General features: G+C 31.4%; 41 protein-coding genes, 7 tRNA genes and 1 pseudogene. 11 read left to right on the top strand and 38 right to left on the bottom strand.

What is annotated here, in order from left to right; all coding sequences use genetic code 11:
- The 9 genes and pseudogenes from B2X73_RS08325 to B2X73_RS08365 form a co-directional block, all read right to left on the bottom strand.
- A pseudogene (locus B2X73_RS08325) lies at positions 1-505 on the bottom strand (DUF4184 family protein); the annotation flags it as partial.
- Between the two features lie 39 nt (positions 506-544).
- Entirely contained in the window at positions 545-3,262 is a 2,718-nt protein-coding gene (locus B2X73_RS08330; RefSeq protein WP_291096214.1) for a hypothetical protein, read from the bottom strand.
- Between the two features lie 102 nt (positions 3,263-3,364).
- A complete protein-coding gene (locus tag B2X73_RS08335) occupies positions 3,365-4,390 on the bottom strand; it encodes a hypothetical protein (protein WP_291096216.1) in 1,026 nt (341 codons plus the stop codon).
- Complete coding sequence (locus B2X73_RS08340; RefSeq protein ID WP_260541807.1) at positions 4,380-5,186, bottom strand: molecular chaperone; 807 nt, start codon at positions 5,184-5,186, stop codon at positions 4,380-4,382. The genes B2X73_RS08335 and B2X73_RS08340 overlap by 11 nt, the downstream gene beginning before the upstream one ends.
- Positions 5,187-5,237: 51 nt before the next feature.
- Positions 5,238-5,786, bottom strand: coding sequence for a hypothetical protein (locus B2X73_RS08345; RefSeq protein ID WP_291096220.1), 549 nt, complete (start codon positions 5,784-5,786; stop codon positions 5,238-5,240).
- 170 nt (positions 5,787-5,956) lie between these two features.
- Positions 5,957-6,820, bottom strand: a complete 864-nt coding sequence (locus B2X73_RS08350) for a helix-turn-helix domain-containing protein (protein ID WP_291096222.1) — start codon at positions 6,818-6,820, stop codon at positions 5,957-5,959.
- A 229-nt stretch (positions 6,821-7,049) separates the two neighbouring features.
- Positions 7,050-7,793, bottom strand: a complete 744-nt coding sequence (gene deoC / locus B2X73_RS08355; protein ID WP_291096224.1) for a deoxyribose-phosphate aldolase — start codon at positions 7,791-7,793, stop codon at positions 7,050-7,052.
- A gap of 9 nt (positions 7,794-7,802) precedes the next feature.
- Positions 7,803-8,276, bottom strand: coding sequence for an Lrp/AsnC ligand binding domain-containing protein (locus B2X73_RS08360; RefSeq protein ID WP_114998761.1), 474 nt, complete (start codon positions 8,274-8,276; stop codon positions 7,803-7,805).
- 28 nt (positions 8,277-8,304) lie between these two features.
- A complete protein-coding gene (locus B2X73_RS08365; RefSeq protein ID WP_291096226.1) occupies positions 8,305-9,252 on the bottom strand; it encodes an endonuclease in 948 nt (315 codons plus the stop codon).
- A gap of 353 nt (positions 9,253-9,605) precedes the next feature.
- On the opposite strand from B2X73_RS08365, the gene B2X73_RS08370 reads away from it, so the two are divergent.
- The 4 genes from B2X73_RS08370 to B2X73_RS08385 all read left to right on the top strand — a co-directional run bounded on the left by B2X73_RS08370 (position 9,606) and on the right by B2X73_RS08385 (position 16,888).
- Complete coding sequence (locus B2X73_RS08370; RefSeq protein WP_291087832.1) at positions 9,606-11,816, top strand: NADP-dependent isocitrate dehydrogenase; 2,211 nt, start codon at positions 9,606-9,608, stop codon at positions 11,814-11,816.
- A gap of 224 nt (positions 11,817-12,040) precedes the next feature.
- Positions 12,041-14,203, top strand: a complete 2,163-nt coding sequence (locus B2X73_RS08375) for a hypothetical protein (RefSeq protein ID WP_291096228.1) — start codon at positions 12,041-12,043, stop codon at positions 14,201-14,203.
- A gap of 60 nt (positions 14,204-14,263) precedes the next feature.
- Positions 14,264-14,395, top strand: coding sequence for a hypothetical protein (locus tag B2X73_RS08380; RefSeq protein ID WP_291096230.1), 132 nt, complete (start codon positions 14,264-14,266; stop codon positions 14,393-14,395).
- Positions 14,396-14,524: 129 nt separating this feature from the next.
- Positions 14,525-16,888: a TonB-dependent receptor domain-containing protein gene (locus B2X73_RS08385; protein ID WP_291047871.1), complete on the top strand. Its 2,364-nt coding sequence runs from the start codon at positions 14,525-14,527 to the stop codon at positions 16,886-16,888.
- Between the two features lie 43 nt (positions 16,889-16,931).
- Here B2X73_RS08385 and B2X73_RS08390 read toward each other — a convergent pair whose 3' ends face one another.
- The 8 genes from B2X73_RS08390 to B2X73_RS08425 all read right to left on the bottom strand — a co-directional run bounded on the left by B2X73_RS08390 (position 16,932) and on the right by B2X73_RS08425 (position 27,665).
- Positions 16,932-20,315: a hypothetical protein gene (locus B2X73_RS08390; RefSeq protein WP_291096232.1), complete on the bottom strand. Its 3,384-nt coding sequence runs from the start codon at positions 20,313-20,315 to the stop codon at positions 16,932-16,934.
- Positions 20,316-20,408: 93 nt separating this feature from the next.
- A complete protein-coding gene (locus B2X73_RS08395) occupies positions 20,409-22,040 on the bottom strand; it encodes an ArnT family glycosyltransferase (protein ID WP_291063638.1) in 1,632 nt (543 codons plus the stop codon).
- Positions 22,024-22,659, bottom strand: coding sequence for a lipid-A-disaccharide synthase N-terminal domain-containing protein (locus B2X73_RS08400; RefSeq protein ID WP_125349995.1), 636 nt, complete (start codon positions 22,657-22,659; stop codon positions 22,024-22,026). The genes B2X73_RS08395 and B2X73_RS08400 overlap by 17 nt, the downstream gene beginning before the upstream one ends.
- Positions 22,659-23,372 carry a glycosyltransferase family 2 protein gene (locus B2X73_RS08405; protein WP_291096235.1) on the bottom strand — a complete coding sequence of 238 codons (714 nt, stop codon included), beginning with the start codon at positions 23,370-23,372 and terminating at the stop codon, positions 22,659-22,661. Before B2X73_RS08405 ends, B2X73_RS08400 begins: the two co-directional genes overlap by 1 nt.
- A gap of 76 nt (positions 23,373-23,448) precedes the next feature.
- On the bottom strand, positions 23,449-24,543 hold the full coding sequence (locus tag B2X73_RS08410) for a glycosyltransferase family 9 protein (RefSeq protein ID WP_291096237.1): 1,095 nt from the start codon (positions 24,541-24,543) through the stop codon (positions 23,449-23,451).
- Between the two features lie 123 nt (positions 24,544-24,666).
- A complete protein-coding gene (locus tag B2X73_RS08415) occupies positions 24,667-25,371 on the bottom strand; it encodes an SDR family oxidoreductase (RefSeq protein ID WP_038330800.1) in 705 nt (234 codons plus the stop codon).
- A gap of 13 nt (positions 25,372-25,384) precedes the next feature.
- Complete coding sequence (locus B2X73_RS08420) at positions 25,385-26,161, bottom strand: hypothetical protein (protein WP_125349992.1); 777 nt, start codon at positions 26,159-26,161, stop codon at positions 25,385-25,387.
- 67 nt (positions 26,162-26,228) lie between these two features.
- Positions 26,229-27,665 (bottom strand): amino acid permease, encoded by a 1,437-nt coding sequence (locus B2X73_RS08425; protein ID WP_371875724.1) that lies wholly within the window; start codon positions 27,663-27,665, stop codon positions 26,229-26,231.
- Between the two features lie 181 nt (positions 27,666-27,846).
- On the opposite strand from B2X73_RS08425, the gene B2X73_RS08430 reads away from it, so the two are divergent.
- The 3 genes from B2X73_RS08430 (at position 27,847) to B2X73_RS08440 (ending at position 29,992) form a co-directional block, all read left to right on the top strand.
- Positions 27,847-28,515 carry a hypothetical protein gene (locus tag B2X73_RS08430; protein ID WP_219033914.1) on the top strand — a complete coding sequence of 223 codons (669 nt, stop codon included), beginning with the start codon at positions 27,847-27,849 and terminating at the stop codon, positions 28,513-28,515.
- Positions 28,512-29,000, top strand: coding sequence for a hypothetical protein (locus B2X73_RS08435; RefSeq protein WP_221855472.1), 489 nt, complete (start codon positions 28,512-28,514; stop codon positions 28,998-29,000). The genes B2X73_RS08430 and B2X73_RS08435 overlap by 4 nt, the downstream gene beginning before the upstream one ends.
- Positions 29,001-29,089: 89 nt before the next feature.
- Positions 29,090-29,992 (top strand): ketopantoate reductase family protein, encoded by a 903-nt coding sequence (locus B2X73_RS08440; protein WP_125349990.1) that lies wholly within the window; start codon positions 29,090-29,092, stop codon positions 29,990-29,992.
- Between the two features lie 36 nt (positions 29,993-30,028).
- Here the strand turns inward: B2X73_RS08440 and B2X73_RS08445 are convergent, their stop codons facing one another.
- The 12 genes from B2X73_RS08445 to B2X73_RS08500 form a co-directional block, all read right to left on the bottom strand.
- Positions 30,029-30,943, bottom strand: coding sequence for a hypothetical protein (locus B2X73_RS08445; protein WP_125349989.1), 915 nt, complete (start codon positions 30,941-30,943; stop codon positions 30,029-30,031).
- 47 nt (positions 30,944-30,990) lie between these two features.
- Positions 30,991-31,065: transfer RNA gene (locus B2X73_RS08450), tRNA-Pro, on the bottom strand.
- Between the two features lie 22 nt (positions 31,066-31,087).
- Positions 31,088-31,171 (bottom strand) — tRNA-Ser (locus tag B2X73_RS08455).
- Between the two features lie 19 nt (positions 31,172-31,190).
- A tRNA-Arg gene (locus B2X73_RS08460) sits at positions 31,191-31,264 on the bottom strand.
- Positions 31,265-31,288: 24 nt separating this feature from the next.
- Positions 31,289-31,363 (bottom strand) — tRNA-Pro (locus B2X73_RS08465).
- A 51-nt stretch (positions 31,364-31,414) separates the two neighbouring features.
- Positions 31,415-31,489 (bottom strand) — tRNA-Pro (locus B2X73_RS08470).
- 60 nt (positions 31,490-31,549) lie between these two features.
- Positions 31,550-32,734 carry a tryptophan synthase subunit beta gene (trpB, locus tag B2X73_RS08475; protein ID WP_125349944.1) on the bottom strand — a complete coding sequence of 395 codons (1,185 nt, stop codon included), beginning with the start codon at positions 32,732-32,734 and terminating at the stop codon, positions 31,550-31,552.
- A 12-nt stretch (positions 32,735-32,746) separates the two neighbouring features.
- A complete protein-coding gene (locus B2X73_RS08480; protein ID WP_125349945.1) occupies positions 32,747-33,418 on the bottom strand; it encodes a phosphoribosylanthranilate isomerase in 672 nt (223 codons plus the stop codon).
- Positions 33,415-34,200, bottom strand: coding sequence for an indole-3-glycerol phosphate synthase TrpC (gene trpC / locus B2X73_RS08485; protein ID WP_125349946.1), 786 nt, complete (start codon positions 34,198-34,200; stop codon positions 33,415-33,417). The genes B2X73_RS08480 and trpC overlap by 4 nt, the downstream gene beginning before the upstream one ends.
- Entirely contained in the window at positions 34,197-35,183 is a 987-nt protein-coding gene (trpD, locus tag B2X73_RS08490; protein WP_125349947.1) for an anthranilate phosphoribosyltransferase, read from the bottom strand. The genes trpC and trpD overlap by 4 nt, the downstream gene beginning before the upstream one ends.
- Positions 35,184-35,187: 4 nt before the next feature.
- The gene (locus tag B2X73_RS08495; protein ID WP_125349948.1) at positions 35,188-35,751 is read right to left on the bottom strand and encodes an anthranilate synthase component II; all 564 of its coding nucleotides are present in this window, start codon (positions 35,749-35,751) and stop codon (positions 35,188-35,190) included.
- 3 nt (positions 35,752-35,754) lie between these two features.
- Positions 35,755-37,149 (bottom strand): anthranilate synthase component I family protein, encoded by a 1,395-nt coding sequence (locus B2X73_RS08500; RefSeq protein ID WP_219033919.1) that lies wholly within the window; start codon positions 37,147-37,149, stop codon positions 35,755-35,757.
- A gap of 253 nt (positions 37,150-37,402) precedes the next feature.
- Here B2X73_RS08500 and B2X73_RS08505 point away from each other — a divergent pair, with 253 nt between their 5' ends.
- Complete coding sequence (locus B2X73_RS08505; protein WP_219033920.1) at positions 37,403-38,179, top strand: enoyl-CoA hydratase/isomerase family protein; 777 nt, start codon at positions 37,403-37,405, stop codon at positions 38,177-38,179.
- A 73-nt stretch (positions 38,180-38,252) separates the two neighbouring features.
- Here B2X73_RS08505 and trxA read toward each other — a convergent pair whose 3' ends face one another.
- Both trxA and B2X73_RS08515 read right to left on the bottom strand, forming a co-directional pair.
- Positions 38,253-38,609 carry a thioredoxin gene (trxA, locus tag B2X73_RS08510; RefSeq protein WP_084106970.1) on the bottom strand — a complete coding sequence of 119 codons (357 nt, stop codon included), beginning with the start codon at positions 38,607-38,609 and terminating at the stop codon, positions 38,253-38,255.
- A gap of 234 nt (positions 38,610-38,843) precedes the next feature.
- A complete protein-coding gene (locus B2X73_RS08515; RefSeq protein ID WP_286495266.1) occupies positions 38,844-39,479 on the bottom strand; it encodes a suppressor of fused domain protein in 636 nt (211 codons plus the stop codon).
- Between the two features lie 97 nt (positions 39,480-39,576).
- Between B2X73_RS08515 and B2X73_RS08520 the strand changes: the two genes are divergently transcribed.
- Positions 39,577-41,061, top strand: a complete 1,485-nt coding sequence (locus B2X73_RS08520) for a hypothetical protein (RefSeq protein ID WP_291096239.1) — start codon at positions 39,577-39,579, stop codon at positions 41,059-41,061.
- 47 nt (positions 41,062-41,108) lie between these two features.
- Here B2X73_RS08520 and B2X73_RS08525 read toward each other — a convergent pair.
- The 3 genes from B2X73_RS08525 to B2X73_RS08535 all read right to left on the bottom strand — a co-directional run bounded on the left by B2X73_RS08525 (position 41,109) and on the right by B2X73_RS08535 (position 42,581).
- A tRNA-Met gene (locus tag B2X73_RS08525) sits at positions 41,109-41,181 on the bottom strand.
- 6 nt (positions 41,182-41,187) lie between these two features.
- Positions 41,188-41,260: transfer RNA gene (locus tag B2X73_RS08530), tRNA-Met, on the bottom strand.
- A 169-nt stretch (positions 41,261-41,429) separates the two neighbouring features.
- Positions 41,430-42,581: an LOG family protein gene (locus B2X73_RS08535; RefSeq protein ID WP_291096241.1), complete on the bottom strand. Its 1,152-nt coding sequence runs from the start codon at positions 42,579-42,581 to the stop codon at positions 41,430-41,432.
- A 343-nt stretch (positions 42,582-42,924) separates the two neighbouring features.
- Here B2X73_RS08535 and B2X73_RS08540 point away from each other — a divergent pair, with 343 nt between their 5' ends.
- Together B2X73_RS08540 and B2X73_RS08545 are read left to right on the top strand one after the other, a co-directional pair.
- Entirely contained in the window at positions 42,925-43,338 is a 414-nt protein-coding gene (locus B2X73_RS08540) for an acyl-CoA thioesterase (RefSeq protein WP_282630886.1), read from the top strand.
- Between the two features lie 119 nt (positions 43,339-43,457).
- Positions 43,458-44,834 (top strand): tryptophanase, encoded by a 1,377-nt coding sequence (locus B2X73_RS08545; protein WP_286495270.1) that lies wholly within the window; start codon positions 43,458-43,460, stop codon positions 44,832-44,834.
- A gap of 40 nt (positions 44,835-44,874) precedes the next feature.
- Here the strand turns inward: B2X73_RS08545 and B2X73_RS08550 are convergent, their stop codons facing one another.
- The 4 genes from B2X73_RS08550 to B2X73_RS08565 all read right to left on the bottom strand — a co-directional run.
- Positions 44,875-46,308 (bottom strand): M28 family peptidase, encoded by a 1,434-nt coding sequence (locus tag B2X73_RS08550; RefSeq protein ID WP_291096243.1) that lies wholly within the window; start codon positions 46,306-46,308, stop codon positions 44,875-44,877.
- Positions 46,309-46,433: 125 nt separating this feature from the next.
- Positions 46,434-46,916, bottom strand: coding sequence for an inorganic diphosphatase (locus B2X73_RS08555; protein WP_291047917.1), 483 nt, complete (start codon positions 46,914-46,916; stop codon positions 46,434-46,436).
- A 30-nt stretch (positions 46,917-46,946) separates the two neighbouring features.
- Positions 46,947-49,484, bottom strand: coding sequence for a DUF5686 family protein (locus B2X73_RS08560; protein WP_291096245.1), 2,538 nt, complete (start codon positions 49,482-49,484; stop codon positions 46,947-46,949).
- A 78-nt stretch (positions 49,485-49,562) separates the two neighbouring features.
- Positions 49,563-50,018: alpha-ketoacid dehydrogenase subunit beta (locus B2X73_RS08565; RefSeq protein WP_291096247.1), on the bottom strand; the 456-nt coding region annotated here is incomplete at its 5' end.

Here is a 50,018-nt window from a genome sequence, read left to right on the forward strand (position 1 = left end):
TACCTAAAAAAGTGCTAAAATGTTGTTGAAATTTATACCCTTTTACTTCGAAATTTTTGAAAGGAATTTGAACCCAAGTTTTATGTAAAGCATGAAAATGTTTCGCAAAAAATCCCCATTCATGGGTAAAAGCATCCCAAGAAAGATGTGAATATGCACCTATTATAATTGAGAGAATTACAATTATCCAATGTTTTTTGAAATAATCAATCCAATCAAAAATTAGGAATTGAGCAAATCGTTCTTTAAAAAAATAAGGTAAATGATGAATTAAAACATTTCGGACAAATAAGTGAAAAACGAAACAATAAATAAGAGCAATTGGTAAATCAAAATACAAAACGCCTCAAAACAAATGAATATACGTCGCTACAATCTCCATTCGAGAGAAATATTCTAAATCTGGCGACATCGAACCAATGATTAATCCCGTCATCGAAAACCAATTCGATTTTAGCTTTTTTAGCGCAAGAACAATTGCTGGATGGCAAAAAGTTAGTGGCATTTAGGTTTTATTTTGATGCAAAGTAAATCAAAATATCCATTAATTACCAAAACGTTTGATGTTAACTTTTCGCTCCTTAATTTTCAAAATAAGCGGTTCATATTCTGTATTTTGTTCCTTTTCTACCGTTACTTTATTCAAATATGTTTTTGCATAAACATGTTCTGGTAAACTATTTTCTACAAGATGAAACGTATAATTTCCGACAGGTAAAAAAGCTGTATATTCACCTCTATCATTTGTTTTAACTGTAAAAACCTGTCCATTTTCGTGATTAAAAATCAATGTAAATCCGAATAAATTTGCCGAAACCTGATACTCCAAATTTGAAGATAATTCATACTCAACTTTTCCTCTCACAATACCAGTTTGTTGCATTGGAATAGATATAGAAGTCGTTTTCGCATTGATATTAACCGCGAAATCTTGTGCAAACCATTTTTGTCCAGGAAGTTTGATTATATAATTACCATAAGGAACTTTTTTATACTTGATATTTCCTTCTAAATCTGTAATAAAATTCGTTTCATTTATCTTTACATTACGACTATCAGCCACTTTATCACCTTCATCAAAAATACCATTTGCATTGTAATCATAAAACACAAACAAATTCAATGTTCCTTCTTTTACATCTGTCACAGTGCGTTTCGCAGGCAAATTATATTGAACACCAACCTGCAAATAAGTTTGTTTGTTGTTAAAAGTTTTCGAATCATAATGACTAAAATTAGCTTGTGTACTCACAATAAAATTATCAATGGGTTGATAATCTAAAGAAGCTCCAAAAGTTAGAGTATTTCCAAAATTTTTGTCAATATTATAATAAGTAGAAACTGCTGTATTTAATTTTTTTTGAAAAAAGCTTTGACGAAAACTCGCCGAATTTGTAAAACGTTCTAATTGATGATTTAAATTATTCATCGAATAAACTTCTGCAATCATCATACTTCCTCTTTGATAAATTGAGTTTAACTGAAAGTTTTTAACACTCCACGTTAATTGTCCATAAACAATTGGATCAGCATTTCTCAATTCTTTTAGTTCAGAAAATCCTCCCAAAGCATTCAACACCAACTGATGCACACGAGAATTAGACAACCACGTAAATGTTCCGTTCAAATAAGCTGATTTAAAGTCCATCGGCATATACTTAAACGTCTCATAATTCAGAATATTTGATTTTTCTAAATTCAATTTAGGAGAAATCGAAACATTAAAATGACTTGCCAATTTGAATGATATACCCGTCTCAAAACGTAACGCTTTCGACTCATTCGCTTTTGTATAATTCATCAAATATGGATCGATAGATTTCGGATTGTTATTGGTAACCGTTAACGAAGACCACAACGAAAATTTAGAAAACGTTCGTTGAAAACGCTGATTAAGATACAATGCTCCACGTCGTGTCCCCGGATAATATCCTGAGCTGTAATAATTGGAACTATAAAAATCAAATTTACCAATTGTTCCAGAAACATTTGCAGAAATCGACATCGAGTTTTCGACATTGTTCGTCTCTTTAAATTTTGATAAACCATACCCAAATTTCACTGAATGATTCCACTTATTTGGTGTAACCCATTTGTAACCATTTGTCAAAATAAAGTTCGTTGTAGAATAAGTTCTATCTAACAAAGCTGTTGTTTCTAATTCGTTTTTATCTTTTATTAAAAATCGTCCATTCGCAAAAGTTGTGTTGCTATTCTTGAAAACATCGTTCGTCAAATCATCTAATAAATTATAATTTTTTTCGACCGTTCCGACTACAATTCGGTTATCATTCTTATCATAATTATTAAACAACATCACTCCTCGTCCGTTAACTGGAATATCAAAATCGTTGTTATTGATTGATCCGATTAAAATTCCTTTGTCTTTGCGTTGATATTTCACCCAAGAATCTGTCAAAACCATGTCTTGATTCTTATTCCAAGTTGTTCCATTAATATTATATGCAAATTCATTCAACCCAACCGAAAATTCTTGATGAGCCATTAAGTTATAATTCGCATTAGCAGAATTAATATCGCGAGCAGTTAATCGAACATAATTTGAAGAAAAATTGGTCCAATTCTGATTTAGCATTGTTGGATCTATATACACACGATTGGAACTTGCATTCTGTATCGTAAAAAACACATTTCCTGCAAAATCTTTGGTCGTTGTATAACCCGAAACATTTGCCTGAAAACTTTCAATTTTCATCATATCTCGGTCGACATATTTAGAAAATCGAACAATTTTTTCTTGAAAAGCTTCAACTATAAGTCGTTTGTTATTATAAGTATAACTTCCTCTGAAATCAGGAAGTACATTGGTTAACAAAATTTCTTCGGCTTGATTTCCCATATTCATTACTTTTAATTCATAATGAATAGAATCTCCTTCTTGACGGTAAAAAATATTACTCTGGACAGGAAAAATTTTGATGTTTCTCTTTTGCAAAACAACAACTGAAGTAACAGATTTTCCTATTTCTTTTTTGCTTAAAAAATCAATAATATTGAATTCTAAATCTAATTTCCCAGCCATTTGCGATTTACTCACCGTAAATTGCATAGGAATAAAAGCCTTCTTGTTTGGATTGATTTTTATTTGAAGATTATCTTGCGAATACGATCTTATAGCCGAAGGGATATTAAGTGCCAGACGAGCATTTATCGTATCATTGGTTGTATTTTCTAATTGAAGAATAACAGAAAAGTTGTTGCTATCTTCTAATTTAACTTCTTTTATTGTACTAAATTTCAAACCGTTATTTATTGTTTGAGCACGCAAATTTTGTCCGCTAACAAGCATAAGCAGAATAAAAAATACGCTCCGAAAATAATTGATTGAAAAGAACATATTGTTTTACAAAGGTGTAATCGTGTACAACAAAGAAGTTGAATAATTCCCCGGTTTGCTATTCAAAATTTTATTATCCGACGGAGTTGTAGAATAAATAATATTATACTTTTTTGAAGCTGTTTTAGAACTATTCGTCATCAATGATTGATTGTAATTCGAAAGTTTTATAACCTTAGAAAGATTATTTGTTTCGATGTCTTTTATCTGAACATTGATTGAATTTAATTCCAAATTCTGCGCATCACTTGATTGTAAATATTGATTAATCGACGAAACTTGAATATCGTAAGCTGTATCAGAAGAAACAATTAAGCCATTTTGATATTCTTTCTTCACACCATTTTTATAATCTTGTATCTTATTGAAAACCAATTCTCCATTTACAGCAGAACCATCGACCGCAATAGAAAACGTCGGAGCTGATTCGTAATTTCCGTTTGGACTAATTTGCATTTCAATCGAAAAAAGACTTTTTCCAATCACTGTTCCAAATTCATTCAATAAAGAAAACTCGAATTGAATTGGATAATTATTCCATGATTTAAGGGAGTTTAAATACGTCCCTGCATCAATCACAATATCATAATTCAGTACAATTGCACCATATTTTCCTGCTGGTGTTGCAATTGTTAAAGGTGAACTTCTGATAAAGTATTTTGGTGAAAAACTCATCGCGATATTATTCTGAATAACTCCTAATTGATTTAGCGTAGGATAATTCTCTGAATAATATTGAGAAGTTGTATAATTATTGAATTTTAGCTTCAGTTTTTCAACAGGAAATTCTTTTTTCTGAGAATTTACAATAGGCGAAACAACACGCGCAACTAAAGACCAATTTTTATAATTTAAAGCACCAGACATGTGCATTTCTACAGCCACAACATTAGTCACCGTAACTCCACTACTTCCATTTACTGGCACCCAACCATTATTGTGGGCATTTAACGTAAACTGAGCAGACACTGCCATTGTCAACAATAATGTAATTGTTGAAACTATCTTCTGAAACAAGTTACTATTTATCATTTGAGAACGTCAATTCAGCAATTTTCAATTGATCATCTTTCTCAAAACTTAAAGTTGAGGTAACAATATACGAGCCTTTTGGCAAATCCTTTGGCAATGGTATATATACAATTCTTTTATCAGTTGGTAAACTATAAAAAACTGCATCTTGCAATTTTATTTGTTGACCATTTTCTTGATTAATGATTTCATTTCTAATCGTTCCTTCGCTCCAAACATTTCCTTCATTGGAAATATTAAGAACCAAACGATTTTCAGTTTTATCGTAAACAAAATTTGTAAACTCTACATTTGTATCACGTGCAATATTTAACCGTTGATAAATTTTGACACCTGTACGAATCGAGATTTTAATATTTTCTCCACTTTTGTTTTGTCCATCGATCGGATTTGTTTGCGTGATGTACATCATTGCTGTATGCACACTCTCTGCATTTATCTTTTCTGGAACTTGCATCAGAACTTCTATTTCTTTCGATTCTCTTGGCAAAAGTGTAAATGTATTACTTGGTAAAACTGTGATCCAGTTTGCATTACTTGTTGGTAAAGTATTAGGTTCAGAGACTACATTACCTCCAAACTCATCATACTTCCAATCATTAAAAGAAACAGACAACTCTAATGTATGTGCATCACTTACATTGGTTACCAAAATCTTTTTACGCTCAGACTCACCAGGATTTAACGCAAAATAAGTCCTTGGTGGACTTACAGAAATACCTGATTGTGCACTAATCTTAGTTGAAATGATTAATGCTAAAAAAGAAACGATTGTTAAAAAACGAAGAACTTTCATAAGCAAAAAAAGAAGTGATATTTTTCAATACCACTTCCTGTTTATTTATATTTATTGTGCTTCTATTGTATAAGTTAAAGTAGTTGTATAAGTATTAGGGGTTTCAACACTGTAGTATTTATTTAGATAAGCATTGTTTCCTCTTCCTTTATACGCAACGTTGAATTTTAAATCTGTACCACCAACTGTACTAGAAATTAATCTTTTATCAGTATTTGTTAAATCAACTGATCTAAATGAAGGAGAATTTAATGGATTACCAGTTCCTAAACTTGCTTGTAAATTAATTGTACTTAAAGCAATTTTATGATCTTTACCATCTGTAGATGTATATTCTAAATTTTCGTTATCAGATTTTACTTTAACAGCAAAACCACCTGTACTGTATACCGATAAATGATTATTCATATTTGCAGTTACTCCATTTAAATAATCTTTTTCAGATTTATACTCTAAGTTAACTATATTTTCACCTTCAATTAAAATTGTTTGAATTGGGTATAATTTTACATTCAATGTTGCTGAAGCTGTTTTTTGAGCTAAAGCCATTCCAGAAACTAATCCACAGAAAATTGTTAAAAAAAATGCTAATTTTTTCATGATTTTATAATTTGTTAAAAATTTATTAAAAAATATTTGTTAAACAATCTGGTAGTTTGTATATTTAAGATTGGTTATTCTCAAATGCGATTGCAAATGTAGAAGTTGTTTTTTATTCTTAAAAGATTAAATCATACCAAAAGATGATGAAAAACGACATTTCTAACTATTTAATTCGGAGTGCTTTGTCTGAATTTAGTCGGAGAAATCCCCGTGTTTTTCTTGAAAAACGCAGTAAAATTGGTTTCTTGAAGGAAATTGAGTTCCAGCGCAATGTCTTTTATTGACATTTTTGAGTTGACTAATAAAATCTTTGCATTTTTCATCAATTCTTCAACAATCATTTCTTTTGCTGTTTTTCCAAAAACGATTTGAGTTGCTTTATCTAACCTTCTTTTTGTAATAAAAAGTTTATCACTGTAAAAAGATACTTGTTTATTTTCCTTGACATTTTCTTGCAAAAGTTTTTTGAATTTTGTCGCAAGTTCTACATCAAAATCATTTTGTATAAATTGGCTTTGCATATCAAATGTTTCCATTTGACCATTGATAATAATACGTTCCAAAAGATTATGAGCAAGCTTCATATCTAATTCATTTTCGAATGCAGTAATGAAATATTGCAAATAATTAGCCTCAAAAATTGGCGCAGAACAAATTGTATTCTCAACAATATTTATAATATCTCGCGAAAAAAGTGTAGAATTTTCTAACTTCAAGTTTTCTTCGATTGATTTCGAATAAAATTCTTGTTTAAAAACAATATAATAAGCATCAGTACGAGTAGTTTGTTTCAAAAAATCTTGAGAGATATTGGGAGCTATAAAAAGAAAATGATTTTTGGGAATCGAATATTCTTTTCCATTTATTTTATGAACAAATTTTTTAGAACCAGACCAGATTATTCCAAAATACTCATCAACAGATAACTCTTTTCTCAATTTTTCTGTATGTAGGATATCATTCAATTCAAATGCAGTTATACCTACATCAAAAACCAAATTATTATAAACTTTACGATTATTCCACAACATACGTCTATACTATTTTATCAGTGTTATCAATGCAAAATTAGGACCATTTTTAACCAAATTACTTGATATAAATCAAGTTATAATTTTAGTGCTCCAAAAATAATAAAATACAATATGCTATTTAAGTATTTTAAAAAATTAACTAAAAAAGAAAGCTTATTTTTAATGAATAAAAAAAAGTCTCAATAAATATTGAGACTTTTAAAACGTATTTTAATGTAGAAATTTTCTAATAACCGTCTGCTCCTTGCTCTCCTTTTACAATCGCCAATGCAGAAGATGTTCCAATTCTTTTCACGCCTAAAGCGATCATTTTTTCAGCTTCTTCTGTTGTGCGAACTCCACCAGAAGCTTTCACTGGAAGCGAACCTGAATTTTCAAGCATCAATTTAATAACATGCTCATTTGCTCCATTTGGTTCTCCATTTTCAGTTTTATAAAAACCTGTAGAAGATTTTACAAAAACTTTTGATGCTTTTACTTCACCTGCTTTTTCTAAAACAGTATCACGAATTAATTGTGTTATAGCAACAATCTGTTCATCTGTTAAAGCAGCAGTTTCGATAATCCATTTTACAACTTTACCTTCACGCAATGCGACTAATGTTGCAGCTTCTACTTCTTCTTTTACTTTATCGCTATCACCTTTTTTGAACGCTTCGTAGTTTACTACAAAATCTAATTCATCGGCTCCATCAGCAATTGCTTTTTGCGCTTCTCTCAACTTTTCATTCAAATCGTAAGTCCCTTCAGGAAAACCAATTACAGTTCCCAAAACAACATTCGATTTTTTCTCATCCAATAATTCACGAACTGATCTCACATAATCAGGACGAATCATTACTGCATAGATATCATTATCAATAGCTTCTTGTGCTAACTTATGCACCATCTCTAATGTATCAGAATTCGAAATACCTGCTTGTTCAGGTGTTTTAAGATACGTCGAGTCTAAATATTGATTAATATTCATCTTTGTATATTAAAGTTTTATTTGTCTATCTATTGGTTGCTCCAACGAAATTATAGTTTCTGTACGTGTAACGCCATCAATTTGCTGAATTTTTTTGTTCAACACATTCATTAAATGTAGATTATCACGACTCAAAATTTTAAGGAAAATCCCGTAATTTCCCGTTGTAAAATGAGCTTCCACTACTTCTGGAATCTCTTCCAAAGCTTTCACAACTAATTTATAAGAAGAAGGTTTGTCCATAAAAACACCAACAAATGACATCGTTGAATAACCTAAAATTGAAGGATTTACAATTACTTTTGTCGAATCAATCACTCCAGAAGCTTCTAATTTCTTGATACGTTGATGAACAGCCGTATTTGATATACCTAATTCTTTTGCTAATTGCGAAACAGGTATATTAGCATTGTCCATAAAGGCATTCAGAATCAACTTATCGATTCCGTCAATCTCAACCTGACCATTTTCGTGGATTCTCACCTATTCTTAAAATTATACCGCTACAAATTTAATATTTTAAAATGGTATAAACGGGAAAATGGTCGCTATATCCACCGAAATATTTTCCGCCAACAAAAGTTCTGAATGGCAAACCTGTAGATTTTCCGCCTGTATTCTTCAAAAAATCAGCATCAAAAATATCTGTTTTTATATATTCTAAATTTGTGTGAGAAGTAAAAAATCCTTTCGAAAAAAGCTGTTGATCAAACAACATCCATTGTTTTTTAAAAATCATCGAACCTCTTTTATAGGATTGTAGACTGACCATTGGATTGAATAATTCGTTTCTGTTTATCTCTTCTTGTTTAGAACGTGTATCCAATTCATCAATTAAGTCAGAATTTGTTGGAGCATCATTAAAATCTCCCATCACAACAATTTTTGCCGAATAATTTTCGGTTAACAAATCGTTAATTCTTTTTCGAATCGTTTTAAAAATATGTTGACGTTTTAATTGATTGACTTCTTTATCAATTTTAGAAGGTAAATGAACAATAAAAAGATGAATAATTTCGCCAACTAAAATTCCTTTTACATACAAAATATCCCGTGTGTAAGATTTTGTATCATATTGATCTTTAAAGATAAATCTAATTGGTTCGCTTTCTAGAACTTCAAAAAATTGTTGACGATAAATTAATCCAACATTTATTTTTCGTTCGTCTAATGATTCATATAAAAGTGTTTTATAATCGCCATCTTTCAAAAAATCATTTTGAATCAAATCTTGCAAAACCTCTTCATTTTCAACCTCAGCCAAACCAACCAAATATGGCAACTCATTTGTTTCTAATTTGCCAATTTTAGAGATGCAAAATGCAATCTTATTCACCTTTGTATCGTAACGATTATCTTTCCATTTGATAAAATTACTTGGCAAAAAAGATTTGTCTGATGATTTAGAATAAAAATTTTCGACATTATAAAATGCGATTGTCACTAGATTTTGTTTCAAAAGAATTGTTTTTATGCAAAATTAAGAAAGAAACTAAGTGTATAAAAATTGGTTTCTTAAAAAGAATTAAATAGACAGCTCTTTCAAAAGTGAACTTATACATGAAGTTGAAAAAAAAATCAATCAAAAATTATCAACTTGAACAATTTTCTTTCAATAAATTATCAACTTGACGACCTATCAAAAATCATGTTAAATATTATACTAAAATTAGTGTAAATGATTGATTTATGGTCAACTTAATCTGTTAAATATTGTATATTTGCAAAGTTTGCAGTATCTGCATTCAAAATTGAAAAGATGTATTTTTAATTGACTATTATTAAAATAGTCTCAAAAAAATTTAAAACATAATGTCAAAAATTCATTACACACTTACGGATGAAGCTCCGATGTTGGCAACTCACTCATTTTTGCCAATTGTACAAGGATTCACGAAAACAGCTGATATTACCATCGAAGTTCCAGATATTTCTTTAGCTGGACGTATTTTAGCTAACTTCCCAGAATTCTTAAAAGAAGAACAAAGAATTCCTGATGCTTTAGCAGAATTAGGAGCTTTGGCGACTACTCCGGAAGCAAATATCATTAAGTTACCTAATATTTCGGCTTCTGTTCCTCAATTAGACGAAGCGATTGCAGAATTGCAAGCGAAAGGTTTTGCTGTACCAAATTATCCAGCTGAACCAAAAAATGAAGATGAAAAAGCAATCAAAGCTAGATACGGAAAAGTTTTAGGTTCTGCTGTAAACCCAGTTTTACGTGAAGGAAACTCTGACCGTCGTGCGCCTAAAGCTGTTAAAAACTATGCAAAAGCAAATCCTCACAAAATGGGAGCTTGGGCTACAGATAGCAAAACAGAAGTTGCTTACATGAAATCTGGTGATTTCTACGGTACTGAAAATTCTACTACGTTAGAAAACGCAACTGAATATACAATCAAATTTTACGGAGAAGATGGTTCTGTACAAGAATTAAAATCAGCAGCGCCTCTAAAAGCTGGAGAAGTAATTGATTCTTCTGTAATGAACTTAAACTCTTTAAAATCATTTGTTCAAGAAGCGATTCAAGAAGCAAAAGATAAAAACGTATTATTGTCTGCTCACTTAAAAGCAACAATGATGAAAGTTTCTGATCCTGTTATTTTTGGAGCAATCGTTGAAACTTTCTTCAAAGATGTTTTTGTAAAATATGCTGATACTTTCAAAGCATTAGATATTAATCCTAACAATGGTTTAGCAGATTTATTCGAAAAAATAAAAGGTCAACCTCAAGAAGCAGAAATCAAAGCTGCAATTGAAGCTGATTTAGCAAACGGACCACGTGTAGCAATGGTTAATTCTGATAAAGGAATTACGAACTTCCACGTTCCTTCTGATATTATTGTTGATGCTTCTATGGCTGCATTGGTAAGAAACGGAGGTAAAATGTGGAACAAAGATGGCGCTGAAGAAGATACTGTAGCGATCATCCCAGACCGTTCTTATGCTGGTTTCTACGAAGCTGTTGTAGACGATATGAAAGCAAATGGAGCGTTAGATCCTACAACAATGGGTTCTGTTCCTAATGTTGGATTAATGGCTCAAAAAGCGGAAGAATATGGTTCTCACGACAAAACTTTCCAAGCTCCTGCAAACGGAACAATCAAAGTTGAAGACGCAAACGGAAACACTTTATTAGAGCAAAAAGTTGAAACTTCTGATATTTTCAGAATGTCTCAAACGAAAGACGCTCCTATTCAAGACTGGGTTAAATTAGCGGTTAACAGATCTCGTTTATCTGATACTCCAGCAATTTTCTGGTTAGATAAAGGAAGAGCTCACGATCAACAAATCATCAAAAAAGTTGAAAAATACTTAGCTGATCACGATACAACAGGTTTAGATATTCGTATCATGGACGTTAAAGACGCGATGAAAGAAACTTTAAGCCGTGCAAGAGAAGGAAAAGATACTATTTCTGTTTCTGGTAACGTTTTACGTGACTACTTAACAGATTTATTCCCAATTTTAGAATTAGGAACTTCTGCTAAAATGCTATCTATCGTTCCATTAATGAACGGAGGTGGATTATTCGAAACTGGTGCGGGAGGATCTGCTCCAAAACACATCGAACAATTCGTAGAAGAAGGTTACTTACGTTGGGATTCTTTAGGTGAATTCTTAGCATTACAAGCTTCTTTAGAGCACGTTTCTCAAACACAAGGAAATGCAAAAGCTCAAACTTTAGCTGATGCTTTAGACGAAGCAAATGCTAAATTCTTAGCAACTGACAAATCTCCAGGTCGTAAATTAGGAACTATCGATAACCGTGGTTCTCACTTTTACTTAGCAATGTACTGGGCAGAAGCATTAGCAAATCAAACAAAAGATGCTGATTTAGCTGCTAAATTTGCTCCTGTTGCAAAAGCTATGGAAGAAAACGAAACAAAAATTAACGAAGAGTTAATTGGTGCACAAGGTAAACCTCAAGATATTGGTGGTTACTACAAAGCAGATTTTGCTAAAACAACTGCTGCAATGCGTCCATCTGCAACATTAAATGCAATTGTTGACGGAATTTAATCCAACAACATTTCTTTATAAATCAAAACCTCGAGAAATTCTCGAGGTTTTTTTGTTAAAGTCTTTTAATTAAATTCATTAACAAAAATTAACATTATTCGAGAAAAAAATCGTCATTCAATCAAAAGTTATGATAAATTTTAATAAAAAGTATGAATGAAAATCATCTAAATAATGATAATTTTAAGAATTCAAATTCATTCTATTAGATTAATCATTCTCGCATGAAATATATTTATTTACTCGCATTATACTTTTGCTCGATTACAACTTTTGCGCAATCAAAATTGGAAACGGCTATAAAAAGTCTGGATACAAATTACGCTCAAGAAAAAGTTTATTTATTATTTGATAAGGAAGATTACATTGCTGGAGATAATATTTGGTTCAAAGCTTATACATTAAATGGCTACAAACCAAGCTTAATTTCTACAAATCTTATTGTTGAATTATACGATAAAGACAAAAAATTAATCGACCGAAAATTGGTTCCGATTGTGAACGGTGAAAGTGACGGAACACTGAATACCAAAAACGAAAACGAAGAAGGAATTTACTTTGTAAGAGCCTACACAACGTACATGACTTTCTTCTCAGAAGAATTTCAACATATCAATCAAGTCAAGATTTATAATCCAAATTCTAAATTAAAACTTGTTCCAAATCCAAATTTAAAATGGAATGCAAAAGCTTTTGCTGAAGGTGGAAATTTCATTCAAAATCAGACAACTAAATTTGCTGTAAGATTAAAATCGGACGGAGATTTACCAAAAAAATGGAATGGTTTTGTATTCGAGAAAAATAATCCTACCAATAAAATTACAACATTTGATAATCTAGATGAAAACGTTGCGACTTTTGCGTTGAGAGCAGAAGAAGGCAAATCTTATCAAGTACAATTAAATGACGAAAAAGGAAATCAACAAATTATTGATTTACCTGAAGCTAAAAAAAATGGGATTCTGATGAAAGTTGTTCGAAATAGCAAAGACATTGTGATCCAATTAAAAAGTATCAATCAAGAAAACCCTTTATTGAATCATAAAATTATTGGAACAATTAATAATGAACTTGTAATGAGTTCTCAAATTGTGAAAAGTGTGGAATCGGTTTCATCTTATGTTCCAAAAGAGGTTTTAGACAATGACAAAGGTATTTTGAACATTGCCATTTTTGATGCAAATGATATTCAGGTTGCTCATCGTTTGATATTTATCAATCCAAAAGAATCGTACAAAAAACCTGAAATTTCTTTCGAAACAACGGCTAATCCACGAGAATTAAACACAATTAAGGTAAAATATCCTGAAGAAATTAATTTTTCGGCTGTTATCAAAGATCAAAAAAATAATGATGAAGACAATTTAATTTCTGCAATGTTATTGACGCGAGATTTTAGTTCGAAAATTAATCATCCTACACAATATTTTAAAAATAATGAATTCTCAGAAAATCTGGATGCGCTTTTAATAACAGAAAAATGGAAAAGATTTAATTGGGAAGATTTAGTGGTTGGAAATATCGTAAAACCTACTATTGACAACGATCGTAGATATCTTTCCTACAAAGTGAAAGCATATAATAACGGGAGAGAATTGAGCAATGCTTCGTTGAGTATTATTTATAAAATGCAGAATAATGGAAAAGAATTTGCAACGCTTGATACTGATTATGAAGGAAACTTCGAGATGAATAATTTGTTTTATTATGGGCCAATGGCGATGAATTATTTCTTGAATTCGGAAAATGGAAAATCTGCCAACAACGGAACTTTAACTTTATCTGTTGTGCCAAATTATAAAAGTACAAGTTATAAATCCAAATTGCCTGCAACGCCTTATTTATTAGAAGAAATTACGAATAAAGAAGAAGTCGAGAAGCAGAATACGTATAAACAGAACATCAAAATCATCAATGATAAAAGTATTCGTCTGAAAGAAGTTGTTGTAAAAGCGGATAAAAAATCGAAAACTGAGAAGCTGAACAATGAATTAAGTAGCGGAATGTTCAATAACATAAACGAAACTGTGATAGATTTCGTAAACGAATCTCAGCCAATAGAAGGTTATACAAATATTATGGACTTTTTAGCTGGACGAGTTGCAGGATTAACGGTTTCTAACGGAGTTCCAAAAATTAGAAATTCTGAAGTTGCAATTTATTGGAACGAAATGAAAATGACTTCAGATAATTTAACTAGTATTAATCCTAGAGATATTGCGATGGTAAAAATTTTCAAAGGCGCTGGTTTACTTGGTAATGCAATTGCAATTTACTCTAAACGAGGAAGTGATGCGCCAGTTGATAACACGCCGATGTTACCAAATAATTTAATTCAGATTGGTGGCTACAATCAATCTCTGCCATATTTTAGCAATGATGATTAAGAGTCGCTTTACAACGATGTTCCAAACGATATAAGAAGTACTTTATTTTGGAATCCTAATTTGTATACAGCTCCAGGAGAAGACACAGAAATAGAATATTTCAACAACGATAAACCAAAAGATTATCAATTAACTATAATTGGTTTCGATGAAAAAGGAAATCCTGTTTATTATGAAGGAAAAATAAATTAAATCAAAAACCTCAAGAGATTCTCGAGGTTTTTGGTTTTAATCAAATTCGTCGATAATATAGTAGGGTTTGTCGATTTTAAAGTTCAAAAAGAATCGATTTGGAGAATATTTGTTTAAAATTAATTCAACATGAAAACATTTATTCAACTTATCATTTTATTTAGCGCTAGTTTTCTATTTGCTCAAAACTATACACTAACAGGCGAAGTTATGGAGCAAAATAAAGCGCTTCCTTATGTTGACATTACCTTATCTAATCAAGACACAATTATCAATTTAACAACAGATGAACTTGGAAAATTCGCTATTGAAGCAAAGAAAAATACGTACAAATTTGAAATCAACTATTTTGAAGAAATTGTTTTTCAGAAAGATATTCAATTGAATAATTCTATCGATTTAGGAAAGATTGAAATTAAAACATCTACAAACTTGAAAGAAGTTGTCGTTGGAGCAGAAAAGAAAATCATGGAACGAAAAATCGATCGGTTTGTTTTCAATGTAGAAAATTCTACTTCAGCGGCTGGCGGAACTGCAATGGATGTTTTGCGCGTCACTCCTGGTTTGAATGTAACAAATGATAATATTGCGGTTTCTGGAAAAAATTCTGTAATGGTTTTGATTGATGACAAACCAACTTATATGTCACAAACGGATTTGATTAATTATTTGGAAAGTATTAGCGCTTCTGATATTTCAAAAATTGAAGTCATCACGACTCCGCCTGCAAAATATGAAGCAGAAGGAAATAGTGGAATTATAAATATTGTAACAAAAAAAATAAAAAATAATAGCTGGAATTCCACTATTGGAGCATCATATACGCGAAGTAAAAGAAACACAGAGCGCTACAATGCAGCTTACAATTTACAAAAAGATAAATGGACAGTTCAGACTTCGTTGAATGCTGGAGATAGAAGATTTCTGAGAACATGGAACAACGAATTATTTTTCTCTGATGCGCGCAGACACAACATTTCTTACACAGATTATATCAACAAATATCTAGGAGGACGATTCTCTGTTGATTATAAATTAACCGATAAATGGACAATTGGTTCTAAATTTTCATTCAACAATTCGAAATATAATTCAGAAAATCCACAAGAAATGTTTTTCAAGAATTTAACGAACGAAGTTTATCAAACAAATAAAGGAAATTCATTCGAAAATGGTAAGACGAATCAATCTTTGGTCAATCTTTATTCTGAATTTGCACTTGATTCATTAGGTAAAAAGATTTCATTTGATGCCGATTACGCCAATTATTCATCTCCTATGAATAGAACTTATGCAACCAATTCTTACAAAAATAATCAGTTAATAGAAGATTCTTTTTTTGGTGGAAAAAGTAATTTAAACAATCGTATTGAGAATTTTTCATCTAAAATTGATGTAGAACTTCCTTTAACAAATTTCAATTGGAGTTTTGGGGCTAAATTTTCGCAATCAAAATCAAATAATTTGGTTGAAGCATATAAAGCAGACGAAAATTACAACTATACATTTGATGAAAATTTGTCGAATCTTTTCAAATACAAAGAAAATAACGAAGCAATTTATTTGAACGGAAGTAAAAAGTTTGGAGAAAAATGGCAGATGCAAGCTGGTTTGAGATTAGAAGCAACACAAACAGAAGGTTTTTCGAGAGAAAATAATCAAACGAATAAAACAGATTATATCAAACTGTTTCCGTCATTTTATTTGTTGCATACTTTTGATAAAAGTAAAAGTTTAGGAATTAATTATTCGCGTCGTATCAATCGTCCAAATTACGAAAGTTTAAATCCTTTTCGAATGATACAAAACGAATATGTTTACAACGAAGGAAATCCTTTTTTGAAACCAGCTTTTACACACAATTTAGAACTTACTTTTACTTACAAAAAATTTGATACTCGACTTTATTATTCAAGTTTGAGAGATGGTGTCAATCAAGCTTCAATCATTGATGAGAACACAAAACATAATACTTTTGTTTGGATGAATTTTGTAGATTCGGATAGCTTTGGTTTGAGCCAAAATATGACGATAAATCCTACAAAATGGTGGTCAAGCGTTACTACTTTTGAAGTTTCTTATTCGAGCGCAAATGTTGCAATTTCTTCTAAGCGATTCAAAGGTTGGTCGAGTTCATTATTTTCGACAAATGATTTTACGCTTAATCAACAAAAAACGATGTTTATTAACTTGATTTATTTTCAAAATTTTGGAGAAACTTTCCAAAATTATAAACTAAAACCTTATGCTCGTTTCAATCTTTCGTTCAAATATTTGATGTTAGATAAAAAATTAGAATTGAGTTTGAATGCAACAGATATTTTCAAAGCGCAAGAATATTTATCACAAAATAACAATGGAATCGTACAAACTTTTGCGAATGTATGGGATACTCAAAGCATAAGAATTGGATTGAATTATAAATTCGGAAGTAATAAATTATCAGTAAAAAATCGCGAAACTGGAAATCAAGATGAAGTAAATAGAATGTAAAAATAATAATAAAAGACGATTTTATAAAATCGTCTTTTATTATTTAAAACCTCGCTTGCACTTGCACACTTCCCGTATGTATTGGCTTATTTTCTTCGGTTTTTCGTCCATCATACGAAATATTCAATTGCAAAAAACTTGTGATTTGCCGTTGGATTTGCAACTGCCAAACAAAATTATTTCCAGCGCGCAAACCTTCCATCATTTGATTTCCAACAACAGATTCTTGGTTTCCGATAAATTTATTGTTGATAAAACTAAAACTTCCCAACAAACTCATTTTATCCGAACCGTTCCATTGAATTTCTGTTCCCAAATCCGACTGATTTAATTGCTCTTCACCCGAAACATTCTTCTTATTTTGATAATTATAAAACAACGACGCAACAAGATTTTTTTCTGTTTGATACGTAATTTTTGGTGATAAACGAAGATTATTTAACTTATATCGTCTACTCAAAAATAATTCAGAATCGCTGTTAATCACCATATATTCAGTATCTAAACTTGCGATTAAATTTTGCAAAATCTTATAACGCGCTTGCAACAAATAACTGTCTGAATCACGGTATTCAGAACCTGTGTAAACATATGTTTGAGATTCTTGTTGATTGTAAATAAAATTTGACGACCATTTATATTGTGTTCCTTGATTAAAGAAAATCGACGAACGAATACTTCTTGTTTTACCCAAAATTTGAGCCGAATTGGTAAAAGGATTCCATTCTAATGTCGTTCCTTCTTTGCGCAACGAGTTACTTGCCGAGATATTTTGCTGAAACATCCAACGATTCCAGAATTCATTTTCGGTATCAAAAACTTGTTTTGGACGAAAACGCAACGTAAAATTGAATTGATTTTTATTCGTTTTCAAATACTCGATTGTATTCGTATACACGCGAATATAATTTGCTTGGTCGATAAATTCTGCCACTTCAAACTCATCAATTTGCTCAATTCCATCGCCGTTATAATCCGTCCATTTGTAAATTCCCATTCCATCCGAAACTTTTACATACTGAAATTCACGCTGCGGTTCCACACCGCTAGCCACTTCATAATCTACATTTAATTGTAAACCTTGATTGAAAAAAGCTTTGTACCATTTTACGCTTCCTGTCATAAAATCTTCGTTCGGCGCATCTAAAAATTTATAATTAACTCGTCGATAATGAAAATTTAAACTTAATTGATGATTTTGTTTTTGAATTAAAGTTGAATTAAAAATAGCTCCTTTACTTTGTTGAATATTTTGCCAAGTCTCAAAACGAACCGAATCATCTTGACGTTGATAAACCGTCAAATCGATTTTATGACCAAGCGAATCTGCAAAACCTCCTTTCAACTGAAATTCATTCCATTTAAAACTTAAATCTGATTTTTGATTTTTTGTCAAATCATCCATGTCATTATTCTCGCCCCAAACTCTCGCTCCAACCCAAAATTTATTTCCAATTTTTCGTTTTCCATCTACCATATAACGCGCAAAATTGGTATTTTGAAGCGTTGCTTTTGTTGATAAAATATTTGCTTGCGCAACGATTTCGTATTTTTCAGTTTTATAATTTGCATCAAGTTGATTTCTCAAACCTTTGTACAAACCAATATTTTCAAGATAATCGAATTTATATTGTGCATTAAATTTTTCTTTCCAAGATGAATTGATTTTTGCTGTGATAAAATTCTGATTTACGCCACTTAATTCTTGATTCAAATTAAAATCTCGTGCAAATTCAACAGCTCGTAAACGCTCTGCACTTTTATAATTTTTGTTGATAAAATTCCCTTCCGCATAAGGAGTAATTTTCCAATTTTTGAAAGAAAATGTTTTTTCACCATAAACACGAGTTGCTAAACCAGAATTGTTTTGATCATCAATCGATGAAAATAAATTTTGATCATAATTACTCAAACCTAAGTTAAAGCCAATATTTCCATTGTTTTTCAATTGATATTGACCATTTAAGGTATAAATCTGCAATTTTTTAGGCGAAATTAATTGCTTTATTGGTTCATAATCTCCTTGTAAAACTCCTGCAATTGCTTCGTTATATTGAAATACTTTACCATTTTGATTCGCATTTATTTGTCGATAATTTCCTTGATTAGCGCCAACATACGTGAAAGCCACTTGATACAATTCATCGTTTGGATCTGTCGAATATTCAAAGATATCTAATCCATTTTGATCTACTTTTCGATACAAGATTTTATTCGAATCAAACGTCGTTTTCTCTGCTGAAACTGTGTACATTTTATCTGGATCATTCCCTGCATTTGCCAAAATTTGCTTTTCAGCATCTGTCAAATCATTTCCAAGTGAATTATTCTTCGAATCTCCTTGAGAAAAGAAAAAACCTGACAATTTCATTCGTTCCGACTCATATTCAGCTCCACCATAAAGTAAAACTTGTGAATAATTTCGAGAATTGTACAAATACTCCACATTAATGCGCGTATTTGCGGTAATCAATCGGTTTGAAGTGAAAGAAATTTCGCCCGTATTGTAATTAATTACATAATCATTTTGCTCGCCACGCTCCAACAAAACACCATCAATATATACTTTTTCACTTCCCGAAATAATAATCACATACAATTCATTATTCTTTCCAGAAAGCCTGTAAGGACCTTGATTTCCGTTTTGTCCAATAAAATTAACACGCATAAATTCGCCTCGAGTAATACTTCCAGAAGCAAAAATATTGGTCGACGATTTTTCGCCTTTTAATTGAGTTGACAACTGTAAACCTGTTACTTTTTGGTTGAATGGATTGAAAAAATCTCGTTCTTGATTCGTATTAATATCAATATGACCAGCTCGAATTTTCGAATTTTTACTGGCTAATTCGATGTAAACTTTATCAAATTCTTGCAGATTTTGCGTGTATCCATCCGATTCTATTGGCACATTATTATCCGAAATCGCCGCATTTACCGTAATATCATCTGATAATTTTCCTGACAATTCCAAATCCAACGAAGATTGCACAGAAGCACTTTGATTATTTCCAAAACGAATACCGCGAATCATTGATCCTTTGCTATTCAAACCATCAAAAACATCTTTGTTCGCTTGTTTTGAATTCGATTTTATTTGATGAAAAATATCAACTGGTTTTGCATCATTAACAATGATATTCGGATTTTTGGCATAAAAAACAGATTCGGCTAATTTTGGATTAACAAAATACTGAATTTTCACCATTTGTTTGGCGATTGAAGAATTGAAATAAACTTCGTTTCGTTCGAAATTTATAGTATAAAATTCTTTTGAAATTGGATTTCCTGTTGAATCTAAAATTTGAAATTTTTCGGATAAAATTCCTTTATTTTGCAGCTTTATCGTATCAGAAAGTTGAACAGAATCTTGTCTAAAATTAGGATTTTTCCACCCAAAATGTTGAGCGAAAACAAAACTGTTCACTAACCAAAAACATAGAAAAAATAGAATCCGAAACTGCAAAAGATTTTATTAGAATAACGGAAATTTAAGCTAAAAATTTTATTCGAAATTTAATCACTTTTTTTGAATCAAATAATAGTTTCTTTTGATACGATCGTTATAATTTTTTTGATTTTTTGAAGAATGATTCAAATCAACCACACCAATTTTTTTGATTGAATAATTATTGAAATGATCTGCAAAAAAAGTAGAATCTGACGGACTTGCTAACATTCCAAATTTCTCTTCTTTCGGAAAGATAGTTTTCTTTCCATCGTTAATTGCAGGAATTGAAGTCCCATAATCCAACACTATTTCAGGAACAAAACTTTGCCATTCGTATGTTTTAATTTGATTATGTTGTTCTAATTTTTTTAGATTTTTGGCAGAAGAATATAACTCTTCGGAAAAAGTTAATTTGGAAAGTGGAAATCCAAACGCAACAACTGAGCACATCAATAAAATAGTTAAGTAAAATATCTGTTCGAATGATTTTACCTTTAATCCTTTAAAAATTGAGATTCCTAAAATTAATCCAACAATAGCAAAAGGAATCGACCAAACTAAAAATTCTGACAAACGATCTTTTGTGTAAATAAAAACACCAACTGAAATTACGATTCCTATTATTCCGTATAAACCAAACGCAAAATTGGTAAAATATCGTTCAGTTATATTTGATAAATTTTTGAATTCTAATCGTAAATATTCGATATAAAAGCCAATATTCATCGCTAAAGGAATTAAAACTGGTAATAAATATCTTGATTTTTTTTCTGGAATTACAGATAATAAAACCACTGATAAAATTGTCCATAACCAAGCAAATTGATAGGCTTTTTTATTTGCAACTTTATTATTTAGATAAGGATAAATCAAACTTACCAAAGCAGGAATTGTCCATAAACCAGATTGCGTAAAGAAGCTCCAATAATAATAAATTGGGCGAGTATTATAGCTATGCCAATTGTTTACTTCCTTTTGAGATGCCGCTAAAAAATGTTCTGGATCAAAATATTTCACATACATCATCCATGCAAATCCTACAACGCAACCTAATATTATCGTTAAAATTGTGATTCCTAAATTTCTTCCTAATTTGTATCTATAAACAATAAAATAAGCAATTAAAAACGGTAAAAATAGCGCATACAACGAAACTGGACCTTTGCTCATTATCGAACAAGCTAACAAGAAAAATGCAGCAATAAAGTTGAATAAATTAAATTTTGATGATTGAAATTCTTTCACCAAAAACAATATTGCTCCCATCACAAAACTATGCGTGTACATGTCCCAATTGTTATCTCTCCCTGAGAAAAACACGTAAAATGAAGTGATTAAAACCAATGAAGAATTAACAACTTGTTGTTTTGTTAAATCGAAATGCTTTAATGTTTTATAGAACCAAACGACTAATAAAATGGTAATTAGAACAACTGGAATGCGTAGCCAAAAAAAATTTTCGAAACCAAAAAAACTTCCAAAAACAGCTGTAATCCAAGTTGGTAAAGGTGGCTTTTCATAACGAGGCAAACCGTTAAGCGTGGTAAAAATCCAATTTCCATCGTGTACCATTTCTCGCGCCGAAATAATGTTTCGAGCCTCCATAATGTTGGTTTGTAAAACGCCAAGATTAACAAACAACATCAAAATTGTTACGATGATTAAAAATAAAACTGAATTTTGCTTAATCCACTGAACCATTTTTCTCTTTTCGTTTGATTAATATATTTCGAGCATAAACGATAAATCCCATAAAATGACCAACAAATAAAACGGGATCTTTTCGAATAATCGCGTAAATTAAAATCAACAATGATCCTGTTAAACTAATGACCCAAAATCCCATTGGTAATTGCGATTCGTGTTTTCGTTCGGAATAAATCCATTGATAGACGAAACGAAATGTAAAAAGTACCTGAGATACGACTCCTAAAGATAAAAGCCACATCGGAATTTTATCGTTTTTGAATAATAAATCTACATCAAAAATTCCGTTATTGAAACCATATAAAACAATAAATGCAGGAAAAATATACAAAAAAATACGTACTATTTTCGGAAATTCTTTCCAATGATTTTGAAGTTGAATATTTCTGATATAGATATAGTACGTCAATGTTTGTCCCAACATAATTGAAAAATCATGACGCAAATAACCATATAAAAATAGCAAAACAGAGGCAAACAAGCTAACTTCCCAAAATAATTTTGGTGTAAGAACTTTCTTGTTCTTTTCGGAAACAATCCATTGTAAAATAAGGCGACTCGAAAAAAGTGCTTGCGCAAGAAATCCAATACTGATGATAACCCAATTTGGCATTATGCTTCTTCTTGAATTTTATAATTGATATATTTTTTCTTCATCCAAACAAATGCAAAACAATCCATTAAAGGACCTAATAAACGGTTCCATAGATTGAATTTTGATTCGCCTGCGATACGTGGAAAATGTTTGACAGGAACTTGAGTAACCGTTCCGTTTTGTAATAAAATCATAGCTGGTAAAAATCGGTGCAATCCTTTGAACATCGGAATTTTTTTCGCTTTTTCAGCATCTATAACTTTTAATGGACAGCCCGTATCATCCATTCCATCATTGGTAAATGCTCTACGAATAGAATTAGCAATTTTAGATGACATATTTTTCACGAAAGAATCTTTGCGATCTGCACGAACACCAGTCACCAAATCAAATTGATCTGCTAACGCTAATAATTTATTGAAATCTTCAGGATCTGTCTGCAAATCTGCATCAATATAACCAACCCATTTAGATTTCACTGTGTCAAAACCAGCTTTTATAGCAGCAGACAAACCATAGTTTTTGTCAAAAGAAATATAATGAAAAGCTTGATTTCTACTACAAATCTCTTTCATAAGAGCCAAACTTTTGTCTTTAGAACCATCATTAATCAATAAAATTTCAGTCTGTTTTATTGACTTTGACAGATATTGATTCATTGTTTCTTCCAATCTTATCAAGTTATCTTCCTCATTATAAATTGGGATGATAATTGTAAACTCTGTTGACATTTTTATATTATTTCAAAGGACAAAGCTATGAAATAATCAAACGAAATTAAAATATTTTTGTAGAAGTTAATTTACTTCATATCAAATCGATACAAATTTTATTTAATAATAAAAACAGCTTTTTAAACAATAATTTATCCATTTCTTGAACAAGAATCCCCTTATCTTCATTATTAATCAAGACCACAGCATTTCCTACTCCATAAGGTTTATAACGCTCTAAGAAGCTTTGATCTTTAAACAAACCAATTGTTTTTGTAGGCGCAGCACAACTCAAATGCATCATACCAGAATCAGCTGCAATCACAAATTCGCAACTTTTCATCACCGCTGCAATTTCTCTCACATCTTTACTATAATAAGTAGGCAATCTATGATTTAACATCGAAATATTTTCGACAGGTAAAATTTCAATTAGATTATATTCTTGCGAATATTTTGGATAAAATAAATTATAAAATTCTATCCACCATTCCTCATCATAACATTTTACACCTGTTGCATACGTAAAAAACGCCAACGTTCTCTTTGAAGGATCTTGAATCAATTCATTTAACATTTCTACTCCTTTCAAAGATTCTTTCTCTGTTAGCTGAATATTTAGAGTTGGAATATCTAAATTCCCTTCTTTATTTTTAAATAATTCTATGAATTTTCTAAACAGATAAACTGGATATTGCGCTTGATGAATATGAATTTCTTGATTCGAATTCATTTCAAATTCATTTCCAAAAATTTTATACTTAGAATTCGCAAAAGAAGTTGAAAGTCGTCCTGAAGATGAATTTTTATCAACATTAATGACTAAATCGTAATTCTTTTTTTTGATTTTTAGCCAAACTTTAGCGTATTGAATCAATTCTTTGAAAGGTTTTTTAGGTAATTCAATAATTTGATCAACTTGAGGATAGTTCTCAAAAATAATCGGAGCAACCTTACCTTTTACAAATAAGTCAATTTTAACACCAGGATTATATCGGATAATTTCCTGAATCAAAGGTGTAATCAATAGAATATTTCCTAAACGCTGATTGGGTCTGTTTATCAGTACTCTATTAAGTTCAAGAGGTTTTTCTTTGTCTATCTTTGGCAAATTACCATCACCTATTCCTCCTGTTAATCGACGCATAATTGTACGACGAAAATGATTGACTGATTTTTTAAAATTCATTAAAAAGTGCTCGTTAAAAAAATACCTTTATTGTATTCTTATTTTTCCACGAAACTATGTAAACTATTGGTAATTACGAAATATTTTTTTCATAAAAAAAGATCTCTTATCGAGATCTTTAAATTATTTTGTTTTCGTAGGACGAACTTCTATTTTACTTGGCAAAACATTTGGATTCATTTTCAATAAATCAACTACCATTTGTCCTAAATCTTCGGGCTGAATTTTCCATCCATCCTCCGAATTTGGCACATGATCATTAAAGTTTGAAGTCACAGAACCAGGCATAATCGTTGTACATTTGATATCATAATTTCTCAAATCTAACATCGCTGCTTGGGTAAAACCGACAACGCCAAATTTCGAAGCATTGTAACCCGCTCCATTCGCAAAGAAATTTGTTCCCGCCAAAGAAGCAATCGAAATATAATATCCTTTCGAAACTTTTAGTGCTTCAACAGACGCTTTTATTGTATGAAAAACTCCTGTCAGGTTAGTATCAATCATCGCATTCCAATCTTCTAAAGAAAGTTCATCAACTGGCGCAAATTTTCCTAAACCAGCATTTGCAATCACAATATCCAAACGTCCAAACGCAGAAATAATTTGCTCAATTGCATTTTGTTCATCTTCGAAATGTCTCACATCCGACTGAATAGCCAATACATTTTGATTTCCTAAATAATGACGAGCTTTTTCAACATCATCAATGTTTCGTCCAGAAATTGCCACTTTCAAACCATTTTCTACCAATGATTTTGCAATTCCTAATCCAATTCCTTTTGTTCCCCCCGTTATATAAGCTACTTTACCTTCTATATTTTGCATAATTATTTTAGTTTTATTTTTGGTTCAGCCAATTCCATTTACCATCTTTTCGGTAAATAAATCCGCCTTCTTTTGCGTTATCTTGATGCACATAAATCGCATCATAATCTAAAGTTACGATTTCATTTTTAGAAACTCCATTTAAATTTCGTTTCACTCCATCTTTATAATTCGAATAAAGTGGCGTTCCTTTTGGAATCATCATCAACGTTCCGAAATCATAATTTGTAATTTTGAACGGATCTTTTGCTCCTCCCAAACCATAAATTTGACTTCCTTTTTTCATATTATTCACAATAAATAAACGGATATTTCCTTTTGTATCAATCATTCTATATAAATAATCCACCACACCGTCACCAAAAAAGTCGCCTTTAATTGCGAAGCATTTGTAAGCTGTTGCTAAATAAAATTCGCTAAAAGCTGGGTGCGTAGAAATTTCTGTTTCGAATTGATTGACAAAATTTTGTTGTGTGATTAAATAACCACTAAACGCATACAAATCGCCTTGAGCAGAAGAATCATTAACTCCTTCATCCAAAATTAATTTAGACGAGCTAACATCTAATTTCACCCAGTTTCCACTTTTTGCTTTCCCATTATCTTTAATTGCAAACGCTTCACCTTTTTCTGAAATTTTAACAGGATATCCATACGGAATTTTACCAATTCGTTTTCCATTCGGACTTGTTCTAACTGTCAATCCTTCTTGCGCTATAACTTGATAAATTTCTTGTGAAAACACAATAGAACTCATCATCAAAATGAATCCAACAACTATTTTTTTCATGATGTAAAATTAAAAAGCTTCAAGTAATCTTGAAGCTTTTATATGAACTATTTTAAATTAAAATTTATCAAGAATTCTTAGTCTTTTTATTTTCTTTTACAATTCGATAAGCGATGTAAAGGAAGATCAACCAAACTGGAATTAATTCTACTGAAATTTTAAGTCCTGTAAACCACATAATCACTAAAATTCCAAATAAGAAAATTAGACAAATATAATTACTGATAGGATACAAGAAAGATGGAAATAATGTTTTTGTATTCTCCAAATTCTTTTGTTTTCGGTATTTAAGATGTGTTATCGAAATCATAATCCAGTTAATTACCAACGAAGAAACCACTAAAGACATCAATACATGAAATGCATCTTCTGGAATTATTTTATTAATTAAAATACAAATTGCTGCGAAAAAAGATGAAACTAAAATCGCCATAACAGGGACGTGATTTTTGTTTAATTTTTTTAAGAATTTAGGCGCATTTCCTTGTTCTGCCAAACCATATAACATTCTACTATTACTGTAAACAGAGCTATTGTAAACTGATAAAGCAGCCGTCAAAACAATAATGTTTAGTGCATTGGCAATTAATCTTGAAAAATCAATTGTGTTACCAAAAATATTTAGTTTCAAATGATTCAAATTCTCAAAAACCATTACAAAAGGACTACTTTTATCCGTAATCGTTTCCCAAGGAGCTAACGAAAATAAGATAATTAATGCTCCAACATAGAAGATTAAAATTCTATAAATTACTTGATTGGTTGCTTTTGGAATTGTTTTTTCTGGATTTTTAGCTTCAGCAGCTGTGATGCCAATCAATTCTAAACCTCCAAAAGAAAACATAATAAGAGCCATTGCGGCGAATAATCCACTAAAACCGCCTTCGCTATTACCAGATAACCAACCTTTTGGAAAAAAACCTCCGTTGTTCCAAAGATTTTGTATTGTTGCTTGTTCACCTCCAGTTCCGCTTATTAATAAGTAAGCTCCGAAGATTATCATAGCAATAATGGCAATTACTTTGATGATAGAAAACCAAAATTCAGCTTCACCAAACATTTTTACTGAGCCTAAATTCAATGCGTTAATCACAATAAAAAAGAACAAACTCGACGCCCATAATGGAATTTCTGGCCACCAAAATTGTACATAAATTCCGATTGCAGTCAATTCGGACATACTTACTAAAACGTAAAGAATCCAATAATTCCAACCAGAAGCAAATCCAGCAAAAGATCCCCAATATTTATATGCAAAATGACTAAAGCTTCCTGAAACAGGCTCGTTAACAACCATTTCTCCTAATTGGCGCATAATAAAAAAGGCTATAATTCCTGCAATTGCATATCCCAAAATAACAGATGGTCCAGCTAAAACAGCAGCAGGTCCAATTCCTAAAAACAAACCAGTTCCAATCGCGCCACCTAAAGCAATCAATTGAATATGTCGGTTAGTAAGGCCTCTTTGTAATTCTTTTTCTTCAGTATTATTTATTTGACTCACGTGTGATGTATTAATTTGTTAAATATATGTAAAAACTATTTTCTAAAAGAACAATTTGAAGAATTGTCTTGTTTGAATTAATATAAAGAAAATGCTTTAATAATAAATTTTATTCATGTTAAATCATCTAAAAATTGAAAAAATATTCAATAAAATTTCTAATTATATAAAAATCAACCTTATGAAAAAACTACTTTTTACTTTTCTATTGACTCTATTCACCTCAGTTCAACTTTTTGCAGATGGACCTTTTTTATATTCTTTACCTTTTGGTTCGAGAGTTTATCCTGATGAAACGATCTTAGAAAAAACGAAAGAAAAAGGAATTGATTATTCTACTTTCGAAAAATATATGTTGGATAATAATATAGAATTAGGCAAAAAAGTTGGGCTTCTTTCTGAACTCGAAGTTTATTTTGTGGTGAATGATAATCAAAAATCATATTTTGTTGATTATAAAGAGAAATTTAAAAAGTCAGTTGGAAAGAAATTTGGAACTAAAACTCCAATCAATGAACGATTTTTAATTGCGTTGATGGATGATTACGATATAGAATCTCCTAAAGTAGAAGTATATCAAAAATTTGTTGATGAAAATCCTCAAAGTAAAACGATGCAATTTGTGAATATTTTTGCTTATAATTTTAATCTTATTTGGGATGATGATAAAAAAGATTATTCTTCTATGAATGATTTTATAGAAAAATATCAAGATAATTGTTTGCAAAATTTTGAGAGTTTTAACAACGATACTTCTGCCGATATTTTTTCTGAATTTGAAGAGATTATTGCGTTAGGATACAATTGCGATTATGCTTTGAATGTCTTGCTCCTGCAAATAATCGATTGAATATTCTGAATCAAAAAACAGGATTTACTTTAAATAAAATTGCAAATGCAGAACCAATTCCAAGAATGGTTGTGACGTCAAATGCTTCTCAAATTGGATTGTCGGCTTATGAATGGTTAGGTGAGGAAATGATGTTAATTTCAAGCTTGAAAATTTCGGATGAAGAGAAAACTCTTCTGAATTATTTTGCCGTAAATGAAACATACAATTATATCAATCATGTCAACAATCTATATGTTTTATTTGAAGCGATTCAGAAAATGCCCTCACAATTAGCGAAATCTGCGAATAATAAATCTGTTGAAAAAATTGCTGCAAAAGATAATTGGAAGAAAATAAATCAATTGTATGATGTATTGAAAAAGAATTTTCAAAAAGAGAATGAAATAGCTGTAGATTCTAGCTCAAACCTTGATGATTTGCGTAATTTGATTTATTATTTGTATCTCAATCCAAAAGAATTGTCAAAAGTTTATCAAAACTAATTATAACCGAAATATTAAATTTTTTCAAAGACTTTAATTCGTAAATGTTGTAGATTTTATTTTAAATTTATCTTCTAAATAACAAAAAAATGAAATCAATTTATTTTCTTGGATTGGGAGCTTTAGGAGCAAAATATGCAGCGAGTTTTTATGAATATAATCCAGAAATTGTAAGTGTAATTGTAGATGAGGAGCGAAAAAATCGATACGAAAAATCGCAAATTTTTGTGAATGATAAAGCGTATGATTTTAATTATGTCACAAAAATCGAGGAGAATAATTATCCAGATTATATATTTTTAGTCGTTAAAAGTTCACATTTACAGCAAGCGATAGAAGATATGAAGCCTTTTGTTGGTGAAAACACAATGATTGTAAGTTTGATGAACGGAATTTCTTCTGAACGTGTTTTGGCAGATCATTTTGGATGGGATCGTGTGGTGAATGCAGTTGCATATATGGATGCTGTAAAAGTTGATAATCGCGTGACGTTTTCGAGTATAGGAAAAATTATTTTTGGGAAAATGGATTCAATTAATCATGATAAATTAGTCGATTTACATGAATTGATGAATGTTGCTGAAATTCCAAATCAATTATCGGATGATATTCAGAAAGCGCAGTGGGCGAAATATTTGGTAAATGTTGTCGGAAATCAATTGACGTTTTTGTTGGAGTTTCCATATGGACAATTTCGTACCAATCAACATCTCGAGGTTTTAATGGATATGATTTCTAATGAAGTTCTTGCAGTTGGGAATGCACATGGAGTTGCAATTGGTCAAGAAGAAGTGGATCGAATGAAATCTACGATGAAAATTGTGGATGAATTTGGTAAAACTTCGATGTTACAAGATCGCGAAGCAAAACGATATTCGGAAGTGGATGAATTTGCAGGCGAAATTATCAGTTTAGGAAAACAATATAATATTCCGACACCTTACAACGAGTTCATTTATAATATGGTAAAATCAATCGAAGAAACATATTAAAATAGTCATAAAGTCATTCAATTTTGGATGACTTTTTTATTTGAAATCAATCGCTTTTGGATAAGCAACTTTCTGAATAATATAAATCGATAGCATAAAAAATATACTCATGATTAATGTTGCAACAGGTAAATATTTTATCGAGTCAGAAGGTAAAATCATTGGTAAAATAACCATTGCAAAAGCAGGAGGTAAGCGTAAATCTGTTAATTTCAAAATAAACATTACGATAATCAAATCGATCAAGCCAATGATTAACCAATTATCAAGATAATGCATTGTTAAACAACCAGCCATTGTAGCCATGAACATTACAAGAATACGTTTTAGACGTACGGTTAATTTTAATGTTGGATTATTTAAAGATTCAAAAGAAATTACGATAATAGGTGGAATAGCAGAGAAATGTGCAAAACCGCTAAAATAACAAGCTGTAAACCAAACTACACATAATCCGATTAACCATCTGTTATGGCTTGTATAAATCATTGGAACCGCATTTTCAGTTGGTTTTAGTTTGAATATTTTTATTGATAGAAAAAGTAAAAAGACAAATAGAAATATCGCATATAGAAATACAAAAGATTCTGTATTTGTAACAATTGGTAATAATCCCGTAGCTAATGCTGGCGCAAGTTGACTTTTAAAAATTTTCAGGACAATTAACATTGCAACCAATACCAATGCTAATTTGAATGATAATATAATCGGTAAAAAATTAATCCCAAATCCTAAAATAGCAGTTATGGATGGAAGTAAAAAAATATGAAATGGTCGTTGTAGCCATTTATTTTCTCGAAACGTTAAAATTCCGACAGATAATGCAGCAACTTCTGGTAAAATAATTTCTTTATCATCATAAATCATTGCTGTTCCAATCATGATTAAAATAAATAGAAAAGCGACAGAGTATGAGACAAAAGATTCTTTATTACCTAAGATAGATTTCATGAAATAAATGTATAAAAAAAACCTTTGCAAATATACAAAGGTTTTTGTCGGGGTGGCAGGATTCGAACCTGCGACCTCCTGCTCCCAAAGCAGGCGCGATGACCGGGCTACGCTACACCCCGATTCGGTCATTCAAAAAAAATGCGGAGAGACAGGGACTCGAACCCTGGCATCGGTTTCCCGATGACAGATTAGCAATCTGCTCCATTACCGCTCTGGCACCTCTCCTGGTTTTTAATAAAACGTGTGATCCAGTCAGGATTCGAACCTGAGACCTACTGCTTAGAAGGCAGTTGCTCTATCCAGCTGAGCTACTGGACCGATCCAAAAATTCATTGAATTTTGTCGGGGTGGCAGGATTCGAACCTGCGACCTCCTGCTCCCAAAGCAGGCGCGATGACCGGGCTACGCTACACCCCGATTCGGTCATTCTTTTACGATAAATCTTTCTATTTTCGGATGAAAATTTTGTCGGGGTGGCAGGATTCGAACCTGCGACCTCCTGCTCCCAAAGCAGGCGCGATGACCGGGCTACGCTACACCCCGATAGATTTCATTATCGTGGGTGCAAATGTAAGGTGATTTTTGAAAATTAACCAAATATTTTTAAGAATATTTTTCGGAAACTTTCATATATGTTTCTAAATCTTTATCTCCTCTTCCTGAAAGATTCAGAATCACAATGTCTTGCGGTTTAAAATTAATTTTTTCTAAAGCAGCTAAAGCGTGAGAAGATTCTAATGCAGGAATGATTCCTTCCTCTTTTGTCAACATAAAAGCAGCTTCCAAGGCTTCATCATCTGTTGCATTTAAGAATTCAGCACGTCCAGTTTTGAACAAATGCGCATGTAAAGGACCAACGCCAGGATAATCTAATCCAGCCGAAATTGAATAAGGTTCAACAATTTGTCCATCTTTATCTTGCATCAATAATGTTCGACTTCCGTGAATAATTCCTTCTGTTCCTTTGATAGTTGTAGCAGCAGTTTCTCCAGATTCTACGCCCAAACCTGCCGCTTCAACCGCGATTAATTTGACAGAATCATCATTTAAAAAATGATAAAAAGCTCCCGCAGCATTACTTCCGCCACCAACACAAGCAATCACGTAATCAGGATTTTCTTTCCCATATTTCTCTTTCATTTGTGCTTTAATTTCTTCTGAAATAATCGCTTGGAATTTCGTTACCATTGCTGGATAAGGATGAGGACCAACTACAGAACCAATGATGTAAAAAGTTTCAGGATTATTGATCCAATAACGAATCGCTTCATTTGTTGCATCTTTCAAGGTTTTACTTCCTGAGGTTGCTGGAATAACTTCTGCACCTAACATTTTCATTCGTGCAACATTTGGTGCTTGACGAGCAATGTCAATTTCTCCCATAAAAACGATACATTCTAATCCCATCAACGCACAAACAGTAGCAGTTGCAACACCATGTTGTCCAGCACCAGTTTCGGCAATAATTTTGGTTTTACCCATTCGTTTTGCTAAAAGAGCTTGACCAATCGCATTATTGATTTTATGTGCACCTGTATGATTCAAATCTTCACGCTTTAATAAAATATTGGTGTTATATCTTTTTGAAAGATTTGGTGCAAAATACAATGGACTTGGTCGACCAACGTAATCTTTTAATAACAAATTAAATTCATTTTTGAATTCGTCTGTATCGATATATTGTGCTAAAGCTTCAGATAATTCTTCACAATTATGATGTAATAACTCTGGGATAAATGCTCCTCCAAATTCACCATAAAAACCTCTTTCGTCAACTTCGTATTTCATTTTGTTTCTTTTTTAATTTTGTTCAATTCGTCCATCAATTGTATCGATAAACTGTTTTACTTCGTCAGTTTTTTTTATTCCTGGTGCTGACTCAAAACCACTATTGATATCAAATCCAATACATTTCGGATGCTGAAAATTTTTCAAGATAAATGCATCTTCAAGTGTTATTCCGCCACTTAATAAAAAGGGTATTGATAACTGATAATTTGTTAACAATTGCCAATCAAATTTCTTTCCAGTTCCTCCGTAATTATTTGATTTTGTATCGAAAACAAAACTATCAATAACTTGTTGATAAGTGGTTAATTGTTGAAAATCTTCAATCGATTTTATGCCAACGGCTTTCCAAATTTTAAAGTCTAAAAAGTTTTCATCAGTTAATAATCGTTGATGTTTTTGATTGATTAATTCTTCACAAAAGTCAGCTGTTTCATCACCATGTAATTGGACAACATCTAATTTATATTCTTCAACTTTTTCGAGAATTTTCTCGACTGATTCATTCACGAAAACGCCAACTTTTTCTGCATTCGGAAAAACTTCAAAAATAGATTCGTCTTCTACAAATCTTTTTGATTTTGGATAGAAAATAAAGCCTACATAATCGGGTTCGATTGCTGCAATTTCTTTAAAATTTTCGATGTTATTATTTCCGCAAACCTTTACTTGAAAACGTTTCATTTTGATTCTTTTACAAATTGCTCAAATGCTTGAGATGGATTATCTGCTTTCATAAAATTTTCACCAATTAAAAATGCCTGAAATCCAGCTTGTCTTAATTCTTTTACTGTTTTAGGATCAGAAATTCCACTTTCCGCAACTTTAATTAAATCGGTTGGTAATTGTTTCAAGATTTGTTTTGATTTTTCAATATCAACTTCGAAATTTTTCAAATTACGATTGTTAATTCCAATCAAATCAATGAATTCATTTACCTTTTCTAATTGATCTTCTGAATGTAATTCCAATAAAACTTCTAATCCAATTCCCTTAGCAGTTTTAGCTAAATTATAGACTTCGTCTTTTGTTAAACATTCTGCAATTAATAACATCAAATCTGCACCAATCGCTTTTGTTTCGTACACTTGAAATTCATCAACAATAAAATCTTTACGCAAAACAGGAATATTCAACACTTCTTTTGCTTGTTTTAAATCATCAAAACTTCCGCCAAAAAATTGCTCATCTGTTAAAACAGAAACGACAGAAGCACCAAACTTTTCGTAACCGGAAACAACTTCTTTTACATTTGCGTCTTTGTTAATAAAACCTTTCGATGGTGATTTTCGCTTAAATTCTGCAATAATTCCAGATTTTAATTTATCTAAAATTGAAGCTTTTGTAGATTTAACAGGAAGCAAAAAATTTTCTGAATTTCTAAAACTTTCTATTGATTGAGTTTTCTGTTTTTCTAAAATTTCAATACGTTTTTGCGCGACAATTTCGTCTAATATCGTTTTCATGGTTTCATTAATTTTTGGAATACATTCAATGCTTTTTTACTGTCTAAACTTTCGTTCGCAATTGCTACACATTCGATTAAATCTTTGGTTGGATAAATTGTTTTAAGCGCTAAAGCAGCATTTGCTAAAACAACTTCTTTTTGTGCTTTAGTTGAATTTCCTTCTAAAACGCTCAAAAATATTTTTGAATTTTCTTCGATTGATTTTCCTCCTTTTATCTCATCAGGTTGAAGAATATTTAAACCAAAATCTTTACTTTCTAAAACAAATTCCCCCGAATTATTGAACACTTTTGTAGGCGATGTCAACGAAACTTCATCATAACCAGCCAACGCAGTCGAAATCGAATATTTCACGCCCGAATTTTGCATCACATAATGATATAATCGAGCAGTTTTGACATCATATGTTCCTAAATTTTGAAATTCTGGTTGAACAGGATTCACCAAAGGCCCCATTAAATTGAAAAATGTTTTTATCGCCAAACCTTTTCTAATCGGAGCAACTTTCGCTAAAGCCGGATGAAAGAGTGGCGCATGTAAAAATGTAATTCCAACTTCTTCGAACTCACGTTTTAATTTATCTTGATTAACAGAAAATTCGTAACCAAAATTATCCAACATATTCGAAGAACCGCTTACAGACGACGTTCCGTAATTTCCTTGTTTAATAATTTTCTCTCCAGCTCCAGCCAAGACAAAACAACTCAATGTCGAAATATTAAAAGTGTCTTTTCCGTCACCGCCCGTTCCTACAACATCAATCGCTTGCTTTGGTAAATTAACTTTGATGCATAAATCTAACAACGCTCGACGATATCCTTTTAATTCTTCCAACGTAATGTTACGCATATTAAAAATGGTCATAAATGAAGCTAATTCGACAGCCGAATATTTTTCTTCCGAAATTTCCACCATAATTTGATAGGCTTCATTTTCGCTCAAAGTATAATTTTCGAATAATAAATTTAATAATTTTTTCATCGTTTTAAGCTTCTAACCAATTCTTAATCATCTCATCTCCAAGTGGTGTTAAAATAGATTCTGGATGAAACTGAACACCGCGAACATCATACGTTTTGTGACGTAAAGCCATCACTTCTCCTTTTGGACCAACTGCTGTAATTTCTAATTCTTCAGGAAAATCTTCATTTGAAACTACCCAAGAATGGTAACGTCCAACTTCTAATTTTTTTGGTAAATTTTGGAATAACACTTCGTCTTTTATTACTTCAATTTTAGATTCAACTCCGTGAAAAACTTCTTGTGTATTTAATAATTTCCCTCCAAAAACTTCTCCAATTGCTTGTTGTCCTAAACAAACGCCAAAAATAGATTTTGTTGAAGCATATTTCTCGATGATTGGTTTCAATAAATTGGCTTCATCAGGAACTCCTGGACCTGGAGAAAGTAATATTTTATCATAATTATTCACATCTTCCAAAGTAATTCCATCATTGCGAACAACGGTAATATCATCGGCGAATTTCTTTAATGAATGCACTAAATTATAGGTGAACGAATCGTAATTATCGATAACTAAAATTTTCATAGTTTATAGGTTTTGAGCGATTTCTATTGAGCGACGAAGCGCTCCTAATTTATGATTGACTTCTTGTAATTCATTTTCTTCGACCGATTTGGAAACAACTCCAGCACCAGCCTGAAAATATAAGGTATTTTGTTTGCTGACGAACGTACGAATCGCAATCGCCATGTTGATGTCACCGTTGAATCCTAAATATCCAATTCCGCCACCATAAACGCCACGATTTTGATTTTCGTAACCGTCTAATAATTCCATTGCTTTGAATTTTGGTGCGCCAGAAAGTGTTCCAGCCGGAAAAGAGTCTGCAAAAACTTTCATCGTATTTACGCTTGGATCCAATTGAGCAGTTACTTTTGAAACCATGTGAATCACATGCGAGAAATACTGAATTTCTTTGTATTGTGCGACTTTTACATCAGCAGAATTTCGACTTAAATCATTGCGAGCCAAATCGACCAACATCACATGCTCTTCATTTTCTTTTGGGTCAGCAATTAATTTTTCGGTCAATTCTTTGTCCAAAGTTGGACTTCCAGTTCTGCGAACTGTTCCTGCAATAGGATGAATTTCTGCATGATTATTATTAATGATAATTTGCGCTTCTGGTGAAGATCCGAAGATTTTATAATTTCCGTAATCGAAATAAAACAAATAGGGCGAAGGATTTACAGAGCGTAAAATGCGGTAAACATTAAATTCGTCACCCGAAAATTTTTGTTTGAATTGACGAGAAGGAACAATTTGGAAAACATCTCCACGGAAACAAGATTGTTTACATTTTGTCACCATTTCTTTGAATTCATCATCTGTTAAATTCGATTGAATTTCACTTTCTACATTAAATGGATATTCAACAATTGATTTGTTATGAACAACACTTTTAATTTCAGAAAATTTAGAATCTATTTCATCATTTTGAAATTCGATGAATTGAATTTCATTGTGAAAATGATTGAACACCACAATATTTTGATAGAACGAATACGAAAATTCTGGAATCGTTGCTTCGTTTCCTTTTGCTGAAAATTTTACTGTTTCAAAATGTGGAATCGCATCCCACGCAATGTATCCAAATAAACCATTTACAGGTAAATCTTCTCCATTTTGAATCATAAACTGACTTGTAAATTTTTTGAATTTCTCTGTCAATTCTTGACCATTCAACGCATATTCTTTTGTTTCTCCATTCGCATACGTTTCATTCACAATTCCGTTTGTAACCTTAAAAGTTGCGATCGGATTTAGACAAATAAAAGAGTTAGCATCTGTCTTAGAATGATAGTCAGAACTCTCTAATAATAAGGCATTCGGATAAATATCTCGCAATTTCAAATAAAGCTGAACAGGAGTTGTTAAATCGGCTAAAACAGTTTCTTTCTGTATGTTAAAAGTTAAATTCATTTGTTAAATATTTAGGTTTAGAGCACAAAAAAAGGCTTGTCGGTTACGACAAGCCTTTTCTACATATAACTGCATAGAGGTCTTACGAACCAACGTTTTGTTGTTCGATATTCCACCACCAGTTATTTGTAAATAATGTTTTCATTGGGACAAATTTAGGAAGGATTTTGAATTGTACAAATTATTTTTTGATAAATTTTTTAGTTGAGTGAACAATTGATATTTTTGAGTGAATAATAAAAACACAAACAAAATGGAATATAATTATAACAATCTGATTGTTGAAGTAGAAAATAAAATTGCATTAGTTACCTTAAATCGTCCGCAAGCATTAAATGCATTGAACAAAGATTTATTAGATGATATTTCAAACTTTTTTACAGACGCAGATTCTGATCCCGCTATTCGAGTAATTATTTTAACAGGTTCTGGTGAAAAATCTTTCGTTGCTGGTGCTGATATCAAAGAATTTGCAAGTTTTGATGGTCGTCAAGGTGAAAAATTAGCTGCAAAAGGACAAGAAAATGTTTTTGATAAAATTGAAAATTCTAAAAAACCTGTAATCGCCGCAGTGAATGGTTTTGCTTTAGGAGGTGGTTTAGAATTAGCGATGGCGTCTCATTTTCGTATAGCATCAACCAATGCAAAATTAGGATTACCAGAGGTTACATTAGGTTTGATTCCAGGTTATGGAGGAACGCAACGTTTGCCAAAATTAATTGGAAAAGGTCGTGCAATGCAGGCAATTATGACAGCAGATATGTTTACAGCTGAACGCGCGTATGAAATTGGTTTAGTGAATGAAGTTGTTGAGCAAGCTGAATTAATTGATCGAGCAAAAGAAATTGCGACTAAAATTTCAAAAAATTCTTCTGTAGCGATTCGTCACGCGATTCGAGCGATTAATGCGTCAGATAAAGACAATGGTTTTGAAGTTGAAATTGAAAGTTTCGGAAATTTATTTGACGAAGAAGATTTCAAAGAAGGAACAACTGCTTTTGTTGAGAAAAGAAAACCTAATTTTAAGTAAATTTACATAAGCAAAAAAATCCGCTCATTGAGCGGATTTTTTAATCGACTTTGGTTGCAAAGCAAACCTATTTTTAAATATATTTTTTGATTTCTGTAACCAATTGTTCTTTTGGTCGTGCTCCACTTTGTTTCCATAATAATTCACCATTTTTGAAAATGGCAAAAGTCGGAACTCCTTGCACTTGATATCGTGCAGCTAAATCTTGATATTTATCAACATCCACTTTTAGGATTTTGACATCATCTCCCAATTCTTCTTTCACTTGTTGCAAAACTGGACCCATCATTTGACAAGGACCACACCAAGTTGCAAAAAAATCTAACAAAACTGGTTTATCTGAATTAATAATTTCTTCGAAAGTCATCGTTTTTGATTCTTCTTTGTTATTTGATTGATTTTTATTTCGGTTGAATAAATTTTTAAACATCTTTATTTTTTCTTCTTAAATATACTAAAAAAAGCACTTCCGAAGAAGTGCTTCATAATTAGCTTTACTAATTATTAACCTAACCTATGAAAAATTTATTCTACTGTTAGTGCTACTAACATTTAGATATAATCAAAACAAATACCAAGTTTAAAATACTGACAATCTGTTTTTTACATTTAACATAATTTAAGAAATAGGTTAACGCAAATATGTTTTATTTTAGAAATTCTACTATAATTCACACACAAATTTTGGATTAACTGACTTTATTTCAGCTATCACTGACATTATTTCTTCTTTGGTTGAATTATCTTCCAATCTTTTCAATTGTTCCGAATTCAAACCAATCATTTGTATAAATGTAACTTTTCCATGCGGCGTATCAATTTCATCTAAATCATCATCCTTGATAAAAGCCAAACCAACAATGTCCGTTTCCGAATCTGTACGAATTGGACCTCCTAAGGGTAAAAATTGGTACTCATCAAACCAAACTTTTGTTTCGTTCACGAATCGTCCCAAATTATTCATTAATTGAACCACCCAAAAAGGATCTTCACCATTATCATCTTTAACAGGTTTCACACGGAAAGAAAACTCAAATCCCCACTTACTAAAATCCGCTCCTACACTTTCCTCAGAATAGTATAAATGCGACATTCCGTAACTCACCAAATGATAATAACCATTGACATCAAAGACCGCAACGCCATCAATTGGATCATCACCTCCTTGAAAAGACATCACTTGAGGCGAATAAAAACGAGGCTCTAAAGTCCCATAAACTTCTTTTAAGCGATTTTCGATCGCAATTGCACCAACCGCTTGATCTGATTTATATTGTTTTTTGTATTCTTCTACATTCATGATGCAAAAATAAGCTATAGATTTCTATTTCCTTGTTTCTAAACACAAAAAGAGTTTAAAGTGATTATTTTGTAGATTTGAATACAAATACACTAAAATGAAAATAGAAGAATTAATTGAATACATAAACTCATACAACCATAAAGAGAATCTCTCTAAAGAAAAAAGTTCAAAATATCTTCCTATTGTAAAAGATAATTTACAATATTTAAAAGAACTATTAACCCGTCCAGTTTTATCTAAATTTCTATATTACAATTGTCATCTTTTTAACCGATTTTCTACCCCTAGCGATAGATACCATACTAAACATGATATACTTATTTATGAAGAGTATTTAAATCTTTTTATAAAAATAGAGAATGGTTATATGAATAACATTTTAACATTACTTATAGACAAATTAATATTCCAATTACTAAATAAAGTTGAAAAAAATGAAAGTATAAAAATAGAAAAATATTATGATGAACTGAACAACATAGATCTATTAAAACATTGTTTAAGTGAAGATAAAAGAGCTGAGTATTTAGAACATTATGAAAAATTAACTAACATAATAGAAGGTTACAAAACAAATAGGATAATAACAATTGCCACATGCTCAATCCCTGTATCTCCTGTTAAAAAAAATACTATTATTAACACAATTTATAACAATAAATCAATTAAAATAACATTAACCCCTTTATTTAACAACACCATTCATACAATAACAACTGATTCAAAATCTGTAATCAGTCAAAACTCGAACTCAAGTTGGCAACATTCTATCTGCAACATTAGATTTGAAATCTATGGCTACCTAGATTTATTAAAGATTTCTGAAAAACTTTATTCTGAATATGATGAAGTCGACAAACACAATCCCTTTATTTTTAAATTTTTATATGAAACAATATCAAATATATCATGGCAATTAAGAAATAAAAATAATGAACACCTAACAAATTGGCTAGCTTTTCCAAACGATATTGAAAACATAACTTTTGAATTAAACTCAAATAATCATATTATACAATGGGTAAACTATCCTATTAAAACGGGATTTAAAATTCAAAATTTTGATAAATCAATTGATACGATAAATATAGATCTTACGAATCAAGTTCTATGGCATGAAAAATGTTTAATTCTAGCAAAAGACTACTTATCCTTAGGAGATTCCCATTTAAGTATATTTTGGCTGAATATAGGTATCGAAGCTTTTTTCGAATACAAAATTGACGAAATATGTAATGAATTAGAATTAAAGAAAGACATTTTTTTTAGTGAAAATTATTATGATAAAGTAAAACAAGAATTAATAAAACATAACTCCAAGGAAATCTTTAAAAGTATAATTTGGCCTCCAGAATATTTAATACATACATCTGTATACAAAAAACTTAATAAACTATTTAATAATAAAATATTAGATAGTAGTTTAAAAAGAAACACTATAGCTAAATATAGCCACATCTCTAGTAAAAGAAATGCTATTTTTCATGGAACTAACAACAAACATATTGAAGTCGAAGTTGTTTTAAAAGCAATTGAATCTTATAGTTGGCTATTAGAAAATTTTAAATACGTTAAATAAATTATAAATAAAAAAAGAGAGCTTCTTATTAGAAACTCTCTTTGTAGTAGCGAGGACCGGACTCGAACCGATGACCTTCGGGTTATGAGCCCGACGAGCTACCTACTGCTCCACCTCGCGATTTAGTAGCGAGAACAGGACTCGAACCTGTGACCTTCGGGTTATGAGCCCGACGAGCTACCTACTGCTCCATCTCGCGTTATTGGACTGCAAATATACGTTCATTATTTAAAATACCAAACATTTTTCGAAATTATTTTATTTTATTCGGACATAAAACAAATAAAAACCACATAAACCATTTTATTAAAGAGGTTTATGTAGTTTTAAATAATTAAATTTATTTTTAATAATCTTCTAAAATAATTTTAAATCGCTTTGATTGGTGGATGATTTTCGATAAAATCAATTGCTAAATCAGCACTATCTGTTAAAAATAATAACTCTTTATATGGTCTTCCTGTTGCTAATTGATGCAAAACCGAATAAATCGCTGTATCTTCTACATATCTTTTCTTACTCAAAAAAATCATTGGACTGTAATATCCGGAAGTTCCATAATGATTTTGAGCTGCTTCCTGAAAAATTTCTTGTGTCGTTCCTGCACTTCCAGGCGCATAAACTAAACCAAATAAGCTAATTGTTAACAACATATCTTCACGAATACTATTAGAAAAATATTTCGCAATATTCGTGGCAAATAAATTACTTGGCTCGTGACCATAAAACCAAGTAGGAATAGCCAAACTTTCTGCACCATTTGGGTAAATCTCTAAAACCTTCTGTGCATTAGTCATATAATTTTTTGCCAAGTATTCGGTTCTTTGATCATCAATAAAATCTAAATCTGCTAAAATATTAATCGCATTCATCAAATCTTCATCTGCATAGTTTGCCATATAAGCACCTAAGTTTGCTGCTTCCATAATTCCAGGTCCTCCACCAGAAACAACAAAATAACCTTTTTCAGTTGCCAATTTCGCTGCTTTCGCCGTTTCATTATAAAACTCAGAATTGCGCGCAGTAGAATGTCCACCCATAAAACCAATCACTTTTTTCTTCGTCATTCCGTTTTCATCATATTCTAAAATTCGACGCAAACCATCATCAATTGACAAATCGTGTAAACGTTGCGCCAAAGCTTCTGAAACAGACGGATTATATTTATGTTTTTTGAAATGTTTATAGATTTTAAGATCTATACTTTCATCATTGTCCGGATTATAACCTTCCATCAACTCTTGCCAAGTATACAATTTTCCACGATATGGATTATAGGGAACTGATTCAAATTTTGGATAAACGAATGCTCCTTTTTCGATTAAATAGATTGCTTCATATTGTTTAAACTTACAACCCAAAAACGATGTATTACATAAATTATACTCTTCCCAATTGATTTCTTGATGCAAAAAATTAACATCTTGAACTACTTTATCGGTTAAATCTTTGGTTTGAGAAACTAATTCATTCCATTCTGATAGATTATGAACTAAATCTTTGATTGGTTTTATTTTCATTCTTATTTCTTACTTCATTAAAAATTCGAAAAAATGAATTTACACGAATTATTCCATACCTACGAATTCGGGACAATAAATCTGCTAATTTTCATTTTTCTAATTTATATTTGCATCAAATTCGTGCTCAACTTAATGGGGAATCGTATGCAAATCACGAACTGTCGCGCAACTGTAAATCAATATTTTTGACAAGTCAGAATGCCACTAAATTGAGTTAATAATTAACCAAAAACTTTCGCGAAAAAAGTAAAATTATGTTCTATGAAATCATCAAACCACCACAAAAAAACATTATCAACTCAAAAATTAATTAAGAAAAGTAACGTGTAAATATATGATAATGGAAGTGGAAAAAACACCAAGAGAAGAGTTGATTGAACAACGTATCATCAATTCTGAAACTCGCATTTTCAAAGCTGTTTTTCCTGGAGATACAAATCACCACAACACAATGTTTGGAGGATCAGTAATGTATTTAATGGATGAAATTGCTTTTATGACAGCAACTCGTTTTTGTCGTAAACCTATTGTTACAGTTAGTAGCGATAAAATAGACTTTAAACATTCTATCCCTGCTGGAACAATTGTTGAATTTGTAGGAAAAGTTGTACGCGTAGGACGCACAAGTTTGGATGTACAAATTGATGTTTATATTGAAAGTATGTATAGAGACGGGCGAGATAAAGCTATATCGGGAACTTTTACATTAGTTGCAATCAACGAGAATAAAAGACCTGTTCCTGTTATTGATTAATAACGAGCTATAGAAATTTTATTAATCCTTTATCTTTTTGATAGAGGATTTTTTTATGAATTCCAATTAATAATTGATAATATTCTAAAGGTTTCTTAGTTTTACATTAAACACAAAAAATGGAATTACCTTTTGCCGAACCATTTCGCATAAAAATGGTCGAAGAAATTTATCAATCTACTCGAGAAGAACGTGAAAAGTGGATCGAAGAAAAAGATTACAACCTATTTAACCTAGAAAGCCACAAAGTATTTATTGATTTATTAACTGATTCTGGAACTGGAGCAATGTCCGACAAACAGTGGTCTGCAATGATGACTGGAGACGAAAGTTATGCTGGTTCTCAATCTTTCTTAAAACTGAAAGAAACCATTAATACCATCACGGGATTTGAGTTTCTTTTGCCTACGCATCAAGGTCGTGCAGCGGAAAATGTATTGTTTTCAGCTCTTGTAAAAGAAGGTCATGTTGTTCCTGGAAATTCGCATTTTGATACGACAAAAGGTCACATCGAATTTAGAAAAGCACACGCAATTGATTGTACTATTGATGAGGCTTTTGACAGCGAATTGATTCATCCTTTCAAAGGAAATATCGATTTACAAAAGTTAGAAAATGTCTACAAAGAATACGGAAAAGAACAAATTCCATTTACATTAATCACTGTTACATGTAATTCTTCTGGTGGCCAACCTGTATCAATCGAAAATATTCGTCAAGTTCGTGAATTGTCTAATCAATATGGAATTCCAATCTTTTTTGATGGCGCTCGTTTTGCAGAAAACGCTTATTTCATCAAAAAAAGAGAAGAAGAATTCAAGACAAAAACGATTAAAGAAATTGTTTTAGAAATGTTTTCTTACGGTGATGGAATGACAATGTCTGCGAAAAAAGATGGTTTGGTAAATATTGGTGGATTTATTGCACTGAATAATGAAGAGCTATATAAAATTTGTGGAAATTTCGGAATTATTTACGAAGGATATTTAAGTTATGGCGGTTTAGCTGGACGTGATTTAGCAGCTTTAGCACAAGGTTTACAAGAATCGACAGAATATTCTTATTTACAATCGCGCATCAAACAAATTGAATATTTAGGGAATAAATTAATTGAGTTTGGAATTCCAATTCAGCAACCAATTGGTGGACACGCCATCTTTGTTGATGCTGTAAAGTTTTTACCAAATGTAACACGTGAAGAATTTCCTGCGCAAACATTGGGAATCGAATTGTACAAAGAAGCTGGAATTCGTGGTGTAGAAATCGGAACTATTTTGGCAGATCGTGATCCTGAAACACGAGAAAATCGTTATCCAAAATTAGAATTATTGCGTTTGGCAATTCCAAGAAGAACTTACTTCCAAAGCCATATGGATTATATTGCAGTAGCTTTAAAAAATATTTTTGATCGACGAAACGAGATTAATTCAGGTTATGAAATTTCGTGGGAATCTGAAATTTTAAGACATTTCACTGTAAAATTGAAAAAGAAATAAATAAAAAATCCTTCAGATAATCTGAAGGATTTTTTTGATATTACCATCTCCAATCGCCCGAAATACGAAGTGGAGTTTCTAAATTTCCTTTGATTAAGGCTTCCTTAATTTCTTGTTCTTTCCAACGTTTCGAAGGAATTTCTTTCAAATTACTCAAACGATATAACAAATAGGTTTCCAAAATCACATTATTTTTCAGACCAATTTCTTCTACATAATCAAATGTATCGCAATTTGCGTGATAACAATTTAAAGCACCTTTTGTAAATTGACTATCCGAAAGCCCAATAATAGGCACGCCTTGCAACATAAACGGTTGATGATCTGAATGTAAATCTACACTCGCAAATGTTTTCAATTTAAAATCTGGAATCACTTTTTGAACATCATTCGCATAATCAGTTAAAATAGGCAAATTACTTTCCATTGTCGAGTAATACGACTTTGGATTTGTTGTCATATCCATATTCGACATTGCTTTGATTTGATTGATAGAACCATCTTTCAACGCTTGATTGACATAATATTTAGAACCTATCAAACCAACTTCTTCGCCCATAAATAAAACAAATTCTATTGTTCGATCATTTTGAAGATTTAACTTTTTATACGTTCTCGCAATATCCATTACAGAAAAACTTCCAACGCCGTTATCAATTGCTCCTGTAGCCAAATCCCAACTATCTAAATGTCCTCCAAGAACTATTTTTTCGTTTGGAAATTTAGAACCGATTTTCTTTGCAATAATGTTGCGACCTTTCATTTGTCCAACATCATTTTTCATTTCGATTTTAGCAATTTCTTTTCCTTTTGATAGATTTTCTTTAATTTTCAATCCATCTTCTAAACTAATATTAATCGCAGGAATTTTAATAATTTCTCCCGTTACAGAAGCCGTTCCTGTCAATAGAATTCCTCCAGCAGGGCGATTAAACAAGATAATTCCTTTCGCTCCGTACTTTTCTGCTAAAGCTGTTTTTTCGGAACGATGTAGATTTTCTATTTCTTTTGGCGTTCCATCCAACAAACCAAGCGCAGCAAAAACAATCTTTCCTTTTACTTTATCACCAATCTTTTTGTAATCTTCTTCAAGTCCATTTCCTAAATCAATCAATTCTCCCGAAAGACTAACATTTTCTGGCGAATGCGCCAAAGCAACGGCTTTTATAGGTTGATTATTGATTTTTAAATCTAAACTTCTACGATTCCATCCGCTAAATGTAAACTCTTGAAAAGACACATCATAACCATACGAACGCAACAAATTTGCTGCATATTCTTCTGCTATTCGTCCATTTTCTGTTCCTGTTGCACGATGTCCGATTGTTTCGGTTGCTTTTTTTAATTGTTGATAAGCTTCAGAATTTTGTTGTACTTCTTTGTTAATCAAGTCTAAAACTTGTTGATTAGTTTGAGCAGATAAACTCATGGTTGTAGAGATTAAACCTAGTGTTAATAAAAATTTCGATTTCATGTGTGAGTATTTCTATAAACTTAAAAATGTTTTTGGAAATAGTTGATAGAATGGGAGGAAAATTTAATCAAAAAAAATAGTCCTCAAAAAATGAGGACTATTTATATGAAATTATAAATTATTTCTTAATGAGCTGGTACGAAACGCTCTCTTGCATCTTGCAATAATTTTTCTGCTTCTGCTTTATCACCGTACCCTTCAATTGTTGTTGTTTTATTTTCTAAGTCTTTATAAACTCTGAAAAAGTGCTCAACTTCTTTCAATGTATGAGGATTCATATCAGTGATGTTTTCTAATTGGTTCCATGTTGGATCAGCAACTGGTACACAAATTAATTTTTCATCTTGTCCTTTGTCATCAGACATTTTAAGAACACCGATTGTTTTTACTTCGATTACACATCCAGGAACAGTAGGTTCTGTTAAGAAAACTAATACGTCAATTGGATCTCCGTCTAATCCTAATGTATTTTCTACGAAACCGTAATCAGCTGGGTAGAACATTGGAGAGTATAAAACACGATCAAAACGGATTCTTCCTGTTTCGTGATCCATTTCATATTTATTGCGAGATCCTCTTGGGATTTCAATGATTGCATCAAAAGTCATTGTAATATTCTTTTTTTTATTATGTATTTTCTAAAAATTCCAATCTAAACCGATTGTGATGCCAAATTTACGAACATCTGGCAAATTATTATAATTTCCGCGCCAATTAAAATCAACACGTATTGGTCTAATGTTTCCAAAACCAATGTTTTCGATCCCAAACCCGTATTCGTAGTAGATTTGTTGATTTGGTGCAAAATATTCTATTGTCGAACGATTAATAGCTTTACTTTTCTCCGAAATGTCTCCGTAAGCCGCTCTCAAGAATCCTACTTCTCTTAATTTTAATTTTTTGATTAACGGAACTTTGTTCAAAATCCAACCGTTAAAATGATGTTCCCAGTTCATCGTTACATATTCGTCTGTTACAAATTCATAATAATCTAATTGTGAAAATGTACCATAAACTTGTCCGTAACTCTCATTTCCAGGTAACGCACTCATTAATGATAAAGGAACACCTTGAAATGTTTTTCCTGCTTCTACAGTTACCAATGATTTACCAAAAGATCCAATCAAAATTGGTTGTGTATATAAAAATTGTAATTTATCATATTCAAAATCTGAATTAATTACACCTTTCAATCCTTTTGTATAGCGCAACATTAACGTGGGTGCAAGTGTTGTCATTTCGTAACGATCAATCCCGTATTGCGAATATTTTGCACCTGGACGAGCAATTACCGAAACACTTACACTTGAATTTGTTAAAGTTTCTTTAATCTGACCGTTTTTTTCATATCCAATCGAAAAATGTACTGCATCAGCTGGTTTGATCAATTGATAATTTCCATCAACACGAAACGTTACATTCTTCCAAGGCTCTATCGACGCATACACATTTGTCAAATTATTATTACTCAAAAATGTATTATCTCCTTGATTGATGATTGATGACGAGGCAAAACTACGCGTCATAATTCCGTCAGAAGCCGTTAACGTTGCAGCCAATTGTTCTACATCACGTTTTGTTCCGATACCGACTTGAAAACGATTATATTTATTGAACATGTAACGAAAATCTCCTCCATATTTGAATTTATCATCTCCAAAACCATACGCCAAGAAACCTTGCGCACGCCACATATCATTTTGCGAAAAATATGTACGAGCTCCAGCTCTCAAACGGAATCCTTCGATTTGGTTGTATCCAAAAGATGAATATAAATTCCCGATATCAATTGCATTTCCGACATTGTAATATCCAGAACCAAAAATCTCGATTGCTTTCACAATATTATTGAATTTTGGTACTTTATTTAATTGCTCTAATGTTTCGTAAATACCTTCTTGATCTTTCGTTAAAGCTTCAGGACGATTTTCTGTCCAAAACTGATTATCTTTTTCGTTAAGCGCAGCTTTTGCTGGATCTAATTTCTCGTAATAAAAAGCTTCGGGATGTGTTGTATCGAAATCGTAATTGTAATAATTCACCGTTTTATGCGCAAAAATTCCTTTCGCACTTTCCTTTTTACTCAACAACGACATATCCAACATCGCATATTCTTTTTTCGGATAGAAAATAGAATCGTTTGGAATATCATATTCTAGATTCATGAAAATATTACGTACAAAATTCACGTTCATTTCTTTCGTCGTTTCCATCACAACCTCTTTCACCGCATAAGCATCTTTCGAAATATATAATTCTCCTTTAAATGTCAATTCACCTTCGCGACGTGGATAATATTTGATTCGATAAGATTCTATTCCATCTACATCAATAGTATCTTTCAATTCGTAATCATAAACCGCGAAACCATCTGTAGCAATTGGACTCACAAATTTAATATCTAAAATATTGACACGATTATCATAAATATCAATATCACGGAAAAGATTTTTTACCGTAGAAGCCACCACTTCATTTTTCTCGAAACCTGATGTTTTATTTGCAATTAATTCTCGACGTTCTTTTGTAGAAGGTTTATTAATTCCTGCAACATTGTAAATTGACTCATTCAAGAAAGCTGGTAAATATGTTTTTCCATTAATAGAAGAAGTATCTACTTTCTCGAAAACAAACTCCATTCCTTTAAAAATCTTACGTTTCATAAAAGTAGAATCGATATTACTAATATCAAATTGCAACTTTTCGTATTCATCATATTGGTAATGTGGTGCTAATTTTAGCCCATTTTTCTTTTTACGTTTCCATACTTCACGCAAAATAGCATAAGCTGGATTTTCTTTCTTTTTAAGACGTTTTTTCTTTGCCGAAACAACCGCAGTTTGTAAATCTACCGTTCCGTCATCTTCTTCTGAAGTATTGTCTTCTGCTAAAAATAATTGAGCAATAAAATTATAATCAATTTTATTTTCAATTACATAATCAGACGTTTCATATCCATTTTTTGATACGACAATTTTATTTGTATTCGAACTAGATTCGATATAAAAAGTGCCATCAGAGTTTGATGTTGCACTTACTTTAAGTTCTGGTAAACGAATATCTGCGTAAGGAATAGGCTTCTGAGTTTCAGAATCGATTACCTTTCCTTGAATTTTTACTTGCGCGTGCACAGACGCTAAAACAACTATAAAAAAAGCTGTTATATAACTTTTCATCAATAAGATTTGGTTAAAAAAAAATAAAGTCTAGCAAAATGTATGCTAGACTTTACAAATATAGTTTATAAATCTTAATTATTTATACATCACAGCTTTTACAGCTTCAACTACATCTTTTGCATTAGGAATCCAAGTCTCATACAAGTTTGGAGCATAAGGCGCTGATGTATCTTTTGTTGTGATACGTTTGATTGGTGCATCTAAATAATCGAATGCTTTTTGTTGAACCATATACGTAATTTCTGAAGCAACTGAAGCGAAAGGCCAAGCTTCTTCTAAAACTACTAAACGATTTGTTTTCTTAACAGATTTGAAAATTGTATCGTAATCTAATGGACGAACTGTACGTAAGTCAATTACTTCTACAGAAATTCCTTCTTTAGCTAATTCATCAGCAGCAATGTAAGCTTGCTTAATGATTTTCCCGAAAGAAACTAACGTTACATCTGTACCTTCACGTTTGATTTCTGCTTTACCAATTTCGATTGTGTATTCTTCATCTGGCATTTCCATTTTATCTCCATACATCTG

Origin of the sequence: Empedobacter sp. UBA7252 (assembly GCF_002472765.1) — a bacterium.
Classification (GTDB): Bacteria; Bacteroidota; Bacteroidia; order Flavobacteriales; family Weeksellaceae; genus Empedobacter; species Empedobacter falsenii_B.

Excerpts from the sequence above, each read along its gene's own strand:
- trpD (WP_125349947.1), bottom strand. The coding sequence starts at position 35,183 with ATGAAAAAATTATTAAATTTATTATTCGAAAATTATACTTTGAGCGAA.
- B2X73_RS08495 (WP_125349948.1), bottom strand. The coding sequence starts at position 35,751 with ATGAAAATTTTAGTTATCGATAATTACGATTCGTTCACCTATAATTTA.
- B2X73_RS08395 (WP_291063638.1), bottom strand. The coding sequence starts at position 22,040 with ATGGTTCAGTGGATTAAGCAAAATTCAGTTTTATTTTTAATCATCGTA.
- trpC (WP_125349946.1), bottom strand. The coding sequence starts at position 34,200 with ATGAAAACGATATTAGACGAAATTGTCGCGCAAAAACGTATTGAAATT.
- B2X73_RS08545 (WP_286495270.1), top strand. The coding sequence starts at position 43,458 with ATGGAATTACCTTTTGCCGAACCATTTCGCATAAAAATGGTCGAAGAA.
- B2X73_RS08370 (WP_291087832.1), top strand. The coding sequence starts at position 9,606 with ATGTCAAAAATTCATTACACACTTACGGATGAAGCTCCGATGTTGGCA.
- B2X73_RS08515 (WP_286495266.1), bottom strand. The coding sequence starts at position 39,479 with ATGAATGTAGAAGAATACAAAAAACAATATAAATCAGATCAAGCGGTT.
- B2X73_RS08445 (WP_125349989.1), bottom strand. The coding sequence starts at position 30,943 with ATGAAATCTATCTTAGGTAATAAAGAATCTTTTGTCTCATACTCTGTC.
- B2X73_RS08560 (WP_291096245.1), bottom strand. The coding sequence starts at position 49,484 with ATGAAAAGTTATATAACAGCTTTTTTTATAGTTGTTTTAGCGTCTGTG.
- B2X73_RS08350 (WP_291096222.1), bottom strand. The coding sequence starts at position 6,820 with ATGTTGTGGAATAATCGTAAAGTTTATAATAATTTGGTTTTTGATGTA.
- B2X73_RS08500 (WP_219033919.1), bottom strand. The coding sequence starts at position 37,149 with ATGAATTTAACTTTTAACATACAGAAAGAAACTGTTTTAGCCGATTTA.
- B2X73_RS08375 (WP_291096228.1), top strand. The coding sequence starts at position 12,041 with ATGAAATATATTTATTTACTCGCATTATACTTTTGCTCGATTACAACT.
- B2X73_RS08555 (WP_291047917.1), bottom strand. The coding sequence starts at position 46,916 with ATGACTTTTGATGCAATCATTGAAATCCCAAGAGGATCTCGCAATAAA.
- B2X73_RS08405 (WP_291096235.1), bottom strand. The coding sequence starts at position 23,372 with ATGTCAACAGAGTTTACAATTATCATCCCAATTTATAATGAGGAAGAT.
- B2X73_RS08535 (WP_291096241.1), bottom strand. The coding sequence starts at position 42,581 with ATGAAAATAAAACCAATCAAAGATTTAGTTCATAATCTATCAGAATGG.
- B2X73_RS08415 (WP_038330800.1), bottom strand. The coding sequence starts at position 25,371 with ATGCAAAATATAGAAGGTAAAGTAGCTTATATAACGGGGGGAACAAAA.
- deoC (WP_291096224.1), bottom strand. The coding sequence starts at position 7,793 with ATGAATATTAATCAATATTTAGACTCGACGTATCTTAAAACACCTGAA.
- B2X73_RS08440 (WP_125349990.1), top strand. The coding sequence starts at position 29,090 with ATGAAATCAATTTATTTTCTTGGATTGGGAGCTTTAGGAGCAAAATAT.
- B2X73_RS08480 (WP_125349945.1), bottom strand. The coding sequence starts at position 33,418 with ATGAAACGTTTTCAAGTAAAGGTTTGCGGAAATAATAACATCGAAAAT.
- B2X73_RS08410 (WP_291096237.1), bottom strand. The coding sequence starts at position 24,543 with ATGAATTTTAAAAAATCAGTCAATCATTTTCGTCGTACAATTATGCGT.
- B2X73_RS08385 (WP_291047871.1), top strand. The coding sequence starts at position 14,525 with ATGAAAACATTTATTCAACTTATCATTTTATTTAGCGCTAGTTTTCTA.
- trxA (WP_084106970.1), bottom strand. The coding sequence starts at position 38,609 with ATGTTTAAAAATTTATTCAACCGAAATAAAAATCAATCAAATAACAAA.
- B2X73_RS08345 (WP_291096220.1), bottom strand. The coding sequence starts at position 5,786 with ATGAAAAAATTAGCATTTTTTTTAACAATTTTCTGTGGATTAGTTTCT.
- B2X73_RS08335 (WP_291096216.1), bottom strand. The coding sequence starts at position 4,390 with ATGATAAATAGTAACTTGTTTCAGAAGATAGTTTCAACAATTACATTA.
- B2X73_RS08420 (WP_125349992.1), bottom strand. The coding sequence starts at position 26,161 with ATGAAAAAAATAGTTGTTGGATTCATTTTGATGATGAGTTCTATTGTG.
- B2X73_RS08340 (WP_260541807.1), bottom strand. The coding sequence starts at position 5,186 with ATGAAAGTTCTTCGTTTTTTAACAATCGTTTCTTTTTTAGCATTAATC.
- B2X73_RS08430 (WP_219033914.1), top strand. The coding sequence starts at position 27,847 with ATGAAAAAACTACTTTTTACTTTTCTATTGACTCTATTCACCTCAGTT.
- B2X73_RS08505 (WP_219033920.1), top strand. The coding sequence starts at position 37,403 with ATGGAATATAATTATAACAATCTGATTGTTGAAGTAGAAAATAAAATT.
- B2X73_RS08400 (WP_125349995.1), bottom strand. The coding sequence starts at position 22,659 with ATGCCAAATTGGGTTATCATCAGTATTGGATTTCTTGCGCAAGCACTT.
- B2X73_RS08520 (WP_291096239.1), top strand. The coding sequence starts at position 39,577 with ATGAAAATAGAAGAATTAATTGAATACATAAACTCATACAACCATAAA.
- trpB (WP_125349944.1), bottom strand. The coding sequence starts at position 32,734 with ATGAAATACGAAGTTGACGAAAGAGGTTTTTATGGTGAATTTGGAGGA.
- B2X73_RS08540 (WP_282630886.1), top strand. The coding sequence starts at position 42,925 with ATGGAAGTGGAAAAAACACCAAGAGAAGAGTTGATTGAACAACGTATC.
- B2X73_RS08550 (WP_291096243.1), bottom strand. The coding sequence starts at position 46,308 with ATGAAATCGAAATTTTTATTAACACTAGGTTTAATCTCTACAACCATG.